Raw genomic sequence first — 57,671 nt, forward strand, 5'->3', positions numbered from 1 at the left:
CCTCAGCTATTTGCAGCCCTTCATGCTGGGCGGCGAGTCCTTCAGCTTCAGCAGCCTGATGACCGGCCAGCGTAGCGAAGACGTGCTGTTCAGCCCCCAGCGCATGAGCCTGGGCGGCCTGTCGTCGATTCGTGGCTACAAGGACCAGACATTGTCCGGCGACAGCGGCGGCTACTGGCGCAACGACTTGCGTTGGAGCCGCCCGGTGACCCTGGAATGGCTGCGCCCGGTATTCGCCGAATACGGCACCAGCCTCGGTTATGACCAGGGCGTGATTAGCGGTAATCGCTACAACGGCGATCAGCACGGGCGCATGTCGAGCAACTCGCTGGAGTTGTTCGCCCGCGGTGAGCATCTGAGCGCCAGCGTCACCTTCGCCCATTCCCTGGAACGTCCGGATGCCCTGACCGAGCGCGAAGCGCCGATCTACTTCCGCGTGGATGTATCCATCTAATTTCTGCTGTAACGAGACCTGTTCATGGACGACCGCCAATACGCCTTCCTGGCCCGCCAGCCTTCTGCTGCCCTGCAAACCCGCGACGCCTTCTGGGGCATGCCCAAGCGCGGCCTGGCGTTCCTGTTGGCCAACGTCATGTTCTGGCAACCGATGTGGGCCCAGGCGGACGGCATCGTGGTCAGCGCCCCGGGCACCAGCCTTGGCCAGGCCGGCAATGGCGTGCCGGTGGTCAACATCGCCAAGCCCAACGGCAGCGGCCTGTCCCACAACCAGTTCAAGGACTACAACGTCGGCAGCAACGGCGTGATCCTCAACAACGCCACCAACGCCGCCCAATCCACGCAACTGGGTGGGATCATCCTCGGCAACCCGAACCTCCAGGGCACGGCCGCGAAGGTCATCCTCAACGAAGTCAACGGCGGCAACCCGAGCCAATTGCGCGGCTACACCGAAGTGGCGGGGCAGTCGGCCCATGTGATCGTCGCCAACCCCTATGGCATCAGCTGTAACGGCTGCGGTTTCATCAACACGCCGAGGGCGACCCTGACCACGGGCAAGCCGATCATCGAAAACGGCCAGGTGGGTCGCTATCAGGTGGACCAGGGCAGCGTCGCCATTGAAGGCGCGGGTCTGAACGCGAACAACGTCGACCGTTTCGAAATCATTACTCGCAGCGCCAAGATCAACGCCGAGATCCAGGCGAAGAACCTGACCATCGTGGCTGGGCGCAACGACGTCAACGCCAATACCCTGAACGCCACTGCCCGTGCCGATGACGGCAGTGCGAAACCAGAGCTGGCCATCGACTCTTCGGCGTTGGGCGGTATGTACGCTGGCGCGATCAAGCTGGTGGGCACCGAGGCCGGGGTTGGGGTGAAGCTGGACGGCAAGATGGTTGCCAGTGGGGGGGATATTCAGCTGGATGCCAATGGGCATTTGAGTCTGGCGCAGACGGCGGCTGCCGGTGCCGTCGACATCGACGCCAAAAGCTTGGAAACCCGCGGCCAGGTGTACGCCGGTAGCCGACTGAGGGTGAAGACCCAGGGCGACCTGACCAGCCAGAACAACCTGGTGGCGCGCGACAGCATTCACCTCGAGAGCGGTGGCACGCTGAGCAACAACGGCATTATCGAAGCCGGGGTCAACGCCGATAACAGCCGCAATACCACGGGTGATGTCACCCTCACCGCCAAGCAGTTGAACAACGCTGGCAAAACCGTCATCGCCAGTCGCGACCTGAATGTCACCACCACCGCAGCGTTGAACAACCAGGGCGGCACGCTCAGTGGGCAGGGCAAGACCACCGTCACCGGCAACGTTGTGGATAACCGCAATAAAGGCCGGATCCTGGGTAACACCGAACTGCACCTGAGCGCCGATCAAGTCCTCAACAGCCAGGGCGGCCTGATCAATAGCCAGGGCCTGCTGACGGCCAACCTGGGCCATTTGGAAAACAATGCAGGTGAACTGTCGAGCCTGAACAGCGCGACCCTGGTCCTCGACAGCCTGGACAACCTGACCGGCCTGGTCATGGCCGGTAAAAATCTCGACATCACTAACACCGGCGCGATCAATAACCGGGGCGGCGAACTGTCCAGCCAAGGCGTCATGACCGTGCGCACCGCCAGCCTGGACAACAGCAACAAAGGCACCGTCGCCGCCAATGGCAAGTTGCTGGTCAGCGCCACCGGCGCGGTCAACAACGCCGATAAAGGCCTGCTCGCCAGCCGTGCTGCCGAGGTCGAGCTCGATGCCGCCAGCCTGAATAACGCCAAGGGCACGCTGCAAGGCGAGGGCCTGGTCACCGTGGATGTATCCGGCGACATCGATAACCAGGGCGGCAGCATCATCGCCAAGGACGCCAAGCTGAGTGTCTTCGCCACCAACCTGGACAACCGTGGCGGCGTGCTGTCCAGCGTCAAGGCCGCGCTGGAGGCGCGCACCACCGGCGTGCTGAAAAATGGCTATGACGTGAATCGCCAGGGCGGCACGATCCAGGCTCAAGGACTCAGCATCCGAGCCTTGGCTGGGCTGTTCAACGACGGCGGACGCATCGCTGCGCAAGCCGGCGATGTCGTGGTCACCAACGCGACGGCGGATATCAACAATCGCAACGGCGGGATATACGCCACGGGCAAGGTCTGGATCTCTGGCCGGGACATGGACAACAGCGGCGGCGGGCAGGTCAGCGCCAGTGGTATCGACTTTGACCTTTCGGGTGCGCTGAACAACAACGCCGGCATCATCGAAAGCCAGGACAGCCAGGACATTCTGGCCGCCAGCCTGAGCAACCAGAAAGGCCAACTGCGCACCCTGGGCCAGAACAGCACCACGGTGTTCAAGATCGGTGGTCTGTTCGATAACAACGACGGCACCCTGGAAACCGCCAGTAATGACGTGGGCTTCAACACCGGCAGCGTCCAGAACGTGGGTGGCAAGCTGCTGCACACTGGCCTGGGATTGTTCGGCATCAGCCAAGCCAACCTGGGGCAGGCCGGCGGTCAGCTGGTGACCTACGGCAACCTGACGGTGACGGCTGATCGCTGGACCAACAACACGGCGATCCAGGCCGGGCACCTGGTCGTGAATGTCGACCAATTGACCCAGACCGCTACCGGCCAACTGCTCAGTACCGACAGCATGGTGGGCCGCGGCAGCAACTGGCGGGTTGACGGCCTGATCGGCAGCGATGGGGCGATCGACCTGCAACTGACCGGCGCCTATACAGGCAACGGTCGCTTGAGCAGTCTCGGCACCTTGGGCCTCAAGGCCGCGCTGATCAGTCTGGAGCAAAACGGCAGTATCGCTGGCGGTGGCAACACAACCGTCGTGGTCGATGGCGTCCTCAACAGCTACGGTCGCCTGACCTCGGCGGCGGGCCTGAGCGTCACGGCCGCCACGCTCAACAACTACGGCACGTTGGGCAGTGCCGGCGCGCTCGGCGTATCGACCGGCGACCTGCTCAACGAGCACGGATTGATCTTCAGCGGCGGCAACACCAGCCTGCGCGTCAATAGCCTGACCAACCGCTATGCCGATATCTACAGCCTGGGTGATCTGAGCATCGATCGCGACGGCCTCGGCACGCGTGCCAGCCGCATTCTCAACAGCTCCGGCTCGCTGCAGAGCGACGGCAACATGCGCCTGGCGGCCAGCACGATCGACAACGTCCGCGAGATCTTGACCACCAACGATGCAGGCATCTACACCGCCTCGATCAGGGAAGTGGCCTGCGTCCCAGGTGATTGCGACGGTCCCAAGCAAAACCACGTCTGGCAGATCATCCAGCGCGATAAGTTCGAAGTCACCGCGGCCAGCGCTGCCTCCAGCATCGCCACCGGCGGCAACCTGAATATCCAGGGCGACACCCTGACCAACCGGAGCAGCAGCATCGGCGTCGGCGGTGCATTGACCGCCAACCTCGTCAGCCTGAACAACATCGGCATCGAGACTGGCGAGACCGAAACCTCGCGCACCTTCAGGTCCCAACGCACGCGCCACCCGAGTGGCTGGCGCGTCGCCGCGAATGACTTCACCAACAAATATTGGCTGCAGAGCCCGGGCTACAACGCCAACGACCTGGGTGGCCTTGAAGCAGCGATGAGCCGCTTCATCGGTATGACCGAGCGTGAGCTGCTGGAGTTTCGCACCCAGACCAGTACTACCGATAACCAGACCTATGCCGCGATTATCCAGGCCGGTGGTGCCGTCGACATTCCTACCCAGGGCGACCTCAACAGCGGCGTCGTGCGTGGCGGCTACAACTACGTTGGCGCCGGCCCGCGTACCGATACCCAGGCCGACAACGCCTTCTCGACCCGCATCAGCGTCAATCGGCAGCTACCCCCGAGCCTGACCCAGCAACAAGTCGATCCGCTGGCCTTGCCGGGTTTTGACTTGCCCACCGGGCAAAACGGCCTGTTCCGCATGAGCGGCGACGGCTCGGCCACGCCGACCCAGAGCACGGGCCTGACGCAAGTGCGTGGCCTGCCGGACCGTTCGTTCCAGGCCAACCCGCAAAAATACCTGATCGAGACCAACCCGGCGCTGACCGACATGCGCCGGTTCATGAGCTCGGACTACCTGCTGACAAACCTGGGTTACGACCCCGACGTGGCCGCCAAGCGTTTGGGCGATGGCTTCTACGAACAACGCCTGATCCAACAGGCGGTGATCGCCCGCACCGGCCAACGCTTCCTCGACGGCCAGAACTCCGACGACGGCATGTTCAAGTACCTGATGAACAATGCCATCGCCAGCAAGGACAGTCTCAACCTGTCCCTGGGCGTCAGCCTGACCGCCGAACAGGTTGCGGCCCTGACCCATGACATCGTCTGGATGGAAAACCGGACGGTGAATAATCAACAGGTGCTGGTGCCGGTGCTTTATCTGGCCCAGGCCAATAATCGTCTGGCGCCGAATGGTGCGCTGATTCAGGGTTCAGACGTCAGCCTGATTGCGGGTAAGAACCTGAACAACGCCGGCACCTTGCGTGCGTCCAGCAACCTGAGGGCGACGGCGGGCGACAGTCTGGTTAACAGCGGGTTGCTGGAGGCTGGGAACCGGCTTGAGGCGTTGGCGAGTAAGGATCTTACTAACCGGGCTGGCGGGGTTATTGCTGGACGGGATGTCAGTGTTGTTGCCGTGGCTGGTGATTTGACCAATGAGCGAACCATCACTCGGCATGCCAGCAGCACTGGCTACAAGACTGAGCAACGCGAATTTGCTGACAACGCGGCGCGGATTGAGGCGAGTCATGACCTGAGCGCGGGCGCTGGGCGGGATATCGCCAATGTTGGTGGTGTGCTCAAGAGTGGTAACGACACCACATTGCGCGCAGCCCGAAATATGAACATCACCGCCGCCGAGCAGGTGGACAGCCATACGCAGGGCAGCAAACATCGAGACCAGACCATTACCCAGAATGGTTCTAGCGTTACGGTTGGGCGGGATCTTCAGGCCGTTGCGGGTGGTGACCTCAAGGTGATCGCTAGCCAGGTCGAAGCCAAGCGGAACTTGGCCATTGTCGCTACCAAGAACTTGACCTTGGGGCCCGCGGCGAATGAACAGCATTCGTATGGCCAGAGCAAGAAGGTCAAGAGCATCGAGGATCATGTCCAGCAGGTGTCCACCACGCTCAAGGCGGGCGGGGATGCGACGCTGAGCGCGGGGCAGGATCTCACGCTGGTAGCGAGTACGGTCAACGCGGGGAATGAGGCGTACCTGGTGGCGGGTAACAACCTCGCCCTGAAGGCTGCTGCGGATCAGGACTACAGCTTCTACAGCAAGACCAAGAAGTCTTCTTCCGGGAAGAAGTTCCGGCTGGATGAAACGGACAGCACCACCCAGGTGGGCAGCCTGGTCAGTTCCGGTGGCGACAGCACACTGGTGGCAGGAGAAAACCTGCTATTGGCGGGTAGTGCGGCGACCGCCGAGAAAGGTGCGACGAAATTGGTCGCAGGCAAGGATGTTCAAATACTTGCCGTGACTGATTCCGACAGCGCCCGCCATGAGCGCAAGGAGAGCAAAAGCAGTTGGGGTGGGTTCAAGTCGAGCAAAGTCCAGGACAAGGTCGATGAGAAGCGCACGACTGCCGTGGGCAGCATGGTCTCAGGCGAGACGGTCACCGTCGCGGGCGGCCAAGATGTGAAAGTGACGGGCTCGTCCCTGGTCAGTACCGGCGATCTGGCAGTCCAGGCCGGGCGCGACCTGACCATCGATGCGGCGAAAAATACCTTCTCGCGCACTGATATGCACAAGGAAAAGAATCGCGACCTGACAGGTGTATTGACTGGTAACAAGCTGGGCCTGGATGACATGACGGGCAATCAGCATCTGTTTATCAACAGTCAGAAGCACAACGGCACGGCTACAGAAACCACGCTTACCGGCAGCACGATCGGCTCCAGTGCCGGCAATGTAACGCTCACGGCTGGGCGTGAGTTGAGTGTGGTGGCCAGTGATCTGGTCAGTACCAAGGACACCAACCTCTCGGGTTCCAACGTCACCTTGGCTGCCGGTATGGAAAGTGCCAGCCAGAGCAGCACGGACAAATCCAGCGGTCTCGCCGTAGGGCGCGTGGTGGGTGGGGCGATTGTCGATACGGTGAAGAGCATCCGGGACAACGCGAAGGCCGCGCGGAACGCCGATGATGGTCGTCTGAAAGCCGTGAAGGGGGCACAAGCCCTGATGGCGCTCAACGGCATGGGCGATCGGGTTGACGATCTTGCTGCGGCCGCCAGTGGCAGCCCAAATAGTAGTGGTGCCGTGTTCAAGATCGGGACGGAGCTGGCCAGCACCCACAGCAAGAGCACTACGCAATATGACAGCACCACCGCCAAGCAGACCACCGTCAACAGCGGCGGGAGCCTGCTGATCGTTGCGTCGGGCCAGGCTGCCGGGACCGCCGGGGATATCCATGTTCTCGGCAGTAAGCTGAAGGCGGCCGATACGCTGCTGCTGGCCAAGAACGACATCACGTTCGAGAGTGCACAAAACACCGAAGATCGTGAGAACAATAGCAGCAACAACAAAACCGCCATCGGGGCCAGCTTCAACATCGGCTCGCAGAACGGTTTCACCCTCGACCTGGGTGCCCAGCTCGCCAAAGGCAAGGGGAGCGGTCACGACGTCACGCAGGTCAACAGCACCCTGGATACGGGCTCGCTGAAACTGCAGAGCGGAAATGACACGACCCTGGCTGGCGCACAGATCCATGCCGACAGCATCCAGGCATTGGTTGGCGGTGACCTGAACATCGCTTCGCGGCAAGACACGTCCGAGCACAAGAACAAGCAAACCAGCGGCGGCTTTGGCGCCAGCATCTGTGTACCGCCGTTCTGTTACGGCGAAACGGTGACGGCGACTGCCAACATCGCCGCTAGCAACATGAACAGCAAGTACGAGGCGGTGACTGATCAAAGCGGTCTGTTCGCCGGCAAGGACGGCTACAACATCACCGTGGGCAAGAACACCGTGCTGCAAGGCTCGGTGATTGCCAGCGAGGCCACGGCCGATAAGAACAGCTTGAGCACGGACAGGCTGATCGTCAGTGACATCAAGAACGTCAGTGAGATCAAGAGCCAGTCTGCGGGCTTCAACGTCTCTTATGGCAGTGGTTATGGCGACTTGAAGCCAGGTACCACCTTTGGTGGCAGCGTTCCGCTGTCGCTCAAGGATTCCGACCACAGCACCACGCGCAGTGCTGTCAGCGAAGGCACGATCACGGTCCGCAATGCGGCAGGGGCCAATGATCTTGTGGGGCTGAGCCGGGACACCGACAACGCCAATTCGCGGTTGGACCGTCCAGATGAAAAGGCAATGGAGGAGCGGATCGAGCTGATCCAAAGCACCGTTGCCTTATCCAAGACGGTCATCTCCGAAGTCGCCAGTACGCAGCAACAGGCTGCTAGTGAAAGAGCTCGAAACGCTTCGACCGAGCAAGAACGCAATGCTGCAATCGCCGATGCCAAGAGCTGGGACGTGGGCGGTGACAAACGTTTCATGGCTGATATTGCCGCGGGCTTGATTGCGGCGGGTCTGGGCAGCGTTGGGGGCACCACGGCGGTGGGGCTGGTGGCGAACACCACGGCCGCCGACACGTATAAGAAAATTGGCGATTACGCCGACCAACAGTTGGCAGAGGCGACGCGCCAGAAAGACAAAACGCTTCAGGCCACATGGGGCGAGGGCGGTGCTGCGCGCGTCTTGCTCCACAGCCTGGCCGGCGCTGCGCAAGGCTTATCCAGCGGCACGGCCGCCGGGGGCGCGCTGAGCGCGGGAGCCTCGGCGACAATCATGCCGGCCATGGACAAAGTGCTTAAAGACGGCGGTATCGGTATCGACAGCCGGGATGCCTTTAATGCCTTGCTGGCAGCAGGTTTGGGGGCGGCGGTAGGCAAAGGCGGCATCGCACAGGCGAGCGGCGCGACCATTGCGAGCAACGTAGAAAAATACAACCGCCAGGCCCACCCCACCGAAGCTCGCTTGATTGAGCAGCAAGCACCGATGCTGGCTACCCGCCTGGGCATCACCCAGGCCGAGGCCGAGCAGCAGATGGCGCGGGCGTTTGCGTTTTATACCGATGCAGATTGGAACAAGAAGATTGGTGGGACTGATAGTCAGTTTGATGACGTGACATTGGAATATCTGGGGGCGGCGTTAGCACCGTTGGCTGGACGGTATGCTGTCAACGATGCATCCGGGGATGTACCTAAGTTTGCCGATGATACAAAAAATTATACGGCTGATGAAACAAAGGAGCTGCTTCAGAATTATCGTAATAATCATCCTGGCTCATTCAATGATCCCTTGGAGAATGGCGAATATCTAGTTAATGGGAACCTGTTTGGATATCCGAACCCAGATGTCATTGCGCAAACTAGGTACTATGATAAAAACTTACGTGTTGGCGGACCGACCTTGGGTCAGGCCGGCTTGGGTTTGATTGCCTTTGGCGCCGGAGTTGGGGCAGGCTTCTACGACGCTGGAAAAGGTCTACTCGTGCTCGGGAACGGGCTTTGGAACGACTTCCCCGGAACCAGCTCTCAAGTTGCAAATGGAACGCTTGGGTTTTTGGCTGGGGCTGATTGGGACAGTTCACGAGAAAAAAGTAATCAGACAAAGCTACTTGGCTATCTCGCCGGCTTGCAAGGAGGATCGACAGCCTATGACGAGCTGCTAGGGAAGCAGGCTGCGGAAGATTCGCTTCTGTTGATTCCGGCGGGGCGGATTGGTGGCCTTAGCCAAGATCTGGCTCTCGTGTATCGAGGTGCTGAGAAAGGGGCGGAAAATTTCGGTGCAAAAGCGACAATTGGGGCCGTCGATACAGCCTCAGTGGAGATGGGGCCTTTTGTACCTCAACTCAGTCGGTATGAAGACAGAATTAAATTAACACCAGTCAACGGAGGGGCGTGGTCAGGAGTTAGAGGCGAATCAAACTTTGTGTTCGATAATCCAGAGTTAAAGACTATCTTGCCTGATGGTATCTCATACAAAAATGGCTACCCAGATTTCTCTCCAGTTGCAGTTCAAGAGGTAAGACTTCCTGGCTTGATATCTACAAATCGAGACTCTAACTTTCGCGCTGCTAACCAGATGCTGGCGAGTGAGTTGGGAGTTAAAGAAGCGGATGTGGTTCGGTTCATGAGAGAACAGAAATATACATGGCATGAGGTTGAAGATATGCGGACACTACAGTTGGTGCCATCGTTTATCCATACTGGAAAGGTTGGCTCTATGGATTTTGGTGTAAAATATGGTCACCTGGGAGGGGTCGCTGAGAGAACTTTGTTGGAGACGCTTAAAAAATGATTGGTAAATCAGATAAAGATTTTGGTGAGTTACACTTTGACGGGGCTTGGACAGGAGTATGTGAAATATTAATTTTTGGAAGGGCGTATGAGGTGATGCTTGTTGTTCAAACTTTTGATGGTGCTTCTATCTCTGAAGATCAGAGGCTTGCGTTTAGAGAGTTTAATTTAAATAAAACTGCTATTTCTTCGGATGTAGAGAAAGCAGTGTTTGGCTATTACCTTTGTAGGGTTGATGAATACCGAGAGAGCTTTGATGCTGATGAGGCTGAAATAAAAGCACCCAAGGTCAATGCGATTGATGATATGCAGGATTTGGTTTCTCTGAGGTGTATTAAGGTGATGTCTCCTTTTGATGCAGGATCGCGTCAAATTGGTTTTATTTTTGACGCGACCTTCGACCCTCAGCTTGGCCTGGGTGTTCTAATTACTAACGGTTCCGTGGAGACCGTAGATACGCAGGATATCTTGCTAGGTTGATGTTCTAAGGTGCAAAAGCGACAAAAAAAAGGGGACAGATTTATTTTTTTGCTAAGTACTTAAATAAATCTGTCCCCTTTTTTCATTTTTCTTTTTTAAGCGTCAATGATGCGCTTGGAGCATTCATGAAGAAAACAACGCTGCTAATTTTTGGCTTGATTCTGACGTTATCCGGCTGCAAATCCAACGTCCGGGACTCTTCTCCTAACCTGCTTCGCGACGGTATCCAATTCCAGCAGAAAAAGGTTGTCGTCGATGCGCAGCACGCCAAGGTGATCATGAGAGCGACGGGCAATGTCGTCCCTGTGGAATTTGCAATCAGGCGAGCGACGGACCCAGACCAGCGTATGGATGTGCAGGGGACAGTGGTGGATTCCGGTCGCGGCAAAGTGTTCGGCTGGATTGCCAAACTCAACGAAACGGCCCACAGCGCGACCTTGAAGCATTTCCCTCAGTTGGAAGTGCAAGCTGATCCCGATCAGCCATTCGAGGTATCGGGTTACGCCACTGGCGAAAGTATCAACCGCGGCTATCGTTGCGGTCCGATCAGCACCATTTTCACACCGGAGAAGGGTAAGGTTTATCTGGCGGAACTCCAGTTTGTGGGTGGAGGCTGTGAACTGCATGCCTATGACATCACGCAGCCTCAGGAGCGTATTCCTGTCGTAGATAGCGCGCAAAGCGGTGGCTTCGCCAACGCTGTCCCGGGCTGCAAGTCGGCAACGGCCTCGGTGAATAATCAGCCGGTCACAACACAGTTTTGCATCAAGTCCATCATGCTCCAGCCTTCGCAGTATCGCGTTAGCGTCAACGACCAGACTGTTTTCAGCGGTACCGATTACGAGCGCGTTGCTTTCGTAAAAACCGTTAAGGAAGGGGCCGTAACCGGTGGTTGCAATGAAATGATCGAGGCGCAGGCGGGCACTACTCAAAAGCCTGTCGCCTTTAAAGACCTGCCAGCTGATTTAGTAGCGGGCTGCCACATTACTGCGGACGCTGAGGGCAGAGCCCAACCGTTTAGTAAAGATGAAGCCTGTGACAAGGTGTTCTACAAGGCCATGATGCCTGTTTTAGGCAAGGTAGTACCCGTCGAGGTGGCACGGCAATGTGTCGTCAGAATAGGGGGGCAGACAGTATTTGAGGACCGTTTCAGTTTCTGACTTAAGATTTGAGATGCGTTTATATGAGGATGTGGTCCTCCATAATATTTTCATTTGTTTTCGTTGCTAATTCTGTATCTATATACCTAAGTAGTAGTAATTCATGTGGAAAAAAGGGGGCGGATTTATTTGCTTGCTCAGTTATTAAATAAATCCGTCCCCTTTTTCATATGCGGCTGATGAAACAAAGGAGCTGCTTCAGAATTATCGTAATAATCATCCTGGCTCATTCAATGATCCCTTGGAGAATGGCGAATATCTAGTTAATGGGAGCCTGTTTGGATATCCGAACTTAGATGTCGATGCGCAAACTAGGTACTATGATAAAAACTTACGTGTTGGCGGACCGACCTGGGGTCAGGTCGGCTCGAGTTTGATTGCCTTTGGCGCCGGATTTGGGGCAGGCTTCTACGACGCTGGAAAAGGTCTACTCGTGCTCGGGAGCGGGCTTTGGAACGACTTCCCCGGAACCAGCTCTCAAGTTGCAAATGAAACGCTTGGGTTTTTGGCTGGGGCTGATTGGGACAGTTCACGAGAAAAAAGTAATCAGACAAAGCTACTTGGCTATCTCGCCGGCTTGCAAGGAGGATCGACAGCCTATGACGAGCTGCTAGGGAAGCAGGCTGCGGAAGATTCGCTTCTGTTGATTCCGGCGGGGCGGATTGGTGGCCTTAGCCAAGATCTGGTTCTCGTGTATCGAGGTGCTGAGAAAGGGGCGGAAAATTTCGTCTACAAAGAGTCAGGACATCTCCTCAGTGATGCCGCGTTGCGAGCGTATTATGAAACTGGCTCCATTGAGGGCGCTTATGCATCGTCAAAGGCGTCACATCAAGAGTGGTTAAAAATTTGGGGGACTGAAAATCAGTATGCTCAAGCTCACGGTGCTTTTGGGCTGGAACTGCCAGCGTCGTTTAATCTGGAGAGAACTCTTATCTCGGTTACGACTAACCCTGAAATGGCCAAATTTTTTGCTGGCACTGGTGAGGTTTATAGTGGATATGTACCCCGTTCGTGGCTGATTGAGCAGAGTTTGTCAGGTGCTGGAGAGAGCGAATTTTTGCTAAAGCATGGCTCTGATCTTCTGAAACCAATAGCTCCAACTGGAAAATAAATTTCTGAAGAGGTCTATGTGAAAGAATATACAGAGTTGGTGGTTGATGGTCAGCTTGTAATTGCTCCCAGTGTCAGTGAATGGGAGGAGATCTTGAAAATAGGCAAATATAAAGATGGAACTATCTTCAATGGCAATCTTGAAATTATTGTGCGCAATATGCTTGATTTTGTATCTGGGCGCGACGGTGAATTCTGTTTGGGGCTGCATTTAACTAAATCGTTGAAACCTTGGGTGCCATTACATTTATATCGTATGGGTGAACGATGGCAGCGAGTGCTCATTGAACGGGTGGCTTGCGATCAATGTAATTGGGTTGGGAAAGTTGCTAATCCCTCAGATCCAACTTTATATTTCGGAGTTGATGGTGAGTTGGGAGTTGCTTATAAGGCATTATCGCTTCCTCGCTGTAATTGCCCGAAGTGTGGAGTGGCGCTACCTCGGATAGCTGTGTGGGTCGAAGATATTGAAACAGGGCAGGAGTAATTTTGTTGCAGGTACAGAGGATCGAAAGGGGACGATCGAAAGGGGACAGATTTATTTTATAAAAAAAGGGGACAAAAAAGGGGGCAGATTTATTTTGTGAAATGCAGAGGGGCACAAAAAGGGGACAGATTTGAATGGCACTTACTTAACCTTCTTCGGGTGTCCATTCTTCCTGACCTCAGTCCTTGCTGATCGACGTGTTTTCATCAACATGGGGTAAGGCTTGGGTCTTCGTTTTATCGCGCGCGGCTCAATCCTGCCAGGACGCTTTCCGACCCGTTTCAGGGCAATCAGCGCAAGCAGATTCAGCAGCCGATCCTCTTGCTCCTGAGCCCCGTACTGCCTCAACGCTAGGCACAGCTGAAGGCTATGCTTGAAGCTCAGTTCGCGAGGCAGACAGTCGGCTAGCAGAGCTGATTGCGCCATGAGCCTCCGTATCAGGTTGTGGGCCAGCAAGTAGATCCACAACTCTTTGACGGCCATGCTCGGTGTCTTGCAGCTCAGAGCTTCAAGCCCCAGCGTAGTCTTGAGGTTGCGCAGATCCAACTCCACATGCCATCGGTCCTTGAACAGTGATTTGAGGGCAGCTTTTGGCACCTGCTGTGCACAATTCAAAGTGGTGACCAGGGTTTTTCCACCGGCCTTCAACTCACGTACTGTCAGCGTTTCAGGTGCCTCGTCGTAATAGGCCTGACTCATCCAGGACGGCTTTGCCTTGGGCTTTTTCAACTCAACCAAATGATCTTCCGACCCCAAGGACTTTCCCAACTGAAAGTCCGTGCTACGCCGTCGAGCGCCGTATTGTTCGAACACCCCGTCCACGCCTCGATGTTGCAATTCACACAACAAAAAGTAGGTTGCGTAGTAGGCATCGCCCAGCACAATGTCACCTCGTTCCAAGGTATCGAGCATGGTTCTGAGCAGCGTCTGCTCATCACCGCCTTTACCACGAAAACGTCCCAACGAGGCATCCAAAACAGCGCCGCTGGCGAGGCAAACGATTCCCACCAACCGGCAGATGGGAAAGCCCAGTCCGGCCTTCTGCCTACGAGATTGCGGATAGGCCTCTTGGTTCGCCGGCGTATCCGGCAGGGTGACCGTAGTGCCATCGACGAGGCGCACTGGTCGCCCCATCCAACGCCATGCTGACGGAGCCCGGTTGCTCATCGATGACCCCGTGGAGCGCAACAAGGTTGAAACCATCTCCACCGGCAACCGCGTTCTGGCTTTGCAGTAAGCACCGGTATGAACGCTGTTGGGTTTCAATCCTTCGCAGGAGCGTTTGATAGACAAATCATTCACGGCATTCTGACAGGAGCGATCGGCGCTCATCGCCTGGGACAAAAACATGGACAGTGTTTCGGTCGGCGGGAATAGCCGCTGACGATGCTTGGGTATCGACGACTCGATACCCCGCAATAGCTCTGGATCGGTGAGCAGCTTGAAGAAAGCATGGGCATTGCTGTTCGTGGCGTGCTGGCGCATACGGTGCTGTTGATGTCGGACGATTTGGCGTCTACGATTCACTCGGGCTGTGTCCTTGCTTGATCGGTGTGTGTTCGCAACTATCACCGTAGACCAAGGCCAGCCTTTTTTAATTTTTTGCAGCCGTATCAGCTAGTTAGCCGTTAAGTAAGTGCCATTCAAATCCGTCCCCTTTTCTGTAGTCCCCTTTTTCTGTAGGAGGGGGTGCAAAAGAAATTGGAACGATTACTACCAGAACAACAAAGAACACCACTCGACTGGGTGGTGAGGCTGGTGAGCCGGGAGTAAAAATAACCTATAAAGATGGTACGGAATTCGATATGGCTAGTACTCGAGTTAAAGAAACAGAAGCCAACCCTTATGTACCTGGAGCAACACGTCCGATTAGATATGAAGACGCTCTAGATAATAAAGGCATCAAACGAGCTCCTACTCAGCAGGAGCTGGACTGGTTTAACAGCATTAAGTGGTAGGTGGGCTATGATTGATTCGAAAATCGGAGAGAGAGTGATGGTGTCTATTCATTCGGAGTATGGGCCGTTCATTAGAGTTTCAACATATGATGATGCAGGCGCACTAGAGGATTTGTTGGACGAAAAATATTTCGTGCTATATTGGAAGTCGACACCCCCTGAACTGGTCGGTGATGGAGGGAATGAATATTATTTTGGGAATGCTGCGGATCCTGTGAAACTACAGTTTATTTTGGACTCAATTATTTTGTGATTGAACTGTTGGCTCAAAAGGGACAGAGAAGGTTCCAGGTTTTGGCGAAGTAGATGACTTCTTTGCATCACAATCGGCTAATCTCAACACAAAGCTGGGAACAAAGATTGGTAAAGGTCGCTTGCCGTATGAAAAGAGTAAGGACGGTGTAGAGCAAGCTAAGGCAACGGTAAAAGAAACTTTAAATAATGTTACGTCTGTGAGCCCAGTAATCCCTGGCTCAGTTGTTCGAGGAAATTATGATCTTGTTCATGTATATGGCTCGAAAATCAATAGCACTGTGAGTTTGAGAGTGTTGCCAAATGGCAAGTATGAATTCGATACATTGATTCCTGAGAAGTCATCAAAGTTTTGAGGTGGGGGTTTTATGTTGATTAATGAGTCTTTGCGTGAGATCAGGTTTCGCTCATTTTATATTGGAGGGGATCTGGTGTGTGAGGTCTTGGTGTTATTTTTTAATATGTCAATCTCAGGATGGGTATCGCTAACGGTTGGTGAAGGTGTATCAGAGTTTACGTTGCTAGCATCAAGCCCGGATTTGCGTGGTCTGACAGAGATTGACGACGAGTTTGCGTATCCGATTAGGTCGTTAAATGGTTTGGATAAGTTTCTAGGGTGAGAGGTTTTAGCCGTATACGAATACAGGCTTGAGGGGGTGGATGAAGGTTGTGTTGGAGTGTACTTTGATTTTGGCGAGTGCGGGCTTAGTGTTGTTGAATTCGATGAGTGTCTGGAAGTTATAGAGGGTGTAATGCAGTACTCGGATGGTGAGGTCTCTCTTGTTAGGGTGGATGTGCGTTGTTGAATAATAATAGACGCAGAAATCTATACTGCTAATTCGAACCTTGAAGGGCCATTGATGCGACACGATGTTGTTTTACGCTTTGTAGTGATGACTTTATTCTGCTTCACACTGACGGGCTGCATTCATTACGAACATAAAAGCGCAGAAGGAAAACCCTGGGGCGAAGTCGCGACAATTCGGCAGTTCGACAAGCATCTGTCGATAGACGAGATCGATGACGATACGTCGCTATATTGGCTAGCCCGCCAAACCGAGTATCGACTCGGCGCAGGAAGGCATAAACTTTCCGTTAAGTACGCTATTGGAACCGGATACTCACGTCCAATTGAAATGACCGTGGATTTGGTCGGTGGCCGTACCTATGGGCTTTATGGCGTTTCTTCGATGAAATGGTGGTATTACGAAGTTCGTGATGTCGAGACAGGGCGTTCCGCGAAAGTTATAGAGCCGGCGGTCACAACGACGCCTTCTGAATCAGCCGGGCAGGCGGTCCAATAATATTATCGTGTAAAGGGCGTTTGCTCTCTGTCGGTTGGCGTAGCCGTTGGCGATGAATAGCGAGGGCTGCTTCGCAGCCCAGCGGGAGCAAGCTCCCTCGCCACAGAAGCCGGATTGTTGATCGCTCGCCCATGACGCAGTTTTATTTTGCTATCCCTTTCTTTTGTGGTTACAGCGGGCACCACGGGTCTTCCCCCTTCGCGCTTTCCAGAATCTTCGGAAAGTTTCGCTCAAAGGCCCAGCCTGAGGCCACGGCAGTCATGGTGGTTTTGCAGGCGGGGTTCTTTTCCGAGACGATCACGTTCATATAGAACTGGCTGCCGTAGATTGTCGGCGCCCATAGCACCATGTCGCTTCTGTCGGCATTGCTGTCGACTTTCAATTGGATGGTATTGACGAGTCTCCCACCCGTTGTGAGCTCGGTCACTTGCGGGTGAAAGCAGTGGTTCAGGTAGCCTTGCACCCGCTCTTCGACCACCGCCCGCTCTTGCGTCAGGCAGTACTCGGGGCTGGTTACGCCAGTGTTCAGCAGCTCGTCCTTCGTATACGGATGCAGTGAGCAGCCGCTCAATAGCAGAAAAACGATCCCTGTAAATTTCTTGTACAAAACTCATGCTCCATCTGAAAAAGGAAATATTTTCCATCTATTTAAGAGGTGGATGGCCGTGTGGCTGGATAGGTGACTGGCCCAAGGGCCGTCAGCTTGTCTATCGTGAACGTGCTCATCAACACTTTGATGAGTACACCGATGGTGGCGTTCAGCGCGGCGATGCAGAGGGCAAACATCACCTCAGTGATCATCCATCAGTGGCCATGGAGCGACTTCCAGGACATGAACTCCGATGGTCGTAACCCGTAGCGTGCGAGCACCCCTTCGTGCAGTCGACGGAGTTCTTCGACGATCAGTGCTTGCACCTCCGGCTGCTCTCTTTCCGAAACATATTCCGCTACCGAGCGTTGAATACAGAACAACGGGTCAAGCTCTGGGTGAGTGACGATTTCCCGAATGGTCTTCTTGATGAGGTCTCGCCATGCCAGGCGTAAAGGGTCCGGCTCCGCAAGGTCTTGCTTGATTGCCAGATATTCCTGTGTTGAGCGTTCGTAGGCCCAGATATACAGGTCGCGAAGCAGCTCTACACGGGTCATTTCGTACACGCCCAATGTGGCTTGGCTGTAGGCCTGCTCCGGTACATCCAGAAAGGTCAGCGGACAAAGGTTGGCCCGGAACAAAGGGAGATTCGCTGCCAGTCGGGAGGTGCGTTTATTGATGTCGGCAAAAGGCTGCAAATAGGGCAGGTGCACCATCATGAAGAAAGACTGCTCGAACGGATCAGCGATCTGATTGGCTTTGCCAAGCAGGACGTCCAGTGCATCTTCAATTTGCTGTGGCGTTGAGAGCGGGCGATAGGTACTTTTCCCGATGTCGACGGCGTGCTGGCGAATTCGGCCCTCGTCTGCTGGGTTGGGCAGCAGGTTTTCGGCCAAGGCGCTATGCAGGTTCATCAATGTGTAGCGGTTGAACTCGGCACTCTCGATGTTCTCGACCAAAAGCTCGATAGCTGTCTTATGGTTCAAGATCATCTGCGTTTCTATAGCGGCCTTGCCCTGTGCTGCCTTACCTTGCTCGATGAGTTGTCGTGTGTCGAGCCGTGAGTAGGTGTTCCCTTCCAGATGGCTTGATGCCCACGACAGATCAATCAACAAGCGATTCAGGACCGCCCGGCTGTAAGTGCCTGCTGGCTCCGTCGCATCTGCGGTTTTGCCCATCCTGTGCAATTGGCGCCGCAACGACTCAGGTAAGTACCCTGTCTCGTTAGGACGATAGGCGTCCAGAAAGTCACGTTGGTAGCCCACCGGCTTGCGCGCTTCTGTGGGCTGGTTGATATAGGCGAGTATGTCCCGGCTGTCTGCAGATAATGGAATGAAGGCAGGGAAGGCATCGGTGTCAGTATTCAGGGCGTGGGTTTCGGCCTGGTGTTCTATTGCGAAATAACGTCGTGCCCTGCCTTCTCCCTGTGCAGTGATTTGGCTGCTTTCGACCAGATTTGCAAGGATGCGCTGCGCCGTTCGCCGGGCGATTTCCGGGTGCTTGGTCAAAAGCTCTGAGAGGCTCGCCCCGCTCCTGGATGCCAGGATACTGTTCAGTATGTCGGTGGTCGAAGTCATGGTTATGTTGGCGCTGTTAGAGAAAATTTGGCGCGATTATGGCGCAGTTCTCGGAATCGCGCCATTTTGGATTGAAAATGTGGCGCAGTTCTTGACGAACTGCGCCACAGCTCATCGCAGCAGATGGATGTAGTTGCTTCCGACGGTGGGGGCTACGTTATGGCCATAGTCGCCCGTCTTCACTTACTCCGCCGCCTGCGCCCGCAATCGCCTGCCAATCACATCCATCACATCACACCCGTCGCGCAGCGCGATCGTTAGCATTTTGCAGAAGTCGGAAAGCACCAGCGTGTCGGAACTGATCTCCGAGCGGAACGCGATGTTTTCCAGCAGTTGAGTCACGGTGCGGATGCGGTAGTCGGCGGTTTCGAAGAGAACGTCAAGCGGGGCTTGGGTGTCGATCAGCAGGGTAGCGGGGATGCAGTCGATGCCGGTGATGGGCATGTATCGGTTCATCGGTAGGACCTCATTCAGTTGAAAGGAGCTACCTCGTTGTCGAGTCGCCAAACCCGAGTCGCCATTGGGGCGACGAGGAACTATAGGCCGCCCCGCTCAAGCGCCACAAGACACTGCTTTCCGAGCTTCACGTAGGAGCTTTGGCCTTTCTGCGGCGGTATTTCCCTACATCGCTTTGTGGCTATCAACAAGGTCGAAACCAGCCGTCCATTAGGCACATCGTCATGGCTAGAGAGGTGACCGTGGCGAGGGAGCTTGCTCCCGCTCGGTTGCGCAGCGACCGCAAAATCGTGGAGCCGCTTCGCAGCCCAGCGGGAGCAAGCTCCCTCGCCACAGGGTGAAAGCATATGGCGCTACCCAGCCCTGACAGCCTCTTCAGCAAGACTCCTTTTTATGCTTCCCTAACGCTCATATTCCCCTTCAATCCCTTTCGCAGACTCCTAGATCGTGCCCACCTCCAACCGCAACGCTCTAATCGCCCAACTCGCCACCAACCCCGATGACACCACCATGCGTGCTTCGCTCTATCGCGATCTGCTCGATACCGGTGAGGCATCACTGGAAGGTTTACGCATCGCGGCAGGCCTGTGCGATCCGGCTGCCAACCTGCTGATGGTTCAACTGAACACCACAGCCCATACAAATCGCCCCGGTCCATTGCTGTCGCAATTGCGTGGCCTGCCGGTCGACCGTCTGGAGTTGAACAACGCTGAGCCGCAGTGGTGTGACGCCTTGGCCGGGCTGCCCTTGCGCACGCTGGTGCTCAACAGCCCGAGGTTTATCTGCGGCCCGCAGATGTGGCGACGTTTGCCCGCCAATGCCCTCGAAACCTTGGAAGTCAGTAATTTTTCCCGCGACGATAACGCCAATTGCCTCCCGTCGCCCGCACGCTTGCGCCGGCTGAAATTGCAAACCTACGGCGAAGACTTCGACGACAGTTTCCTCCGTCAACTGAGCGACAGCCCGTTGCAGGAATTGTCGTTGAACCGTTGCGATGAGATGACCGACGACGGCCTTCGTGCACTGTCACGCCTCAAGCTGCGCTCCCTGACGTTGCAACGCGTGGGCGAGCTGACGTCCCGTGGCATGGTGCACCTGGCAAGTCATCCCCTTGAACAGTTGTCCCTCAGTGGCAGCGGCGCGATCCTCGACGATCCGTCCTGGCTTGGCGACCTGACGGGGTTGCGCTCGTTGAGTCTGGATGACTGTTATGCAAGCGAGAGCGTGTTGCAGGCGATTCGGGGGCTGCCCCTGGAAAAGCTTTCGCTGCACTCTGCGTTCATCTGCGAAGACGATCTTGAAGTGCTGGAGGGAATGCCGCTCATGGAGCTGGACCTCAAGTGTCTACGCCAAGTGATCGAACGGCTCGACGTGCTGCACGAGTTTCCGCTCAAGCGATTGGGACTCTCCGATGTGCAGGGCGTCTGCGCCAGTACGTTGAGTGATCTGCGCGGGTTGGAGTTGGAGTCCCTGGACCTGTCCTTGAACGACATCACGTGGAAGGAGCTGGAACAACTCGCTGGCCTGCCGCTGAAGCGGCTCAATCTGAGTTTTTGCCAGGACGTCGACGGTAAGGTCTTGCGCAAACTCGTCGAGTTGGGATTGCCATTGGAGCAACTTGAAATAAGTGGCCTGAACCTGCGCGATGCCGACCTGGCGTGTTTGCGGGACCTGCCCCTGCAGCGCCTGGGTTTGTATGACAGCCCTTGGCTGACTGACGCCGGGGTGGCCCATCTCGCAGGTATGCCGCTGCGGGACCTGACGCTTGGGGCTGATCCAGGGGAATCGCGGATCACGTCGGCCGTGGTGCCTGTGTTGGAGCAACTGCCGCTGCAAACACTGTGGTTGCCCAACTGCGCCGGGATCGATGCAAACGGTTGGGATCGTTTGGCCAGGTTGCCAGCCCACGTGACCGGTCCGGGAATCTGACGCGCTGATAGGAATAGGCAATGCCCCAAGGCAAACCGGCATAGGTGGGCCATTTTTCGATCGTTACCATGGCCTCCTGTTTATCCATTGGAGTTCACCATGCACGACAGAAAAACCCTCTTCATCACCGGCGTGAGCAGCGGCTTGGGCAACGCCCTGGCGCAAGAGGCGCTTGCAGCGGGCCACCGTGTCATCGGCACCGTACGCAGTGAGGCGGCGTTGCAGGCCTTCGAAGCGCTCTCCACGGAACGTGCCCATGGCGTGATTCTGGATGTCACCGAGTTCGACCGAATCGATAGCGCAGTAGCGGAGATCGAAGCCGCTCACGGCCCGGTCGATGTGCTGGTCAACAATGCCGGCTACGGTCATGAAGGCATCTTCGAAGAATCGCCGCTGGAGGAGATGCGTCGCCAGTTCGACGTCAATGTGTTTGGCGCGGTGGCGGTGACCAAGGCCTTCGTGCCGTATTTTCGCCAGCGCCGTGCCGGTCATATTCTCAATATCACCTCCATGGGCGGCACGATTACGATGCCGGGCATTTCCTATTACTGCGCGAGCAAGTTTGCCCTCGAAGGCCTCTCCGATACGCTGAGCAAGGAGCTGCTACCGTTCAACATCTTCGTGACCGCGGTCGCGCCGGGCTCGTTTCGCACCGACTGGGCGGGGCGTTCGATGCAGCGCACGGCGCGGAGCATTGCCGACTACGACGCCAGTTTCGATCCGATACGTAAAGCGCGCGTGGAGAAAAGCGGTAAGCAACTGGGCGACCCTCGGAAAGCGGCGCAAGCGATGCTGCAGATCATTGCCAGCCCGACGCCACCCGCGCACTTGCTGTTGGGCAGCGATGCACTGAGCCTGGTGCGCGACAAACTCAGTCGTGCGGCCAGTGAGATCGATCGATGGGAAGCGCTGACCCGTTCGACCGACGGTTGAGCGGCCAGCAAAGGGGCATCAATGACTCAGGCCTCAAACACCTCGCGCATGGTGCAGTTGATGGAACAGCTTGCGCCGGTCGAGGGCTACAACCTCAGCGCGCTGGAGGACATCCGTTTTCTGCGTTCGAACCGGCCGCTGACGCGCACGCCGGTGTTGTATGAGCCCGGTATCGTGATCCTGTGCCAGGGGCGCAAGCGCGGTTATCTGGGGGAGGACGTCTACGTGTATGACGCCCAGCACTATCTGGTGGTGTCTGTCCCTGTTCCATTCACCATGGAGACCGACGCCACCGAAGCTGAGCCCATGCTGGCGGTCTACATGCGCCTCGACTTACAGCTGGCCAGCGAGTTGATGCTGCAAGTCGACGAGACCCTCGGCCCCAGTGATGCCCAACCCAAAGGCATGTACGCCTCGCCCATGGACGATTTGCTGCGCAACTCGACGCTGCGTCTGCTGGAAGCCATGAGTCGCCCGGGTGAAGCGCAAATACTGGGGCCGTCGCTGGTACGGGAAATCTACTACCGGATCCTGACCGGCGAGCAGGGCGGCTCGATGCGCGCCGCGCTCAGTCGCCAGGGGCACTTCGGCAAGATCACCCGGGCGATCCGCAAGATCCACAGCTGCTACCACGAGCATCTGGACGTCGAAACGCTCGCTCACGAAGCCAGCATGAGCATTCCCAACTTTCACCTGCACTTTCGAAGCGTGACGGACTCCACGCCCATGCAGTACTTGAAATCGACACGCCTGCACCAGGCGCGATTATTGATGCTGCGCAACGCCATGAGTGCCTCGACGGCCGCGTTCAATGTGGGCTACGAAAGCGCCTCGCAATTCAGCCGCGAGTTCAAGCGGATGTTCGGGCGAACGCCTCAGGCGGAGATTGAATGGATGAAGGCGACTTATGCGTTGCCTGCGCCTGTTGCGCCGTCTGTTTATGTTTCGTCGCATTAGGGGAGGGCTGGATTACCTCTATTCTGCAAGAGCTGAAATTGTTCAAACTCTTAGCGTCTGAGCATAAATAACCAAAATATTAAATTTTATTGGTTGTTTCTATGGATTTTCTCAGGTTGTTGACGGGGAAACGCAATTTGTATCAAGTTGTGTTCGTTTATTATTGGATCCAATGTTCGGTGGCGTCAGATGCCGAGCCTGCCCACCTATGGACGTATCAAAAAGGATAAACGCCATGATGCTGAAGGATCCTTCCAGCAAATATCGACATTTCACCACAGTGGATCTGCCGGACCGCACATGGCCCGGCCAGGTCCAGTCCGTTGCGCCTAGCTGGTGCAGCGTCGATATGCGCGATGGCAATCAGGCCTTGATCGAGCCGATGAATGCCGAACGCAAGCGTCGTTTCTTCGACCTGTTGGTCAAGGTTGGTTTCAAGGAAATCGAAGTAGGTTTTCCAGCCGCTTCGCAGACCGATTTCGATTACGTGCGCGAACTTATCGAAACGGGTGCGATTCCCGATGACGTGACGATTCAGGTCATGACGCAAGCCCGCAGCCATCTCATCGAGCGCACGTTTGAGGCATTGAAGGGCGTTCCCCGCGCTATCGTGCATGTGTACAACGCGACCGCACCGGTGTTTCGAGACGTGGTATTCGGTGTTGACCGCGCCGGGTGCATGGAGATTGCCACCCAGGCCACTCGCGAAATCAAACAGCACATGGACAACAATCCCGAGACGCAGTGGACGTTCCAGTATTCCCCCGAGACCTTTTGTTTCACCGAGTTGGATTTTGCATTGCAAGTCTGCGAGGCGGTGACGGATGTCTTTGCACCAACGCCTTCCAACAAGATGATCCTGAACCTGCCGACTACCGTCGAAGTCTCCACGGCCAATGTCTTCGCCGATCAGATCGAATGGTTTTGCCGGCATTTCAGCCGTCGTGACAGCGTGATCATCAGCGTCCATCCGCACAATGACCGGGGCACCGGGGTTTCCACCGCCGAGCAGGCCTGCCTGGCCGGTGCCGAACGGGTCGAGGGCACGCTGTTCGGTAACGGCGAGCGAACCGGCAATGTCGATATCCTCACCCTGGCCATGAATCTCTACACCAGCGGTATCGATCCGCAGCTGGATTTCTCGGACATCATCCACGTCCAGCGCGAGGTGGAATACTGTAATCAGCTGCCCACGCATCCTCGCCATCCTTACGCGGGCGAGCTGGTGTTCACGGCCTTTTCAGGGTCCCATCAGGACGCGATCAAGAAAGGGTTTGCAGTGCGCCAGGCCAATCCCGATGGCTTCTGGGAAGTGCCTTATCTGCCTATTGATCCGGCGGATATGGGGCGCAGTTATGAGGCGGTCATCCGCGTCAATAGCCAATCGGGCAAAGGCGGCGTGGCCTATCTGCTTGAACAGCATGGGGTCGTGATGCCGCGCCGGTTGCAGATGGAGTTCAGCAACCTGGTCCAGCAAGAGGCGGATGGATCGGGCCAGGAGATCAGTAGCGAGATGATCCTTGCGTGCTTTACCCGGCACTATCTGGAGGAGGGCAATCCCTACACATTGTTGCAGCCTAAATTGGTCAGTGAAGGCGCTGTGACTTACCTGGAGGGCGTGCTCGACATGGGGGGCACCAAGTTCGACCTCAGCGGTGAGGGCAACGGTCCGCTGGCGGCGCTGGTCGATGCATTTGCCCAGCGTGGCATTCACTTCGATATCGCCGATTATCATGAGCACGCTGCTCGCGATGGGGCTCAGGCCGAAGCACTTGCCTATGTCGAGATTCGCGTGAATAACCGGCTGCTATTTGGCGCCGCGCGCGACGGCAGTAGTTTGCTGGCGTCCCTCAAGGCGGTGACAAGCGCCGTCAATCACGCATCGCGCCTGGGGCTGCTCAGCGTGATGCGTTTTTCCAGTCCTGCATTGCTCTGATATGTGTGGATTGACAGTGAAGAAATAACCATGGTTTTGAGGACACGGACACCTGATATTCGGTGGTGGATTAGCTCGGGTCCAGGCGCCCGCTGCATCACGCTGCGGGCGCCTGACGGGGTCAGTTCAATCTTCTGAATTCAGCGTCGATGGTTTCAGCTTCAACGCGCCATGCCTGGAAGCGCTGCTGACGTACACGGCTGTCATCCAGGTTGCTTTGCAGTTCTTGTCGACGTGTGTTGAGCAGCAGGTAGTCGGGGAAGAACTCCTCCTTGAAGCGCGCGGAGTTCACCAGGGCGAGAAAGTCCTGACGCTGCTGTTCGAAGTTGTCGACCATTGCCGCGATGGCCTTTTTGAATGCCTCTTCGCGCTTGTATTGCTCCCAGCTGTCCCAGGCTTCGAGCGCCACGCCGAGGATGGCTAGTGCCCCGTTGGCGCCTTTGGCGAACTTCACGGCACCCCACGGTTGGAACTTCAGGTATTTCCCGATATCCATGCCCACCGTCTTGGCAATCGTAGTGAGGCCATCGCGTGCGGCCAGTACCGTGGTGTTGTTGATCAGGTTGCCTTTGAGCAGGTGGTTGATGCCTTGCTTGCCCAGGGCTTTGACGGTGATGTTGAAGTGGTTGACCTCGCTATCGAAGCCAACCTGCATCTTTTCGACCTCAAGCGTGATCGACTGAGTCTGGCGGCTAAACTCATTCTGCAGGCGGGTGGACACGATAATGCCTTCAGCGCCGACCTCTCGTTCGAAGAAGTCCGCAAAGGTTTCCAGGCTGGAACCCTTGGCTTGCAGGATCAGGTCGGAGAAGTAGCGTGTGGCGAATTCGCGCAGGCTGATGCGTGCATCTTCGATTTGCTGCCCGGTCACTGCGAGCTGTTTGCCCAGGCGAACGTTGAGCTCATCGAGTTTGCCGACCTCCAGGGAAACCTTCTGATCGTTCTCGATGGCAATGGGCAGTTGGTTGCTGAGCACGTCGCGGATTACGCTGGTGCGCATTTCGTTGGCCAGAGCGGCGCTGCCACCGTTCTGCTGGATCTTTCCTGTGGTGGCGGTCTGCAGCGTGGCGATATGCGACAGAGCCTTGAACTGTTCGAGGTTGGCCAGCCAGTGCTCCACCCCCATGTCGAAGGGGTTGGCGGCCACGGCGACGATGGACAATTCGGCTACTTCCTGGTCGCTCAGCCCGATTTGTTCGCGAAGCCGTCCTGCCACGTTGTCGCGCTTGACCTGCAGGTTAGCTTGATAATCCTGCTCGTCCTCCACGTCGGCCACTTCATCGAAGCGACTGAGAACGAAAACAGTGCGTGGCAGCAGATCCAGCGTGCGGAACAACCAGGTCAGGTCGTCCTTGTGGCTTTCCTTGATAGGGTTGGTCGAGTTCATCACGTAGAGCACCAGGTGAGATTCGCTCACGTACTTCCTGGTGATGTCCTTGTACTTCTCGATGGCCTGAGTTTCGGCATTTTCCTGCTCCTTGAAGCCGAACAGCCCAGGGGTGTCGATCAGCACGAAGCCTTCGTCGACTTCGTAGACTTTCACCTCATTGGAGGATTCCTGATGGCTGATTTTCATGCTGGATCTATCCAGCTTCTCCATCCAGGCCGCCGCAATCGAAGTCTTACCTTCCGAGAAGCCGCCAATCAGCGCGACCTTGAGTTTTTCACCGGATACGCTGTTGATGGCATTCTGCAGCTTGCTGCTCAAATTCGGGTCAAGCGGCACTCCGGCCTGCGCGCCCTGTTCGAGAAAGTCTTGCAGCCTGTCGAGCAGCGTCAGTGCGCTTGCCTGTTGGGCCTTGAATGTTTTGAGAGTATTTTCCATTACAGACTTCCTGCGGTTTCGATTTGGCGGGAAAGGTTTTTCAGGCGACTGGTCGAACGAGTCAACGTGTGCACCTGGTCAGTTGCCTGTTTGGCAGGCGCTTCAAGTGCCAGGTCGAGTTGGTCGATAGTCTCCCGCATTTCGCACAAGGCGCTTTTCAGGCTGTCGCGCAGCGTGTCGCGCAATTGCTCAGTGGCGCTGCGCAGGTTTTTCTCCGTTGCTTGGCGTTGTTGGGACTTTTTGTAGTCCGAGCTGAGCGCGCTCCACAGCGCTTTGCCGATCGAAACCAGCACGGAAAGGGCTGCGGCTCCAGCAACCCACAGGCTGGCTCCGCCAGTGAATGGCGCCAAGGCGATACCGACAAGGCCGCCCAGCAGTCCCGCAACGTTGATGCCGTTGTCGATCTTTATCTTGAGGTTGAAATGCTCGTTGAATTGGATGCTACCAAGCTTTCCATAGCTAGCGGTCAGCTCTTGGGCATGTTTTTCGAAGCGCGTGAGAATGTCCTCGGCCGCCTTCTGGAATTTGCCGACCTCTGCGTTCACCGCCTTAGGCAATTGCCGGCCCAGCTGTCGCTGTTGAGTTTCAAGCTGTTCGCTTAGGGCATTTTTGAAGGCATCGTTGCTGATATCGTCCTCAATGCGTGCGTAGACGCTGTTACGCACGTTGCTGGCGAAGTCGTCGATCAAGGTTTCGCCGCAGGATTCCAGGCGTTTTTTCAGCGCCTGGAAGCTGCTGTTCAACTGACTCTTGGCGCTTTGCTCTTCCTGGGAGAGCTGGTTCGATAGCGCGGCCAGGGTCTGCTGAACGCCTGAGAGCGTTTCAGTGGTCTGGTTGAGCGCCTCATTGGCCTTGTTGAAGTTGGCCCGAATGATCTTGGCCCTGCCGTTATGGAGCAACCGGCCGCCGAGCAACTGCAGAAAGTTGCGCAGGCGGGATTTTTCCAGCAGTTCGTCGGCACCGAAGTCCGCAAGCACTTTGCTGCGGCGCTTGGCGTTCTGCGAGCCCGGCGCGAAGTGGTCGGTCGAAGCGAGGAACGCAGGCAGCGCGGTCAGCGGGAACACCTCCTGATAGTGCTTGCCAAGCTGCTCGCTCATTTTCTCGTCTAACCCGGCAAGGCTGATGTTTTCGTCGTCAGAGATCAGCGGTCGATCAGCCAGTGAGTGCTTGGGGCTGGTGATCTTCTTGTTGAAGATCGTCCATACCTCGGTTTGCGCTCCCAGGTGCTGCTTGATCTTTTCCAGCGTGCCTTGGTGTTGTCCATCGCCCGTTTGTGGTGGTGCGGGCTGGTTGGTGACATAGAACACCGCATGAGCGGTCTGGACGGCACGTTCTATCTCGTCGAGTACCAAGCCTTCCTTACCCTCGATACCGGGTACATCCAACAGGGCGAAGGGTTGGCCGTCCAGTTCGAGGTCATAGCGCTGTGTTTTACGGGTGAAGTCGGCTCTGCCGTCACCGATGATTTCACCGTCGGCATGAATCTGCAGCTGCGACAGCAATTGCGCCAGCTGGCTTTCATTTTCCAGGCGCTGCTGGGCGAGCGTCCGCTGATGGTGAGTCGCCTCCGTCTGTTGGGCGGCAATCGCCGCACAGGCGTGGTCACGCGCTGTTGCGATTTCGCCCAGTTGCTGCTCCAGAGCAAGGCGTTCCTGATAGGCTTTCTGCTGCTCGGCGTCCAGGGTCACCGCAGTGCTGTCGCGTGCCGTCGTGGTCGCTGTCAGCGTGGCGGTGGCATCATTCAACTCGACCTCCTCTGGCATTTTTCTGAAGAGGTTCAACAGCATCTGCCAGAGTGAGGCGGTGCTTTTACGCTCGGCGAGAAGGGTGTGCAGACGCGTGACGGCAGCAAGGGCGTCTTTGTGCGACTGCTCGTGTTGCAGGAGCGTACCGCCAAGTCGTTGTATCAATTCGCAGGATCGGGCGTTGGCCTGGTCGAGGGCGCTCTGGGCGGCCCTGTAAGGTTGTTCGTATTGTTGCATTGTGGCACTCAACTGCTGCGTCAGTTCGCCAAGTCGAGCTTCGGCTTGCTTGATGCTCTGTTGCAGCTGCTGCAGGTTTTCTTCACTCAGCCCATACCGGTCGTGTAGCTTGCGGAACGCCTGCTGGCTGGCCTTTTTGCCGGGCTCTTGGAGCAAGATGCGTAAGGTCTCGATAAGGGTCGATTTGCCAGCGCCGGTTTCGCCGTAGAAGGCAATGGTGAATGTATTCCACTCTGCATTCTGCTCCAGTTCAGCGAGCCGCTCGAGCAGTGCCGTCCGATGCTCGGTGAGCCGTCGAATCGCCTCTTCTCTTGCCTGGTTCAAGGCTTCGTCGTCCGACGGATTGCTCAGTTCGCCTATGATGAGTGCCAGCTCGGCATTGATTCGCTGGTAAACCTCACTTGGGCTGTTCAGTTCGAGTGTCATGTCGTGTTCTTCGGCGGGTTGTTCGGGCGCCAGGGTTGGCATGAATGCGTCAGCAGGTGCTTGTGCAGGCTCTGGCGAGCTGGGCTCGCACGCTTTGAAGCGTGTTTCGGCCAGCACCTCGGGTAGCCGCTCCCAGTAATCGGTGTGGCCGAAGTCGTTCATCTCGATGCTCTCGAAGTGTTCGACCTCGTTACGTCCCAGGCAGGTTTCACCCCAATTCAACAGCAGGGTCCTGTCTGTCTTCGAATAGGCATTGATCAGTCGCCCCTGAAGCAGGCCACGCAGCTGGCGCGCTTCGACGGCTGTTACCTCGGCGGCGGCAGCCATCAGCAGCACATCGTTGATGGCCAGCTGCTGCTTATTCGTGAAGTTTCTCAGGCTGCTGATGACCAGCCGGCCGCCAAGCGAGTGGCCGATCAGGTTGATGGTTTCGATCTGTGGGTGGTTGCCGCGCAGGTACTCTTGCAACTGATCGAGTAACACCATTCCCATTTTTTCCGCGCGTGAGCGGGCTTCAGTGAAGTTCTTCATCCGATCCTTGGCTAAAGAACCCGCGAGCCCCCAGTAACCGAAGGGCCCAGCAATGCTTCCTGTCCCGGAGGACAGGCCTGCCGTGCCAAGCGCCCAGAGCGACGACTTGTCGAAGTGGAGGTAGTGATTCGAGGGCCAGAACGCAAAGATATTGGTGTAGTTGCCGAGTTGATCGGGAATTTTCTCGAGTAAGAGTTTTTGGTCCTGGCCGCTATGCCCGGCGCTGTAGCCATGGATGAATATGTTGGCTTCTGTCGTGTTGGGGCTGGTAGACGGTGAAGTCTGGAAACGGAATGGTTGGGGCATGTAGGTTTTCCCTATCCCCGGTCATGCCGCTTTTCAAGCAGCGTCTGTGAAGAGGTGCAGTGCGGGCACTCTAGAAACAGGTGCAATAGGGGCGGTTGCCTGAGGAGAGAGTCCTTGGTTGCGGGCATAGCTACTTCCTTGTATTGAGTCGTAGTGACGTTCGCTGACATCACTTATAGGGCGAATTTACCGTGTTTTGGTGGCAAATTGCCATGCTTTCGATTGGCAACCGTCATTACGCAAATGAGCGGCATTGGATGCGAAGCCCTCCAGGCGAATTGCGTGGCGCATTTTGGGGCTGGGGCGGCGGCGTTGAGGGTCGTAACAGAAGCGTTATGCTCCAATAACTTTTACTCCGAGTCTTTGGGCGAGTGCGGTTCGGGTGACAGTCCCGTCACTTGCGCCGTTATTTCCCATCTTGTTGCATCAGGGCCTTGCGTAACTTCCCTGGCGACATGCCAAACATGCTCTGAAAGTGCCGAATAAAATGAGGTGCATCCGCGAAGCCACATTCAAAGGCGATCTCGCCAATCTGGCGATCGGAACTCACCAGCAGCCATCTGCCGAACCTGAGTCGGACCTGGCGGTAGAACTGGGCTGGGCTGTTGTTGGTTTCAGCGACGAACAGGCGTTCCAATTGTCGTTTGCTGGTGCCGAGCAGATGTGCAATGGCCTCGATATCCAGGGGGTGGGCCATGTGTTTTTCCATCAACATCACGGCTTCATGCAGCCGACGATTGGATGAACTGGCGTATCCGAGAGCCTTGCGTCGGTCGACGAAACTGTTGGACGTGTTCTTTGCCACCGTCATCTGATGCACAACCTTGCCGGCCCGATCCGGCCCGCAATGCATGCCGATCAGATGAAGGGCTAACTCGATAACTGAAACACCGCCAGCGCAGGTAATCCGGTCCCGGTCGATCAGAAAGTCTCTGTTGATGACAAAGCGCAACGTGGGAAACCGGTGCTTCCAGTCATCGCCATGATAGGCGTGGACACACGCCGTTCGCCCCTCCATCAGGCCATGTCGCGCGAGCACGAAACTGCCGGTGCACAGGCCGATCAACGGCACCTGTGCGGCTGCGGCCTGGTGGAGGAACGCGGGATAGGTTTTCGGCACCGCCTCGATGGAATCGAGCAATCCACCAATCACCACGATGTAGTCGAAACGCTCCGGGTCAGCGAGTTCACTGTCGATCGGTACGTCCAGTCCGCTACTGGAAATGACTCTTTGCCCGGGCGTGCCGAGTACTTTCCATTGGCAGCGTATGGGGCGGCTTTGATCACCCGTATCGGCGGCATGCCGCAACGCATCGGTCAGCCCTGACAGCGACAGCAAGGGGAAGCGTGGCCACAACATGATGCCAATAGACAGCTCGGCGGTGCCGCGGCGCATGGGTGGATGACGCGCCTGCCCATAATCGAGCCCGTCCACGAGGCTTTCCTGGGATGCCACAGGCTCTGTGCCGCCAGAATGTCGCAAATGTTCAATCATTCGTGCAAAGCATCCAACAAGTTATACCGCCGGTCCCACTACGATGGGCCTATGCGAAACGTTCTGCTGCCACCATAAAAACTATTGAGGAGCATCCGATGAAGACGTCCAAAGTTCAGCGTTTTTCCGGTATTTGTGCCGGTTTTCTGGTGTCCGTGCTGGTTGCGGCACCGGTGTTCGCATTGGAGACAGTAGAGCCGGGCAGCCTGACCATCGCCTTCAGTGGTGATATGCCAGGAACAGGGTATCAAGATAGTCGGATGGTCGGCTATGACGGTGAAATCCTTCAACAAATTTCCGAAAAACTGGGCCTTAAAGTCAAACCGGCGTTAATGGAGTGGTCAGGGACGATTGCATCGGTGCAGTCCAAGCGAGTGGATGTCATGGCAGGCACCATGGGCTGGACCGAACAACGCTCGAAAATCATGACCTTGAGCGATCCTATTCACTACTTCAAGAACGGTATCACCCAGACAGACAAGACCAACTGGAACAGCCTCAAGGATTTGCAAGGCAAGAAAGTCGGCACCATCACCGGCTTTTCGTTCATCCCTGAGATGCGCAAGATCGATGGCCTGCAAGTCGCCCTGTACGACACGTCGGATGCGGCCGTTCGCGATCTGCTCGCCGGACGCATCGATGCGGTGATCGGCGACCCACCGGTCATGCAATACGCCATTTCCCGCAATGAGCAATGGCACCTGCATTTCAACGCCTTCGTCGACAACGATCCGAATTTCCCACTGCTGACTGGCTTGGGTCAGGTGGTGTTCGGCTTCAACAAGGCCAGTCCGGAACTGGTGACGGCGGTCAACGCGCAGATTCAGACGCTCTGGAAAAACTGTGAGATGCGCAAGATCGGCGCTCGCTACGGCCTGACCCAGGATGTCTGGTTCATGCCCGAAGGCAAGGACCTGCGCCTGGGCGTCGACCGCCCCGCGGACTGGACACTGCCCGGCTGCAAATAAGTGTGTGCGGCGATGGGGCGGACTCATGCGGATGCTCCGACTCATCGCCATGCCTATAACAAAAAGAGGTTAGCCAAGATGTCGAGCCTGTCTGACACCGCGTTGCTACGTGTGCACGAATTACACAAGAACTATGGCGATCTGGAAGTGCTCAAGGGCATCAGCCTGGAGTTGAAGCCCGGTGAGACCCTGTCGCTGATAGGCCCAAGCGGATCTGGAAAGTCCACCTGCCTGCGTTGCATCAATTACCTGGAAAAACCGACTAGTGGCGAGATTTGGCTGGGGGACGAACTGATCGGGCAGGTCAAGGACGGTAAGCGCTTGCGCCTGATGAGTGACCGGGAGATGGCTGCGCAGCGCCGCGAGATCGCCATGGTGTTCCAGTTGTTCTATCTATGGCCGCACTTGAACGTGCGCGATAACGTCGCGCTCGGTCCCATCAAGGCCCAAGGCATGCCGCGCAAGCAGGCGTATGAGTTGGCCGACGCGATGTTGGAAAAAGTCCATCTGCGGCACAAGGCCGAGTCTTATCCCGAGCAATTGTCGGGTGGTCAGCAACAACGGGTCGCCATCGCCCGGGCTTTGGCCCAGCAACCGAAAGTGATTCTGTTCGACGAACCGACCTCGGCGTTGGATCCCGAGTTGGTCGGCGAAGTGTTGGCCGTGATTCGCGAGCTGGCGGAAGAGGGCCGCAGCATGATCATGGTCACCCATGAAGTGAGGTTTGCCCGCGATGTGGCGGATCGGGTGATCTTCATGGACGGCGGACGCATTGTCGAACAGGGGCCGTCGGCGCAAGTGATCGACAATCCTCGTCACGAACGGACCCGCAGTTTTCTTGGGCGCATGGCTGTGGAGAGCGCTTGATGGCGAATCTGGAAGCTTTCCTCGGGCTGTTGCCCTTGCTGTTGAAAGGCGCAATGAACGCGCTGGAAATCGCCCTCTGCACCTTAGTGCTGGCCAGCGCGGGCGGTCTGGTGTTGGCGGTTTTACTGACGTTCAGCCGATCGCGACTGGTGCACGGCGCCATCGCCTGTTTCATCGAATGGATGCGTAACGTGCCTGCGCTGGCGCACCTGTTTCTGATCTACTTTGGACTGTCCTATCTGGGAATCAATCTGCCCGCGTGGCTGGCGGCCATCGTCGGTTTGAGCCTGGTAGGCAGCGCAGTGCTGGCCGATACTTTCCGAGCTGGCTTGCAATCGCTGCACGTCGGCCAGCATGAAGCCGGGCAGGCCATCGGCTTGCACCGTATGCAAATTCTGCGCTACATCCTCTTGCCCCAGGCCCTGCGCGTTGCGTTGCCGGCTTATGCCAACTATGTCACGCAACTGATCAAGGACACGTCCATCGCCTCGGCCATTGCCGTGCCGGAAATCATGTTCCTGGCACGCAATCTCGTGACATCCACGTTCCAGACCTCGCTGATTTATCTGGCGGTGATGTGCATCTATGCGGCGATGATCCTGCCCATTGGCGTGGGATTCATCCGACTTGAACGTCATCTGGGGGCGGCGCGATGATCAGTTTTTTCCAGCAATACCCGGAATACTGGAGCGACTGGATCGCGCGCCTGCTACTCGGCGCACGGGTCAGCGCCGAGCTGTCCCTGACAGGCTTCGCCCTGGCGGCGCTGTTGGGCGCGTTACTGGCCTGGGCGATGAAGAGTCCCAGCGTATTGCTCAAGCGTCTGGCGGTGTTCTTCATTCAGGGGATGCGTGCGGTGCCGCTCCTGGCGTTGCTGCTGGCGCTGTATTTCACCTTGCCCAGTCTCGGGCTGACGCTATCGGGTTACTGGGCCGGAGCCATCGGTTTGGGTTTACAAGGCTCGGCCTACGTCGCGGAAATCCTGCGCGGTGGACTGGACTCCTTGCATCGCGGCCAACGTGAGGCGGCCATCGCCACCGGCCTGACGCCAGTGCAAGCCTTCACCGCCGTGATCTTTCCGCAAGCCATTCGCGGCATGTTGCCGCCGTTGCTCAATGCCTACGTGTCGATTCTGAAGGACAGCTCCCTGTGCGCCTTGATCGCCACCGATGAGTTGATGCTGGCGGCCCGGGCCATCGCGTCCGAATCCTTTTTGCCGATGCATATTTTCCTGCTGGTGGGGTTGTTCTATTTCGTCATCGCTTTCCCTCTTTCTCTGTTATCGCGAGTACTGGAAGTACGATTTTCTCGCGGACGCAAAACCATTCGAGGTTGAACACATGAACATCAAGGATCGAACCGCTTCCCACAGCATTGGCCAGTTGCAGCAAGCGCTGGAGTCCGGAGCGCTCACGAGCGAGTCCCTGGTTTGCGCGCAACTGGAGCGGATCGAGCGCTTCAACGGTCAACTCAATGCTTATGTCGAGGCCTATCCCCAGCGCGCGCTCGGTGCCGCCATCGCGGCCGATCGGCAGCGGGCTGCCGGTATCAACCTGGGGCCATTGCAGGGCATTCCGGTTGCGATCAAGGATTTGTTCGAGATCGACGGCAAGGCCATAACCGGTGGTTCGCTGGCACAGAAGCCGCGTATCTCGCGGCTCACCGCCACGGCAGTGCAGCGGCTGGAGCGCGCCGGGGCGATCATCATGGGCAAGACCCACACCGTTGAATTCGCTTTCGGGGGATGGGGCACCAATGCCGTGATGGGCACGCCGTGGAACCCATGGGATGCCGACGTGCATCGTGCTCCAGGGGGTTCCAGCAGTGGTTCAGCAGTGGCCGTGGCCGGCGGGTTGGCAAGCGCGGCATTGGGCACCGACACCGGCGGCTCGGTGCGGATTCCCGCAGGTATGTGTGGTCTGGTTGGCCTGAAAACCACACGTGGGTTGATTAGCCGTCACGGTTTGATTGAGTTGTGTCCATCGCTGGATTCGGTGGGGCCGATTACCCACACCGTCGAAGACGCCGCGTGGATGCTTGACGCGCTGCTGGGGCCGGACCCGCTGGATCCGGTCTCGGCCAAGTCGCCAGTGTTCAGCGCCGCGGCAGGCTTGAATCTTCCGGTGGCCGGTCTGCGCATCTGGGTGCTGCCACAGACCGAGCGCGTACACATCGCGCCTGGCGTATTGGCAGCCTATGACCAGGGGCTTGAGCAATTGGCCGAACTGGGAATGCATCTGGTCGAACAGCCGCTACCGACTTCACTGGAACAGTGCATGCGCGTCGCCGGTGGCCTCATGAGTGCCGAAGGCTACGCCAGCCTTGGTAGCCTGTTCGAGCGCGATGATCTGCGCTTCGATCCTCATGTGCAGCGTCGGGTGCTGAGCGGGCGCGCCATCGACGCGGCGGCTTATATCCATTTGCACAACCAGCGACGTGTTGCCCGTCAAGCCATGGACGAAGCCATGTCCAATGTCGATGCCTGTGCGTTTCCGACCAACGCCATTGGCAGTGTGCCGTTGAATCAGGTCGATGAGTACGGTACGCCCCTGGCCTTGCTCGGCCGTTTCGCCAACCTGCTCAATCTCTGTTCAGTGGCGCTGCCGGCGGGCTTCGACGAACAACGTATGCCGGTCTCGATGCAGATCGTCGGGCGTGCTTTCGCCGAACCCTTGGTCCTGCGGATCGCCCATGCCTACCAGCAAGTCAGTGATTGGCACCAACGGCGACCTGTGGGTTGGGACCTGTCGGACAGAGTGGTGGCGTAATGGATATCTGTGTCGTCGGTGCCGGAATCGTTGGCTTGAGCAGTGCCTGGTTTCTACACAAGGCCGGTCATAACGTCACCGTTATCGATCGTGCGGGGGAGGCCGGCATGGGGGCCAGTGCTGCCAATGGGGCGCAATTGAGTTACAGCTATGTGCAACCGCTGGCCGATCCCTCTCTATTGCCGGGCATTCCGAAGATGCTGTTGGCGCGCAACGGACCGCTGAAATTTTCGCCGCAATGGAGCGTGGAACAATGGCGCTGGTGTGTGGAGTTTCTCGCGGCCTGCCGTACGTCCATTTCGCGCCAGACCACTGTCGAGTTACTGGAACTGGCGCAGGAAAGTCGGCTGGCGCTGGACGCCTTCATCAGTCAGGAAAAGGTGCAGTGCGATTTCGCCCGTACCGGAAAACTGGTTCTCTACCCCGATGCTGAAAGCCTGCGCAAGGCCGGCGATCAGGTGAAATTCCAGGCCGCCCAAGGCGCCAAACAACAAAAAATCGTCAGCCCCGCCGAAGCCTTGTCGATCGAGCCTGCACTTGAGGGCTATAAGAAGGCGTTTCACGGCGCGATCCATACCGACAGCGAATGCGCGGTCGATGGGCGCAAGCTTTGCCAGGAGCTTGCGAGATTATTGAGCAAGCAGGGTGTGCGTTTTCTGTTCGACAGTGAGGTTGCCGCTTTCCGACGTGAACGCGGGCGCATCATCGCGTTGGAGATTCACCACGCCATCGAAGGCCCAAGTCTTTTAGGAGCGCAAGCGATCGTGCTGGCGGCTGGTGCTTACAGTGCGGGGCTATTATCAGCGTTCGGTGTGCGCATGCCGGTCTACCCGCTCAAGGGATATAGCATTACGTTGCCGATCACTGATTCGATGAATGCACCGACGGTCAGCGTCACTGACATGCGGCGTAAAACAGTGTTCGCCCGGATCGGTGATCGCTTACGCGTCGCGGGGATGGTCGAGTTGTGTGGGCTGGATGCGTCGATTCCGGTTAAGCGTATCGAACAACTGAAAGCCTCGACGCAGGCATTGTTCGGTCCGGGATGGAACGCCGATGATTGTCAGCCCTGGACCGGTTGGCGTCCGGCGACCCCCACCGGGCGGCCGATTCTGGCCGTCAGTGGTTGTGACAACCTGTACGTCAATAGCGGCCAGGGTGCGCTGGGCATGACCTTGGCATTTGGTAGTGCCCAGCGTTTGGTCCGACTGATCGGCAGCGCAGCGTCTTAACGTTCTCAATTCATGGAGTAAACCCGATGGCAACGATTCAACGTTTTCAGAGCAGCGTGCGGATGTCCGGTGTGGTCAGTCATGGCGATCTGCTTTACCTCTCCGGCCAGGTGCCCACTGATCTACAGGTTGGCATCGAAGAGCAGACGCAGCAGGTGCTGGCCAAGATAGAAGCCTTGTTGTCGCTGGCGGGCAGCGACAAGGGCCAGCTTTTGAGCGCACAGATATGGCTCAAGGACATTGATCGTGATTTCGCGCTGATGAATTCGGTGTGGGACGCCTGGTTGCCAGCGGATAGTGCTCCGGCACGGGCCACTGTTCAGGCACGTCTGGCGCGGCCTGAGGTGCTGGTGGAGATCATGGTTATCGCCGTGAAACCTGCTTCTGGTGTTTGAGAGGGGCGGGGCGACTCATTCTTTCGGGCACAAAAAAGGCACTTGCGTTAGGTGCTAAGTGCCTGAACCACAGGAAGGTGACCTGGATGATAAACGTGGAAGCATCCGACCAGCGCGTCTTGCATGGCTATACGGCCATGCCGTATATTTTTGGCAATGTCTACGATCATCGAAACCGAAATTTTCAAACGTTACGCTGAATCGATATGGCGTGATGACGAGCGTCAGGAGTTCATCACCTGGTTGGCTGCAAACCCGTTAGCTGGCGATGTGATTCCCGGCTGCGGTGGGTTGCGCAAGGTGCGCTGGTCTCGTGGCGGGATGGGTAAGCGTGGTGGTACGCGGGTTATCTACTACAACGCGCTTCCTGAAGGCCACATCTGGTTGCTGATTGCCTACGCCAAGGCGAAGTTCGACAACCTGCCGACCGCCTTCCTGAATCAATTGAAAGAGGAGATCAGCAATGGATCATGAAATGGAGAACTTTCAGAAAGACTTGTTGGCTTCGGTACGCCAAATGAAAGCTGGCAAGGCGGCACGCACAACCGAGGTGACGCTTTCGGCTGCGGCTGAGGCCAGGGCTAAAGTCGGTGTATCTCAAAGTGCATTTGCTGAGCTTCTAGGTGTCAGCCTGCGTACCTTGCAGGATTGGGAGCAAGGGCGCCGGCGACCTGCCGGTGCGGCACAAACCCTATTAAGGGTTGCAAGCCAGCACCCAGAAGCACTGCGAGACCTTCAAGCCATCTGACGCTGAATTGCTTCGCCAATAGCGACCGTTACCGATCAACGTCTCGGAACGATTTTCCCGCTTCTCTCTCCATGGAGCGCCGGGGTAATTTGAATCTACTAACTACGCTATTGATTTATAGCATTAATTTTTAGTTTGTTTTTTGGTTGGAATACCAATTGGAATACCGTGTGAAGTTGCACTCCACTTGACCAGCCTCGTCACTCCACTCCCATCCTGTTGATACTGCCCGAACTGATATGCTGACTGACTTCAATGGTCCACAGCGCCAGTCCTGCGGGCGTCCCAGAACAGGGGGAGCCAATTCACGGTTCTGTTGCTTAGAGTCACCTCACCGCCTAGCCACATCACTGGTAGCACGGGTTTAGGAATACTGGATGCAAACACAATAGTCGATGCGAAACTCATGGCCCCCAACTGCATCCTTGCAATTTTCTCTGGGGGTATCACCACGGACTCGCGGCTTTCACTGCCATCGGCCTTTCTTTCGAGGAAATACCGCACCAACTGTGATCCGATTTCACTGCATACGCCGAGACTCGCATCCCTCTCCTGGCCCCAGATCTCACTAGACGCGAAAGCATAGGGTTCGATCACGCTATCGATAGCCGTCCGTATGGATTGATCACTTCGATCTGTCAACGCAGGGAATCTGGTGTCAACCTCGTTCTGAAGGAAGGAAAAGTGAAAACCAGGTTTCGCCGAAGGAAATTGAAATTTTCCGGCAGAATTACGCACTGAAAACAGCCTTGCAGCGGAAAGACCTGCATCGCACGTGACGCAGTACCTGAAGACAATTTGGAGGTTTGACCGCATGAGCGCTTCATTTTGACTGAGCGCTTGCAACCTGTTCACTACCTCAACTCCGCTCCAGAGCCCATCCTCATAAATGTATAGAACATCAACATTCATGAAGACAAATATGTCTGGATTAGACAGGTCAATGGGAATGACACCTTGAGGATGCATATGCTCGAGAATAGACTTGATCGCAATCGAGCTACTGCCCGGCTCATCCTCATGGATATAACCATGGGCGATACGAACCCCGATATCGTCATAGGGTGCCGGTTTGAACGCTTCCCTTATCTCAGCATCGGTAACAACGCGCAGTGACTTAAGCAAATGCCGCCCGATGTCGCGATGTCCGAGCTCGGCGAATTGTTGCACCCACTGTTCAGGGCTGGCAGATTTAAGCGTAGACTTTTCCCATTGGCTTTCTGCATATGACTTCCAATGGATTTTTAAAGACATAAGTTCCGGTGTCATCGCTTGGAACATAGTTTTTGTGGTCGCACAGGGCCGACAACGTACCTCCTCGCTATCGAGCAAGCCCTTATCAAGCAACCCAGGCTGATAAAAAATCATACTAGACGAAGCATTGAAAAACTCATCAATGATTTCATCAGTATACTCTTCCACATTGACCTTTGGGGCGTTCAACACGCGTACGCTTACATGGCGTTCCCACCCAGCGCAGCAGGCGTCCGCAAGTTTTGAAATGAGACTAGCCGCGTCACGCGCATAAATGACTACGATCAGTTTTGGAAGAGAGAAAGCTGGCGAATATCCGTACACACCTCCTCCATCACTTCTTCGATTTAGAAAAGAACGCGTCCAGCAATGTCCCAGCCGGTAGCTTCAAATCGCGAAGATCAGCAATCGACATATTGCTCACCGCTTGGAGGACAATATTTCTAAACTCTTCATCGGCGCTCGCTTCAGCGTGCAGGTGGTGGGCCGGGTGCGAAGAGTTGGTCGTTGATTCAGGTATTGTCGTCGCCCTCTTTTTAGGTGCGACACGAGCGGTCGATGCCAAACTAGCCTGAGACCGCTGCATGATATCCAGCAATAACTCCCGTCGCTCTTCCGGAACATTTGAGCATCGAAGTCTGTCCGCGAACACTTCAAGAAGCTGGCCAATCCGGAATGCTGTCCAGGCCTTATAGAGTGTGAAATTACTGGACTTGAGCGCTTCCGACCATGCAGGATATGGCATATCCATAGGCGGTAAGCTGGGATTCATGCCCCCCTTTGACTCAGTCTCGACAAAATTACCGCGAATTTGGTAAAGCTCTTGTGGAGTAATATTTCTGATCAGAGTTGCATCGGCTGGCACATCACCTTGATGAGAAACATTGATTTTCAGTGGGTCGCCAATCAAAAAAACTTTTGATTTTGAGTTTGGGCGAACAAAGGAGCGCCAATAATCATAGTTAATTAATGGGTCCGCCTCAGAGTCTAACTCTCTGATGGAATATAAATTATCCGAACCTTTATTCCCGGTGCGTGTAAGAAATCCTGCGAAGTAATCCTCTATAAATCGTGTAACGCCGCCTTTGCCTGTAGGGTATAACTCACGAATGTCGAGTTCAGGCGTTAATTTACGAATCAACTCACCAAAAACAGCTCCTGTAATTGTTCTATCAGAGCGGTTATCTAAGGAGGCCTTGATCAGATTTACAGCGGCGCCCACTTCAGTCTGGTTCATTTCAAACCCTCAAAAGATAAAGGCCCGCCAATATGGCGAGCCTTTAATTTTATAAACTACCATCTTTAAGTAACTAAATTAGTAGTAAAATTCTTGCAAAATTTCCTATAGACTTTGTGCCAGTATAGGCGTCTACCTCTATACCGCGCTACCATGTCCGCAGAAGGTGCCGAATGGTCATCCAGTGCTCTCTAAAGCCTCCTGTCCCTTCGGTCGCATCGATCGATTGCTGACGTCGAAGGGGCACTGCATGTCAATCATAGCTCGAACGAAACCTCACATCAACTGAAGACACACCTCCCATGCATACTCTGCCAGTCTTCAATTAGCGAGATAGAAATCGTTCTGGTGCCGAGAGCGCTTGTCATGGCGCTCGTCCGATTAGCTTGCGCTCGGCTTGCCAGGCGTTGCTCATCAGCATTTCTCGGTCATTCCCTAATCGCTTCCAGACCAATAGGGCGGTGAGCCGATAGTAATACCGGGTGGCGTCGGAGTGGTCTTGCAGGTGCTGTGTGAAAAACCAGCGGACATGCTTGAGCTGCCAGGTCCAGGGATTATCGCGTTGCCATCGTTGTTGAATGGCTGCTTGCATGATTCGGGCTTGGCGTAGGTGGCGTTGCTGCGTGACCTTCGAGCCGGTCAGTACGCCGCTCAGGAACAGCGCCATATCGAAGGACTTGGTCATGCTCGACCTCCAATGTAGGCCGACATTACATCGATCCGGTTATGCCCGAGTTCAAGGCTGATCTGTTGGCGCGCCTGTTGATCGAGGTCGCGGTCAATGCGATAGCAGTGACCACCATTGACTGGAGCCGCGTGGCCAGTGAGCTGCTCGTAACGTTCGCAGGCGTAGGCCGCTCGCAGTTCATGAAAACCCTTCAGCCCTTGTTCATGCAGCAATTCACGGGCGGGGAGCACGGTCTGTTGCAGGAACGCGGTGTAGCTTTCGTCTCGGGCCAGCAAGTTGCGGCTGCCGGTTGGCGTTGCTTTACGAGCAAACTGCAGCGCTGCCTTCACCTCTTCATTTGCCACGACCCATCGCGGCGCTGAAGTCCCTGAGCGACCGCCTTTGGTGCCGTCCTGGATGTTGATGCGGCCTAAGTGTTCGGCTTCGCGGTGCAATCGTGGCAGGTCAGCCAGGATCGCTTCGCGCAGGCGCATGCCTGTTGTTCGGGCCAACAGGACAATCGCGGCCACCCGCTCGTGGTACTGTTCGCCAAGTGCCTCGAGTACTCGCCGCACCTGTTGGCGGTCTTGGCCATCCGGCGCGCGGGTGCGTACGCTCGAGCGCTGCAGTCCTAACGCCTGGCTCGGGCTGGCGATCCTCACGTCCTGATCACCGCGCAGCGCAGCGAGGGTGCGGTTGACGCTGCTCAGGCGGTTCTGCGCGGTCGCGATGCAGAGTTCACCTTGCTGGATCTGCTGGCGCAGGTAAGCGGCGTAGTCTTGCAGCGTCCGTCGATCGATCTGACGTGCATCGTTGTAACCGGGGCCTCCCTCGGACCGACACCAACGCACGAACGCTTGCCAGCGATCGCTATGCGCTTTGACCGTGGCGAAGTGGCCACCGGCAAACAAATCCTCTAGCGCTTGCGGGCCGGCATAACTTAGCTGGCGGCCGTAGCCAAAGTTGCGACTATCACGCCGACCGACCAGAGCCATCGTCATCACCGTTTTCGTTTGTTTGCAGAAAGAGCAGCAGGGCTTTCCAGTGAGAGCTGAGCCTGTCCACCTGCTGCCAGTGTGTCGGACGGATCAGGAGGGTGTTCTCGTGGTGTTGCAGCAGTGCCCCTTCCTCACGCAGTTGCTCGATCAGCAGGGCGAGGTTGGCAGGCTCTAGAGGTGGTGTGGCGACAGCGGCGACAGTGGTGACAACCCGCGTCGTTTCTGGCCTAGCGCGTGGCGACAGGGTGGCGACAGAGGCGGCGACACACCGCAATTCTGGCTGTGGTTGATGTTGCGCCCGGTGGCGGCGCACCGCGTCATTGAGGCGAAACATGGCGGACCTCGAAAGTTTTCCCGTCGCGACTGCTCAGCCAGCGAGAAGTGATCAGCACGACCAATAAAGAGGCAGTATGGTCAGCGCTCTTGCGGGCAAAACGAGGGCCGTTGCGATTGACGTCGCGAATGGTGAAGCGAGTCCAGTCTTTCTGCACCAGCCAACGCAGCAGTCGATCCGCCTCTTCGCATCGGCTATTGATCGGCGCCTGTTCGGTCAGGCGCTGGATCTCGGCCAGGTAGTAATCCATCAACGTGGAGGCGCGCTGGATGTGTGCTTCGTCCAACACACTGGCCTCTTCAACCATGGCCAGCACGCCCGCGATGCGCAGTACATTCGCCGCGGCCTTGCCCGCGACAGGCTGGACGCCGGCCAGCTCGCCGAACTCGCCAGACTGGCACTCGATGGTGTCGTGAATATCTATCCAGGCACGACGGGCACGGGGAGTCAGCTCCAGCGTGACAGGATTGAGTGACCCATCCTTGTGAAGCGACCAGGGCTTTTGCAGCAGGGCCGTGATCCGATGTTGGTAGCGCTGGACTTTGGCATCCCGGCTCAGGTTGATCGCCTTGTAGAGCCGCTGGCCGGCCAGGCGCTCGGGCCAACTGATCAGGCAACGGCCCAGGATGCCTTGGCCATTGATCATCGGGTCTTTGAACAGCTGGTTGGCCAGGTAGGGCTGCAGCATCAGGTGCAGGCTGAGGCGGCGATCATAGGCACGCAGGCTTTCTCCGGCCATGGAGCGGGCCCGGTCGATAGGGCTGCCATCCCACAGTGTCGACAAGGTGGTGATCGCCTTGAGCAGATTCTCTTTGCTCATGGTGCTGCTGCCCAAGAACTGGCCACCTTCATCATTGAACAAGCCCATGCTGGGTAAGCCCTGGCACAGACTTTTGACCAGGGCCTCAATGGTGGGCTCGGCAATGATCAGTCTCGGCGGAACTGGTTCGGACAGTTCACCGCCTTTCGCCTCGGCACGCTCCGTTGAGGTTTTGGGTTTGGCCATGATGTTGGTGGCTGCGCGATAGGCTTTGAGCTTTTCCGCATACAGAGTCCACTGCTGTCGTTCCCAGTCGCGCGCCGCTTTCAGTGCCAGCTGATCCACCGCGCTTTTGCGATCACCCGAGGACGCCACCGTCAGCAGGTAGAGGGACAGCGGATAGGTTCGGCCGTCGAGTAGGACATTGGCATGACCCTGGCTCACCAGGGCTGCGCTGGCCAGCACCGATTGTGCCGCCATTGCGCAGGGCACGCCGATCACCTGGGCCAGTCGCTCGACCGCAGAGCCCAACAGATCCCCCAACGCTTCGACCGGGTAGGGCAGTGGCGCCTGCTGGTATTCCAGCAATGGTTGTGGTGGCTCGAACGCTTCGCACTGTTGCATCACACTTCTCCTGAGATTATCGACTTCGTCCTCACTCATCCCGCCACGGTTGTTGAGTGTTATCAGGGATCAAGGCCCCTGCGACCTGTGAGGGTTGTCCACTAACGCGGGACTGGCGGCTCTTTACGACCGGGAGCTTGGGCATCTCATGATCTGGCCTCCTGAACACCGATAGCGGTGGGCGGGTGGAGGCTGCACTGGCTGACGAGACCGGTGCCGCGAGATCCTGAGTCGGGTGAAAGCAGTGAGGCGATGACCGGGGCATATCTGACTGTCAGTCAGGTGCAGTCCACTCCGTGGGCTGCGGCACCATCATCTGCATCGCTGTTGCTGGTGACTTCGGTGTTTGTCACGCCGATTGTCACGAGGGGGAATGCCGCAAAGCCTTGTACGAGTTGGGCTGCAGCAGCGGTAGGAGCGCCCGTCTCTTTAGGAGGCAAAGAGACGGGCAACAGGTTGGCGCAAGAAATGGCCAAGCGGATAAGTTGCTGCAGAGCAGCCAGGAGAAAGCCTGAGTTGCCACAGTGGGCAAAGTTGAGAAGTAGGCATCCATCACATCGCTGTGACTGTGCGAGCCGCCGGACGCTAATCGCACTTGGGGTGAACCACCACGATGTGGCGTAGCCTCAAAGGTTCTGGCTACCTGGGTGCTGTCGAGGACAGCGCTGGTACAGTTCTGGTTTAGCGCTCGTTCTGCTCGCGGTCAACAGCATTTTGGGGGGTACTGTTGCGCCAATCGGTAGCGCTGGGAGACCCTGGAGTCCGGTGGTTTTCCATGGCCGGGTGGTCGTTCGTCGGTTTTTAATGTGAGCCTGCGTAATTGCATGGACTTGACCAGTACACGCCGTAGTGACGACCGGCGGAGAACGGCCAAAAGCGGTCATCTTGTGAGTACGAAAACCAAGGGCAGTTTATTTTTTCGGAGCAGTAGAGGAGGCTGCCGGGGCTACCAGATACTGGTCAAGCCTTCTCAGTGTGCTAAGTGCGGCGAGGGAGACGTCGGCATGACGATGAGGTATGCGCATCTGGCACCGAAGCACCTGCTTGACGCCGGCGGTCAGACTCGGGTCCCAGGCTGATAGTGGCGCAATGCTGTTATGATGGCGCTCTAAAATTGACTTTATGGTGGTTATGGATAAGCGCACGAGGCTGTATCAAGAGTTTTTCATTGCTTTGGCTTTGGGAAGCGTCCCCACCTTCATCGCTTACTGGTCAGGTGGAGTTAAGCTGCTGGACGCTGCAGTTAAGGCTCAGATGCCACCTGATAAAGTACTCTGGTACCTGGTCACCTTGCCGGCGCCTTATCTCATAGCTGTTCTCTTTGACCGCTTTGTTTGGAAAAAAACAGAGCTGATGAAAGCTCGTTCTGCTTTCTGGCGCTCCACCTGGACAGAAGTCGGAACAGCATTCCACTCTCTGTGGCGTGTGTTGGTCGGCCTTTTCTTCGCTATCCCGGTTCTTTGGTGGCGGTATGAGCCCGAAACATTTCAGCTCTCAAAGGCTAGCTTCTTTTTCGTCTGGGGATTCGCATTGTTGGCACAGTGCTGGTTCTTTTCTCTAGGAAGAAGTCTGCTTGAAGGGCGTGTGCGTCAGCTTTACTGATCCCGTTCTCTAAAGGTTTCGACAGCTTCCAGAAATGAAATAAAAAGCCCTGTACAAATAGAGCTTTTTCGTTTGGAGAGTGGAGCGGGTGGCCGATGCGATCACTATATATGTACGACTTGCGATTGATCTCGTTCAGGCCTGGTGAATTTCAAATCGAGGAAGAATTTTACCGGACTAATCGATACCTGGTGAGGGGGGAGGAACTCGCTGGGTATCATCCGATGATCCTCAAGCGGCTCCTGGGGATCTGATGCTCAGCGGCCAAAGCGGCTTTCTTCGAAGAAGGAAATAGAAGCCTCATTGGATTTTGCTCAGCACGGATCTTGAATACGGCTTCAGGCGGTATCAAAAGCTTCCCGCGCTGATAGCGAGGGTTCATTTTCCCTTCACCTGCTCCACAAATTTCAGGGCGTCCAGCAGGCAGCATTTAGATAGAGTCAGGCGAGATTCGTGAAAGTGCCTGCAACAGTCAAAAGTACTCATTTCGCCAATCTGGCGTGCGCCATGTCCAACGTAGTGGGGGACAGGGTAATCACGAAATATTTTCGCTGTGAGCGAAAATATTTTTTGACCTGCCTATCGTGTTCTGCCATGATGATTTTGCGGTCGATGATTTCTCGATTGCTTGTAGGTGCTACGGCACTGCGGGGGTTGATTTTGGACCTCTAACTTTTGGGCCGGGCGTGTGCGGTCGTCACCGTGCGCGTATGTGGTGCGGTCTTGTAGGCTTCGTCGAGACGTCGAAGCCTGGTGATTTCAGCGAGGGGGAAAAATACAGTTCAAACATCGGTCATTTGGCTTGTAAAGGTTGCATCGAGAGGTCGGTTCCACATGTCGTGGACTGACGCAAACCCTTACAGGAGCATTCAATATGCAACCACGTGACGAGAAAGCCGAAGAACTGTACCTGGCAAAAGTGAAGACAAAGCAGCGTTTGAGATTACTCAAAACCTGCTTTGGTGTGATCAAGATTCTTGTGCCGTTACTGTCGATAATTGACAAGCACTGGATGAAGATCATCGCGTTCTTCCATGAGTAGTCTACCCCGCTGGTGTCACATTCATCAGAGGTGTGCAAAATGTTAGGCAAGGCCCTTAAATTAATTCGTTCTTATTACGACTTATCTCAAACAGAGTTATGTTCTCGATTGGGAATATCAAACTCTCACCTATCCGAGATTGAGTCTGGAAAGAAGCAACCATCTATTGAGTTGCTGAGAAAATACAGCGATTATTTCGAGATACCACTGTCATCGATTTTGTTTTTTTCTGAGAGTATCGACTCCCCTCGCCCTACTGACAACCTGCGTTTCGGATTGGCGAAAACAATTATTTCGTTACTTGAATGGAATGAAGATCGAGATGCAGCCAAAGAAAAATATAAGGAAAAAACGAAAGCCCGACAATGAACTACCAATTCATCAGTGCGCCTTATATAAAGTAGGGTCGCCGAAGCGATTGGCTGACTTGCTCAATATTAGCACTATCGAACTTGAAGTGATTTTGCAATCAGAAAGCAATTACAAACTCTTCAACAAGGTTCTAGCTCCTAATCCATTCACGGGAAAATCCCGTAAAAATCGAGCTGTTCAGGAGCCTAAATCTCGCCTTCGGAAACTACACGAGAGAATTTTATCCATACTCCGTCGTGTCCAGTACCCCGGCTACGTTCAAGGTGGAGTAAAGCACCGCTCGTATCAAACGAATGCAGCTATTCATCTTGGCGCTCGACAAACAGCAACATTCGATCTGAAAAACTTCTATGGATCTACCCGCTACTGTCTTGTGCATGATTTCTTTCATAATACTATGTGCTGCCCAACAGATATCGCAGGCAGGCTTGCCTCGTTGACAACCTGGAATGGTGTAATGCCTACGGGAAGCCCACTTAGCCCTCTTCTTTCGCTTTGGGCAGCTAAGGGCTTATTTGATAAGTGCGAAGTCTTGGCAATCAAATACGGATTAAATTTCACCTGTTATATAGATGACTTAACCTTTTCTGGAGATAAAATTTCTGGAAAATTTCAATCTGAACTAAAGATTATCGCCAGCCGCTTTGGTTATGAATTAGCAAAAGAAAAAACCAAAATATTTAGGTTTGGAGTCCCAGCCCATATCACCGGTGTCATTTCACACAAAGCTAAACTTTCTGTTCCGCATGCGAGATTGAAAGGCGCGCGTAAAATTCAAGACGCTATCGACGGAAAAGGAAAGGCGTATGGTTTTACCGAGGCGCAACTTAAACAAAAGCTAGCGGGAACAATTAACGAAGCTGCCACGATCGATGCCGTGAAATATGAAAAATGGGCTATTTACAGTCGTAAAGATGCTGAAGACGAACTCAGTCAGTAGTTGTTCGCTATGCAAAGCCAGGCCCCATAAAGGGGAAGGGGCCAGTTCATGCGTGTGTGATAGTGGTCCAGATTAGATCACGGCCGAAAGAGTGTAGGGTTCGATATTTGAATAGGTAATTCAAAATATAGTAATTTGCCAAAGAAGATTGAGCTTGCTCGGTCTCTCGTTGGTTCGCGTGGTGCAAGCATCGTACCGCCGGAAAGATTCCCTTCTAGGATCGGGCGTTGTTGAGGTTGCTATAATCAAAATTATCACTAGGAATTATTATGGAATTAATGGAAGCACTTTTCGCTACAGTTGCATCATTGCTAGTTGTCTGTGTAATTGGTTTTTTTAAAACGCTTTACAAAGAAAAGGCCAAGAATAGAGCGTTGTTTGAAGACGTTGGGCGCATTGAGGTCGAAAAGCAAAGAGTAATACACGATTATACTCTAGAGACTGAGAGGGTGAAGCAAGTTCACGCTAAAGAAATCGAGAGCCTGAAGCAGCAGAGCGCTGAAAAACTTGATAAGCAAAAGCGAGATCATGAGATCGATATACAGAAGCGTAAGTATAAATATGAAAACAAAAGTCGCGAATATCACAAGTTTATGGATGAGCTTGATGCGTTTCGCGGGCTGAATATCGAAATTATCGAAAATGAGCTTAGGCCAATGATCAGCGCATGGTTTGCAAGTGATTTTGGTATTTCGAACAAGTTGTTTGCCGAGGCTAATGATAAGGCTACAGCTATCATCAGCTCAGTCAGGGCGCAGGAGGCTAAGCTTTTTGCACAGGTTAACGGTGTAAAACTAAATGCGGCTCAAGAAATAATTGATTTGCTGGATGCGCTGCGAGCAACCATAACCCAGTCAAAGTCGTACCTCGAAGGGGTAATCGGTTATATTTTCAGTGAAGAGTTTCGATATACTAAGCGCATTCCTGATGAGATTAATGCAAAAGCTGCCGGACTAAATGAGCGAACTGCTGATTTGAATAAAAAGCTTCTTGCAGCACTTAAAGCCGACCTAGATACGCTATAGGCGGTGGAAGCCGGCGAGAGTGCGATGATGCTCCCGAAAAAATTGATTGTCGATGCGGGCCAGAGCGATTTTAAGCGGAGCCGCGCTATTAGTGATAGCGCACCGCTCCTAGTCTTTGATCACGATTACTGCTCTTCACCACAGGTACAGCAGTGAACATACTCTTCGCTGATGACGTTGCCCTTGCACCCTTCGGTGATACATTTTTTTCGGTGCACAAGGTGCGTATCGTTACACACGAAGCACCATAAGGTGGAGGACTTCGGTTTGTTCGGACTCAGTACGGCATAGTGAGGGGTAGGCCCGTCAAGTTCGCCAGAGTGATATTTGCAAGCTGGACAGATATATTTGCGAACACCCGCGGCTACCTTGAAGAAGCGTTCGCGCTCGGACTTGGATAGCAGGTTGAAAACTGTCCAAAACTCACGGACCAAGATGCCGTCAATGTGGTCATTGTCGAAATAAATCTGAGCCGCGGGTGCTGAGAACAAGAAGTCTCTTCGCGCCATGACCCAGCTTTGGTCTGAGTAGAGGTGCTCGTGGGCTTCGAGGATGATCAAAATAACTTCTTTGGGTGAGATCTGAAGCTTCGCATTTACTGAATGCATAGCTGAGTTTCGAAGCCTCCGTACCCGCTCGAATAGCTCCATGAATTTGGGGTCGAAAGGCTGAGGGCTTACCGTGTTGTAAGCCTTTATCAGGTCTTGGGCGTCAATGGTACGAAACTCTGAATACTCTATCCCCTTACCAGTCTTGTCCTTAGGCCAATCCGACGGAGATCCGGCCAGTAGCAAGTACGGGCTGAAGCCTACGAGCTTGCCTTTGATCGCGAGTTCGACGCCCTGCTGGGCAATAATGAGTGAAGTCAGAATCCTTTGCCGTGCGGCCTCCCAGAACTGAGTCTGGTCATCCTTGTCCACATCCACATACTGGCCGGCTTCGTCCAGTGTCGTCAGAAATGAAATGACAATGTCCCACGCAAAGTCGAACTGCGCGTAGGCAGCCGCTGCGAATTCATCACTAGTTGGAATTTCCGTGATCATCGGGGATCCGCTTCGTTTTTTAGGGCTCTGAGCCTATAAGGACGCAGGCAATTGGACAACATAAAAGAAATCTCCGAATGGATTCCTACTACTTTCGCGTCAATTTAGCTGGCGCCATAGGCTCTTTTATAAAAGCTGTCCCAACAGAGTGGCCGTTTCCAAGCAGGAGTAGATTTGTCTCCTGCCGGCTTTTGCGGTGCTGTTACATTGATATCGGCTATGCATACAGTTTATGGGGTGAGCAGGCAAATGACCTCTCGCCCGCAGTTGTAGCAGTTCGGGTTGCAGCAGGGAGAGGAGAACAGCGAATGTCTCTTTAGTGTCGATTCTGTTGAAAAAGTCGGTCCTTCCAGACTGCCCGCATATTAATCGGTGAAAACGCCTTTTCTGCACGCTGCTACGTGAAATCCAAGCCCGGTAGCCTCTGCCGAAGGTAAGGATTTCAATCTCAGGCGCGTACTTTTCTACCGTGGAAACCACGTCCGACTTTTTCAACAGAATCGGTCGGTTGCAGTCCTTGAGTGCTTGGCTGACGTACTCGCGCTGAGTGGCACCCGCTGACACCTATCAACTGCAAACGGCTGGTCAGCGCGAATGCAAATGACTGGTCAAGTCGGCTGCAAACAACTGATCAGTGGCAATGCAATTAGGTGGTCAAGTGAGATGTATTCACGCAGAGCCCATGCGAGTGGGAATGCAGAGCCTTCCCGCTCGCGTGGGCTTAGTCGAAAAGGCCCAAGACCGAGGCTTGCAACGGCGACAGTCGCCACTTCTGTCGCCATGCTGCAGGCAAGGTATTACGCGGGTTGTCGCCGGTGTCGCCGGTGTCGCCAAATCAACCATCACTCTATCTGGGAAGTTATTTTCGGTTACCGGCGGCGTCCTGTGAGCGCTCACCGTATCGGCACGACGTTGTGGTCCCTGGTTTGATTGATCGCAGATGCCGACAGGCTGCCGGTGGCCGCCTTCTGGATATGCTCACTCCACCAGGCCATCATCGGACGCCGGCGTTCGATGTAGTCCGCCCGGTTGTAGGCACTACGGACTTCATCCTTGTCGACATGCGCCAGCGCGACTTCGATGAGCTCTGGATCCCACCCGTGCTCGTTCAGGATGGTACTGGCCATGGAGCGCATGCCGTGGCTGACCAAGCGGTCCTGGAAGCCCATGCGTTTCAACGCCATGTTGGCAGTCTGACTGTTGGCGTGGGTGCGCGGGTTTCTATCTGCCGGGAACACGTATTCCCTGTGACCACTGTGGGGCTTGAGCGCCTCCAGTAAGGCGAGTGCCTGTTCGGTCAGCGGGATGGTGTGCGGACGACGCTTCTTCATGCGCTCCGGCGGGATGGTCCAGATACGTTTGTCGAAGTCGATGTCTGCCCATCGAGTGGTAGCCGCTTCGGCAGGGCGGGTCATGGTGTGCAGTTGCCATTCGATCAGGCAGCGGGTGATCCGCTTGATGCTGGCGTTCGCGATTTCGATCATGAGCTCGGAAAGCTCATCGGGCCGTAGCGCGGCCATGTTCTGTTTCTTGGGCTTCTTGAATACCGCTCGAATACCACTGAGAGGGTTAGCGAAAATCAGCCCGGAGTTCACCCCGTAAGTCATGATCTCGTTGAGTCGTTGGCTCAACCGCTTCACTGTCTCGAGACTGCCTTTGGCCTCAATCGGGCGAAGCAGTTCGATGACCAACGGTGCGGTAATTTTCGAGAGCGGCGTTGTTTTCATGTCTGGGAATACGTGCAGCGTGAGCGATCGCCAAATGTCCTCTGCGTACGCCGGCGTGACGGAGTCCTTCTTCAGCTCGAACCAAGCGGTGGCCACGTTCTCAAACGTGTGTTCCGTCTCCGCTCGTTTGGCTTCGTCCTGTGCATTGCGTTGCACCTTGGGGTCAATGCCTTGTGCCAGCAGCTCGCGCGCTTCAACCACTTTTTTCCTGGCGTTCGCTAATGAGAGCTCTGGGTATGTGCCCAGCCCCATATTGATACGATTTTTGGTTACCGGCTCGCGGTAGTTGAAGTTCCACAGCATCGAGCCATTGCTCCTGACGCGGAGCTGAAGGCCGTCACCATCGCTGAGGACGTAATCCTTGTCTTTTGCCTTGACTGCCTTGAGCTGGCGGTCGGAAAGGCGAAGGGCTGGAGCGGGCATGAGAGCTACCTCTGACACCGTTTTGGTATTCCAAAAAATAGCACCGGATGGCTTGGAATACCATTTGGAATACTCAAACGGCTGGAACTCAAAAAACCTCTTAGGCGCCCAGTAGCGCTTAAACCCTTGATTTTACTGGACTTCAGGCACAAAAAAAGACGTCCGTGGACGTCTTTAGATGATGAAGTGGTGGAGCCGGGGGGATTTGAACCCCCGTCCGCCAGTACTCCGCTGTCGGTACTACATGCGTAGCCGTGTCTATTAAGTTAACCCTCAGCGACCCGACGGGCAGGGTGCTTTGGGCGAGTTGTGTAAGTTTTAGCCGCTTCGTCCACAACGTACTGCACGGCGATTCCGTTCTATATGACAATCATTTTGGGTTTACGGACATCCCCTAATGATTGCTGGACCCGAAGGTACCAGAAGCTCAGGTCTAAGGCTGCTTACGCAGCGATAGCGAATTCCTGGCCGTAGTTTTCGTCATTGGCAACTATAGAAGTTGCAACAGTGGATTTACGAGTTCTGTTACCAACTCGGCATGCACCTAAAGTTTCGCAACCGGCGTCGAATCCTAAACGGCCCCGAACCTGTCGCTCCATGAAGCTGGAGGAGTGGCAGGCATTTGCAGTGTACGCCAATCCGCGTCTGAGGCCAACCCGAAGGTTGGCCGGACGCGACATTACTGCTGATCGCCTTTGGTTTTGTTCTGCACTTTCTGAAGAGCTTGGGTGGTCAGCGAGATGCATTCCTTCGTGCCTTGCTCGGTACCTTTGGCCTTGGCAGCGGTGGCCTGTTGGACAGTGGCATCGATGTCAGACTTCATGCTTTCACTCATTTGCTCGCTGCTGACCTTGGCGTCCTTGATTTTTTGCAGATTGATCTGGCAAAGGTCTGCCTGGCTATCTGCAAACACCGGAGAGGCCAACATCGCAGCGGAAATGAACAAGCCAGCAAGTGCGGTGCGCTTCATGTGTATCTCCTTGAACGTATGGTCTCGGTGCCGCTGGACAGTGGCGGCCAGGCCGAGTCAGTGGATGGCCCAGCGCAGCCGGGCCTATTCAAGTGACTACAGCGACGCGCAGGAATTCGATTTTTCTTCGAGTCCCCTGGCAAGGTCTTCACCACTGACGGGCTTGGAGCGGGTGACACGGTCCACCAGATACACCAGCCCGTGGTAGTCAATTGCGCCGTGTTGGGTAAGACCAATCTCACAGGTGCGGCTGGTGGAAATCCCTTCGCTGCAATGCTGTACCGCGTCCTTCAGTGAGCGCAGCGAGTGGGCGTTCAGCTCTGGCGTGGAGAAGCCCTTGTCGCCGGCGAAACCGCAACAATGGATGCCTTCCGGGATGACCACGTTTTTACTGCACTTGCGCGCCAGGTCGATCAGCGCCTGGCTTTCGCCAAGGTGCTGCGTGCTGCACGTGACGTGCACGGCGATGGGCGCCTCCTGGGGAATGAAGTCGAGCCGATCCATCAAGTGGGTACGGATGAAGCGCACCGGGTCATACAGGTCCAGGCGCACGTCGCCAAGGTCCTGGACTAGCCGCAATGTGCAGGGGCTGGTGTCACAGTAGATGGGGTCGAGCCCGCCGCGACTGGCGTGCAGCAGGGCGCCGATCAGTTCCTGGCGCTTGTGCTCGGCCTGTTCGGCGTAGCCCTTGGAGGCAAAGGGTTGGCCGCAGCAGAGGCTGTCCACATTGTCTGGAAAGACCACCTGATAACCGGCCTTTTCCAGCAGGCCGCGGGTCTTGTCGTACAGCGACATCTGCTCCTTGTCCGCTGCCGCCGGGCCCATGACCCGCGACACGCACGCCGCCAGGTACACGACTCTCGGCCGTTCGTCCGACACGGCGGGGCTGAAACGGATGGCCTTTTCCGGCTGGGGCATGGCGTTGGTCCACTGTGGGACCTGGCCTTTGGACAGCCGCGTCAACGAGGCCGACAGTTTCGCCAGGCGGGGCGCGCCCAGCAGCATGCGCGCACCGTTGGCGACGTGGAGGGCGAAGCGTGCGCCTTGCAATGTGGTGGCGAAATTTCCTTCAATCCAGTTGGCGGTTTTCGTCTTTGTTGCGTCACGGCTGCGCAGTTTTTTCACCAGTTCGCCGGTATTGATGCCTACCGGGCAACGTTGTGCACACAGGCCCGTGGCGGCACAGGTATCGATGCCCTGGTATTGGTAGGCACGCTCCAGTTCGGTGGTGTCCGTGCCGGCGCGTTTCTTGGCTTGGATATCTCGCCAGATCACGATGCGCTGGCGCGGGCTCAAGGTCAGGTCCTTGGACGGACACACCGGCTCGCAGAAACCGCACTCGATGCACTTATCCACAATCTCATCGGCGGCCGGCAGCGGTTTGAGGTGTTTGAGGTGGATCTGCGGGTCTTCACTGAGCACCACGTCCGGGTTGAGGATGCCGTTGGGATCGAGCAGGCGTTTGAGCTGCCACATCAATTGATAGGCGTCACTGCCCCATTCCAGCTCGACGAACGGCGCCATGTTGCGCCCGGTGCCGTGTTCGGCTTTCAGCGAGCCGCCGAATTCCACCGCCACCAACTGCGCCACGTCATCCATGAACGCTTGGTAGCGTGCGACTTCTTCAGGGTTGTTGAAGCCTTGGGTGAAGACAAAGTGCAGATTGCCTTCCAGCGCGTGTCCGAAAAGGATCGCTTCGTCGTAGTGATGTTTGTCGAACAGCTCGATCAGGCGGTTTACGCCAATGGCCAGTTGTTCCACCGGAAAGGTCACGTCTTCGATGATCACCGTGGTCCCGGTTTTGCGCACCGCACCCACGGCCGGGAAGGTGTCTTTGCGGATCGCCCAGAGCCGGGCGTTTTCCCGTGGGTCCTCGGTAAAGTCGACCTGTTTTTCCACCGGGAAACCAGCCAGCGAGGCCATGATCCGGGCCAGTTGCTCTTGCAGTAAAGATGAAGAAGCAGCGCGGGATTCGATCAGCAAGGCGCAGGCATTGGTCGACAGATGCTGTACGAAATCCGGCATGCCCGGTTTGTCCTGCACCGAGCGCAGGCTGCGGCGGTCCAGCAGCTCCACGGCCGAGACTGGCTGGCTTTTCAGCACGGTGACGGCGTTGCAGCAGGTTTCCACATCGGGAAAGACGATCAGGGCCGAGGCTTTGTGAGGGTGGTCGATGACGGTGTTGTAGGTCACCGCGCTGATGAAACCGAGAGTGCCTTCGGAGCCGACCAGCAGGTGGCTCAAGATATCCACAGGCTCATCGAAGTCCACCAGGGCATTGAGTGACAGGCCGGTGGTATTTTTCAGACGATATTTATGCCGAATTCGCGCAGCTAATTCAGTGTTGGCGCGGGTCTCGCGGCCCAGAGTCGCGAGGCGTTCCAGCAGTTCGCCATGGCTTGTACGAAAAGCCGCCACGCTGCTGTCGTCTTCGGTATCCAGGCGCGTGCCGTCGGCCAGTACCAGGCGAATGCCGGCCAGGGTGTGATAGGTGTTCTGCGCCGTGCCGCAGCACATGCCGCTGGCGTTGTTGGCGACGATGCCGCCGATTTTGCAGGCGTTGATCGACGCCGGATCTGGGCCGATCTTGCGCCCGAACGGCGCCAGCCAGGCGTTGGCCTGGGCGCCGATCACGCCGGGCTGCAAACGGATCTGCGTGCCCTGTTCACGAATCTCGCGCCCGTTCCAGTTATCCCCGAGCACAATCAGCACCGAGTCGCTGATGGCTTGCCCGGACAGGCTGGTGCCGGCGGCGCGGAACGTGACTGGAACCTGGTCGCGTTGGGCCAGTTTCAGCAGGGCAATCACTTCATCTTCGGATTCGACGCGTACCACCAGTTTCGGAATCAGCCGATAGAAACTGGCGTCGGTGCCGAAGGCCAAAGTCGACAGCGGATCGTCGAAACGGCGTTTCTGCGGGATCAGTTGTTGGACGTCGTGTAGGAAAGGGGCCGGAAGGGTCATTGGTCCTCCAGAATCAAAACCACCAGATCCTTCGGACCATGGGCGCCATAGGCCAGGACTTGCTCGATGTCGGCGGTTTTCGACGGGCCCGATACCAGCAGGGCGTTGGTGGGCATGCCTTGGGCCCACTCGAATTCCTGCTGCACTTCATAGAAGTTGTCACGTATCTCGCTGGCCTTGAGCAAGGCGAAATGCACCGGTGGCACCAGGCTCATCAGTCGCGGCTCTTCCCGGGTTGGCCAGAGAATCAGGCTGCCGGTGGCGGCGATGGCGCCGAGGGTGCCGGTCAGGCTGGCGGGGGTGTCATTGAACAACTCGGCTTTCCACTCTTCTACCGGGCGGTCGTAGGCCTTGAGGGTTGGCAGGTCCGGATTGTTCGCCCAGAACTGTGTGATTTTTTCCCCATGCGCGGTGGTCGGGGCGATGAGCAGGCTCGGCAATTGACGGTCGCGCAGCAATTGCGCGAGCAGGGTCGGCCAGCCTTCGTCGGACGTCAGGTGGATTTCGGTGTGCACCGCCTCCATCAATTTGCGCAGTTGTGGGATGCGCTCCTCGGGCGCATAGCGGTAGGTCTGCGTCACCAGCTCGACGTCGAAGTTGTCGGTAACGGGCGTGGCGCCGGTCAGGCTTTTACGCAGCTTGGCGAGGATATTGTCCTTGGCGCTCATCGGCGGTCTCCCTGCTGGTTCAGGTGTTCGCGGGCCAGGTCATGCAATGAGCGGGCGGCGGGTTTGGGGGCGCTGTGGTTCTGGGTCCATGGCCCGACGTTGTTGGGCGTCAGGGCGCGCAGGCGCGTGGCGAGGAACCCGAACAGCCGATACAACCGTGGCGAACTGTTGAGTCGAGCCCAGGCGTTCCAGATGAAGCGTTCCTTGGGCGAGTATTTGCTGCCCTGGCCGCGCATCACCTGATGGGGGCTGTCCGGCGCCTTGACGTTTTCTTCCCGCAGCCGCCGCAGCAAAGCCGGGATCGGAATCTTCACCGGACACACTTCACCGCAGGCACCGCACAGCGAAGAGGCGCTCGGATGGTCCGGCACCTTGGCCAGGCCGACCATGTGCGGCGTGATGATTTTTCCGATAGGTCCCGGGTAAACCTCGCCGTAGGCATGACCGCCGATTCGGGTATAGACCGGGCAATGATTCATACAGGCGCCACAGCGGATGCAGTTCAGCGTCTGGCGCAATTCGCTGTCGGCAAACGCCTGGCTGCGACCGTTGTCGAGCAGGACCAGATGGACTTCCCGGGGG

At 56.0% G+C, this 57,671-nt stretch carries 45 protein-coding genes, 1 other RNA gene and 1 pseudogene (2 of these 47 cut by a window edge); 26 read left to right on the plus strand and 21 right to left on the minus strand.

Annotated features, from left to right (window positions below; translation table 11 throughout):
* The 6 genes from KGA89_RS01160 to KGA89_RS01185 form a co-directional block, all read left to right on the plus strand.
* Nucleotides 1-454, plus strand: the final stretch of a protein-coding gene (locus KGA89_RS01160) for a ShlB/FhaC/HecB family hemolysin secretion/activation protein (RefSeq protein WP_317846353.1). It extends 1,253 nt beyond the left edge of the window; 454 of the gene's 1,707 nt are visible here — the last part of the coding sequence; the start codon falls outside the window, past its left edge; the stop codon is at nt 452-454.
* Nucleotides 455-478: 24 nt separating this feature from the next.
* Nucleotides 479-9,769, plus strand: a complete 9,291-nt coding sequence (locus KGA89_RS01165) for a hemagglutinin repeat-containing protein (protein ID WP_223470273.1) — start codon at nt 479-481, stop codon at nt 9,767-9,769.
* Entirely contained in the window at nt 9,766-10,248 is a 483-nt protein-coding gene (locus tag KGA89_RS01170) for a DUF6985 domain-containing protein (protein WP_223470275.1), read from the plus strand. Before KGA89_RS01165 ends, KGA89_RS01170 begins: the two co-directional genes overlap by 4 nt.
* 125 nt (nt 10,249-10,373) lie before the next feature.
* Nucleotides 10,374-11,408 carry a hypothetical protein gene (locus tag KGA89_RS01175; protein ID WP_223470277.1) on the plus strand — a complete coding sequence of 345 codons (1,035 nt, stop codon included), beginning with the start codon at nt 10,374-10,376 and terminating at the stop codon, nt 11,406-11,408.
* 241 nt (nt 11,409-11,649) lie between these two features.
* Nucleotides 11,650-12,519, plus strand: a complete 870-nt coding sequence (locus tag KGA89_RS01180; protein WP_223470279.1) for a hypothetical protein — start codon at nt 11,650-11,652, stop codon at nt 12,517-12,519.
* An 18-nt stretch (nt 12,520-12,537) separates the two neighbouring features.
* The gene (locus KGA89_RS01185; protein WP_223470281.1) at nt 12,538-13,005 is read left to right on the plus strand and encodes a hypothetical protein; all 468 of its coding nucleotides are present in this window, start codon (nt 12,538-12,540) and stop codon (nt 13,003-13,005) included.
* Between the two features lie 141 nt (nt 13,006-13,146).
* On the opposite strand, the gene KGA89_RS01190 is transcribed toward KGA89_RS01185, so the two are convergent.
* Nucleotides 13,147-14,532, minus strand: a complete 1,386-nt coding sequence (locus KGA89_RS01190; protein WP_223470283.1) for an IS4 family transposase — start codon at nt 14,530-14,532, stop codon at nt 13,147-13,149.
* Between the two features lie 438 nt (nt 14,533-14,970).
* On the opposite strand from KGA89_RS01190, the gene KGA89_RS01195 reads away from it, so the two are divergent.
* Both KGA89_RS01195 and KGA89_RS01200 read left to right on the plus strand, forming a co-directional pair.
* Nucleotides 14,971-15,216 (plus strand): hypothetical protein, encoded by a 246-nt coding sequence (locus tag KGA89_RS01195; protein ID WP_214512173.1) that lies wholly within the window; start codon nt 14,971-14,973, stop codon nt 15,214-15,216.
* An 859-nt stretch (nt 15,217-16,075) separates the two neighbouring features.
* The gene (locus KGA89_RS01200) at nt 16,076-16,519 is read left to right on the plus strand and encodes a hypothetical protein (RefSeq protein WP_223470285.1); all 444 of its coding nucleotides are present in this window, start codon (nt 16,076-16,078) and stop codon (nt 16,517-16,519) included.
* 169 nt (nt 16,520-16,688) lie between these two features.
* On the opposite strand, the gene KGA89_RS01205 is transcribed toward KGA89_RS01200, so the two are convergent.
* The 4 genes and pseudogenes from KGA89_RS01205 to KGA89_RS01215 form a co-directional block, all read right to left on the minus strand.
* Nucleotides 16,689-17,126: a hypothetical protein gene (locus tag KGA89_RS01205; protein WP_122569095.1), complete on the minus strand. Its 438-nt coding sequence runs from the start codon at nt 17,124-17,126 to the stop codon at nt 16,689-16,691.
* Between the two features lie 74 nt (nt 17,127-17,200).
* Nucleotides 17,201-17,320 (minus strand): annotated as a pseudogene (locus KGA89_RS30620) (EamA/RhaT family transporter); the annotation flags it as partial.
* 3 nt (nt 17,321-17,323) lie between these two features.
* A complete protein-coding gene (locus KGA89_RS01210) occupies nt 17,324-18,685 on the minus strand; it encodes a Fic family protein (RefSeq protein ID WP_223470287.1) in 1,362 nt (453 codons plus the stop codon).
* 183 nt (nt 18,686-18,868) lie between these two features.
* A complete protein-coding gene (locus tag KGA89_RS01215) occupies nt 18,869-19,141 on the minus strand; it encodes a hypothetical protein (RefSeq protein WP_095962082.1) in 273 nt (90 codons plus the stop codon).
* 447 nt (nt 19,142-19,588) lie between these two features.
* Here KGA89_RS01215 and KGA89_RS01220 point away from each other — a divergent pair, with 447 nt between their 5' ends.
* The 4 genes from KGA89_RS01220 (at nt 19,589) to leuA (ending at nt 24,896) form a co-directional block, all read left to right on the plus strand.
* A complete protein-coding gene (locus KGA89_RS01220; protein WP_223470289.1) occupies nt 19,589-21,070 on the plus strand; it encodes a leucine-rich repeat domain-containing protein in 1,482 nt (493 codons plus the stop codon).
* Between the two features lie 99 nt (nt 21,071-21,169).
* Nucleotides 21,170-22,003 carry an oxidoreductase gene (locus tag KGA89_RS01225; protein ID WP_223470291.1) on the plus strand — a complete coding sequence of 278 codons (834 nt, stop codon included), beginning with the start codon at nt 21,170-21,172 and terminating at the stop codon, nt 22,001-22,003.
* 21 nt (nt 22,004-22,024) lie between these two features.
* On the plus strand, nt 22,025-22,960 hold the full coding sequence (locus tag KGA89_RS01230; RefSeq protein WP_223470293.1) for an AraC family transcriptional regulator: 936 nt from the start codon (nt 22,025-22,027) through the stop codon (nt 22,958-22,960).
* Between the two features lie 235 nt (nt 22,961-23,195).
* Nucleotides 23,196-24,896 carry a 2-isopropylmalate synthase gene (gene leuA / locus KGA89_RS01235; protein ID WP_223470349.1) on the plus strand — a complete coding sequence of 567 codons (1,701 nt, stop codon included), beginning with the start codon at nt 23,196-23,198 and terminating at the stop codon, nt 24,894-24,896.
* Between the two features lie 121 nt (nt 24,897-25,017).
* Here the strand turns inward: leuA and KGA89_RS01240 are convergent, their stop codons facing one another.
* The 3 genes from KGA89_RS01240 to KGA89_RS01250 form a co-directional block, all read right to left on the minus strand.
* Nucleotides 25,018-26,721: a LeoA/HP0731 family dynamin-like GTPase gene (locus KGA89_RS01240; protein ID WP_223470295.1), complete on the minus strand. Its 1,704-nt coding sequence runs from the start codon at nt 26,719-26,721 to the stop codon at nt 25,018-25,020.
* Nucleotides 26,721-29,966 (minus strand): DUF726 domain-containing protein, encoded by a 3,246-nt coding sequence (locus KGA89_RS01245; protein WP_223470297.1) that lies wholly within the window; start codon nt 29,964-29,966, stop codon nt 26,721-26,723. Before KGA89_RS01245 ends, KGA89_RS01240 begins: the two co-directional genes overlap by 1 nt.
* A gap of 406 nt (nt 29,967-30,372) precedes the next feature.
* Entirely contained in the window at nt 30,373-31,401 is a 1,029-nt protein-coding gene (locus KGA89_RS01250; protein ID WP_223470299.1) for a GlxA family transcriptional regulator, read from the minus strand.
* A 158-nt stretch (nt 31,402-31,559) separates the two neighbouring features.
* Between KGA89_RS01250 and KGA89_RS01255 the strand changes: the two genes are divergently transcribed.
* From KGA89_RS01255 to KGA89_RS01295, 9 genes are all read left to right on the plus strand, one after another.
* Nucleotides 31,560-32,429: a substrate-binding periplasmic protein gene (locus tag KGA89_RS01255; protein ID WP_223470300.1), complete on the plus strand. Its 870-nt coding sequence runs from the start codon at nt 31,560-31,562 to the stop codon at nt 32,427-32,429.
* A 78-nt stretch (nt 32,430-32,507) separates the two neighbouring features.
* Nucleotides 32,508-33,296: an amino acid ABC transporter ATP-binding protein gene (locus KGA89_RS01260; protein WP_223470301.1), complete on the plus strand. Its 789-nt coding sequence runs from the start codon at nt 32,508-32,510 to the stop codon at nt 33,294-33,296.
* Nucleotides 33,296-33,952: an amino acid ABC transporter permease gene (locus tag KGA89_RS01265; RefSeq protein WP_223470302.1), complete on the plus strand. Its 657-nt coding sequence runs from the start codon at nt 33,296-33,298 to the stop codon at nt 33,950-33,952. The genes KGA89_RS01260 and KGA89_RS01265 overlap by 1 nt, the downstream gene beginning before the upstream one ends.
* Complete coding sequence (locus tag KGA89_RS01270; protein WP_046063131.1) at nt 33,949-34,632, plus strand: amino acid ABC transporter permease; 684 nt, start codon at nt 33,949-33,951, stop codon at nt 34,630-34,632. The genes KGA89_RS01265 and KGA89_RS01270 overlap by 4 nt, the downstream gene beginning before the upstream one ends.
* A gap of 4 nt (nt 34,633-34,636) precedes the next feature.
* Complete coding sequence (locus tag KGA89_RS01275; RefSeq protein WP_223470303.1) at nt 34,637-36,064, plus strand: amidase; 1,428 nt, start codon at nt 34,637-34,639, stop codon at nt 36,062-36,064.
* The gene (locus KGA89_RS01280) at nt 36,064-37,296 is read left to right on the plus strand and encodes a D-amino acid dehydrogenase (protein WP_223470304.1); all 1,233 of its coding nucleotides are present in this window, start codon (nt 36,064-36,066) and stop codon (nt 37,294-37,296) included. Before KGA89_RS01275 ends, KGA89_RS01280 begins: the two co-directional genes overlap by 1 nt.
* Nucleotides 37,297-37,322: 26 nt before the next feature.
* Nucleotides 37,323-37,691 (plus strand): RidA family protein, encoded by a 369-nt coding sequence (locus KGA89_RS01285; protein ID WP_014336535.1) that lies wholly within the window; start codon nt 37,323-37,325, stop codon nt 37,689-37,691.
* A gap of 156 nt (nt 37,692-37,847) precedes the next feature.
* Nucleotides 37,848-38,165, plus strand: coding sequence for a type II toxin-antitoxin system RelE/ParE family toxin (locus tag KGA89_RS01290; RefSeq protein WP_223470305.1), 318 nt, complete (start codon nt 37,848-37,850; stop codon nt 38,163-38,165).
* Nucleotides 38,155-38,439, plus strand: coding sequence for a helix-turn-helix domain-containing protein (locus tag KGA89_RS01295; protein WP_053178128.1), 285 nt, complete (start codon nt 38,155-38,157; stop codon nt 38,437-38,439). The genes KGA89_RS01290 and KGA89_RS01295 overlap by 11 nt, the downstream gene beginning before the upstream one ends.
* 252 nt (nt 38,440-38,691) lie before the next feature.
* Here KGA89_RS01295 and KGA89_RS01300 read toward each other — a convergent pair whose 3' ends face one another.
* The 6 genes from KGA89_RS01300 to KGA89_RS01325 all read right to left on the minus strand — a co-directional run bounded on the left by KGA89_RS01300 (nt 38,692) and on the right by KGA89_RS01325 (nt 44,313).
* Entirely contained in the window at nt 38,692-40,017 is a 1,326-nt protein-coding gene (locus KGA89_RS01300) for a hypothetical protein (protein WP_223470306.1), read from the minus strand.
* 10 nt (nt 40,018-40,027) lie between these two features.
* Nucleotides 40,028-40,930, minus strand: coding sequence for a hypothetical protein (locus KGA89_RS01305; RefSeq protein ID WP_223470307.1), 903 nt, complete (start codon nt 40,928-40,930; stop codon nt 40,028-40,030).
* Nucleotides 40,931-41,294: 364 nt separating this feature from the next.
* Entirely contained in the window at nt 41,295-41,615 is a 321-nt protein-coding gene (locus tag KGA89_RS01310; protein WP_223470308.1) for a hypothetical protein, read from the minus strand.
* Nucleotides 41,612-42,592 (minus strand): integrase domain-containing protein, encoded by a 981-nt coding sequence (locus tag KGA89_RS01315; protein ID WP_223470351.1) that lies wholly within the window; start codon nt 42,590-42,592, stop codon nt 41,612-41,614. The genes KGA89_RS01310 and KGA89_RS01315 overlap by 4 nt, the downstream gene beginning before the upstream one ends.
* On the minus strand, nt 42,570-42,929 hold the full coding sequence (locus KGA89_RS01320) for a hypothetical protein (protein WP_223470309.1): 360 nt from the start codon (nt 42,927-42,929) through the stop codon (nt 42,570-42,572). The genes KGA89_RS01315 and KGA89_RS01320 overlap by 23 nt, the downstream gene beginning before the upstream one ends.
* A complete protein-coding gene (locus KGA89_RS01325) occupies nt 42,913-44,313 on the minus strand; it encodes a YfjI family protein (RefSeq protein WP_223470311.1) in 1,401 nt (466 codons plus the stop codon). Before KGA89_RS01325 ends, KGA89_RS01320 begins: the two co-directional genes overlap by 17 nt.
* A 1,131-nt stretch (nt 44,314-45,444) precedes the next feature.
* Between KGA89_RS01325 and KGA89_RS01330 the strand changes: the two genes are divergently transcribed.
* From KGA89_RS01330 to KGA89_RS01350, 5 genes are all read left to right on the plus strand, one after another.
* Complete coding sequence (locus KGA89_RS01330) at nt 45,445-45,915, plus strand: hypothetical protein (protein ID WP_223470313.1); 471 nt, start codon at nt 45,445-45,447, stop codon at nt 45,913-45,915.
* Nucleotides 45,916-46,789: 874 nt separating this feature from the next.
* A complete protein-coding gene (locus KGA89_RS01335; RefSeq protein ID WP_192102760.1) occupies nt 46,790-46,957 on the plus strand; it encodes a hypothetical protein in 168 nt (55 codons plus the stop codon).
* 39 nt (nt 46,958-46,996) lie between these two features.
* The gene (locus KGA89_RS01340; RefSeq protein ID WP_198797628.1) at nt 46,997-47,326 is read left to right on the plus strand and encodes a helix-turn-helix transcriptional regulator; all 330 of its coding nucleotides are present in this window, start codon (nt 46,997-46,999) and stop codon (nt 47,324-47,326) included.
* Nucleotides 47,280-48,269, plus strand: a complete 990-nt coding sequence (locus KGA89_RS01345) for a reverse transcriptase family protein (RefSeq protein ID WP_223470314.1) — start codon at nt 47,280-47,282, stop codon at nt 48,267-48,269. Before KGA89_RS01340 ends, KGA89_RS01345 begins: the two co-directional genes overlap by 47 nt.
* 269 nt (nt 48,270-48,538) lie before the next feature.
* On the plus strand, nt 48,539-49,294 hold the full coding sequence (locus tag KGA89_RS01350) for a hypothetical protein (RefSeq protein ID WP_223470316.1): 756 nt from the start codon (nt 48,539-48,541) through the stop codon (nt 49,292-49,294).
* Nucleotides 49,295-49,419: 125 nt separating this feature from the next.
* On the opposite strand, the gene KGA89_RS01355 is transcribed toward KGA89_RS01350, so the two are convergent.
* The 7 genes from KGA89_RS01355 to KGA89_RS01385 all read right to left on the minus strand — a co-directional run.
* On the minus strand, nt 49,420-50,337 hold the full coding sequence (locus KGA89_RS01355; protein WP_198797625.1) for a hypothetical protein: 918 nt from the start codon (nt 50,335-50,337) through the stop codon (nt 49,420-49,422).
* A gap of 893 nt (nt 50,338-51,230) precedes the next feature.
* Complete coding sequence (locus KGA89_RS01360) at nt 51,231-52,487, minus strand: integrase domain-containing protein (RefSeq protein WP_223470318.1); 1,257 nt, start codon at nt 52,485-52,487, stop codon at nt 51,231-51,233.
* Nucleotides 52,488-52,674: 187 nt separating this feature from the next.
* Nucleotides 52,675-53,070: a transfer-messenger RNA gene (gene ssrA, locus KGA89_RS01365) on the minus strand.
* A 96-nt stretch (nt 53,071-53,166) separates the two neighbouring features.
* Nucleotides 53,167-53,457, minus strand: coding sequence for a hypothetical protein (locus tag KGA89_RS01370; protein ID WP_223470319.1), 291 nt, complete (start codon nt 53,455-53,457; stop codon nt 53,167-53,169).
* 96 nt (nt 53,458-53,553) lie between these two features.
* Complete coding sequence (locus KGA89_RS01375) at nt 53,554-56,421, minus strand: FAD-binding and (Fe-S)-binding domain-containing protein (RefSeq protein ID WP_223470321.1); 2,868 nt, start codon at nt 56,419-56,421, stop codon at nt 53,554-53,556.
* Nucleotides 56,418-57,089, minus strand: coding sequence for a lactate utilization protein C (locus tag KGA89_RS01380; protein WP_223470322.1), 672 nt, complete (start codon nt 57,087-57,089; stop codon nt 56,418-56,420). Before KGA89_RS01380 ends, KGA89_RS01375 begins: the two co-directional genes overlap by 4 nt.
* A protein-coding gene (locus tag KGA89_RS01385; RefSeq protein ID WP_003197654.1) for a LutB/LldF family L-lactate oxidation iron-sulfur protein crosses the window boundary here: on the minus strand, nt 57,086-57,671 show its final stretch. The gene runs 872 nt beyond the window's last position; the window shows 586 of its 1,458 coding nt (coding positions 873-1,458); the start codon falls outside the window, past its right edge; it ends in the stop codon at nt 57,086-57,088. The genes KGA89_RS01380 and KGA89_RS01385 overlap by 4 nt, the downstream gene beginning before the upstream one ends.

The sequence above is a fragment of the Pseudomonas sp. A-RE-22 genome (assembly GCF_019956035.1).
Lineage (GTDB): Bacteria > Pseudomonadota > Gammaproteobacteria > Pseudomonadales > Pseudomonadaceae > Aquipseudomonas > Aquipseudomonas brassicacearum.

Bases quoted from the DNA above. Each gene is read 5' to 3' on its own strand.
- KGA89_RS01260 (WP_223470301.1), top strand. From the start codon at position 32,508: ATGTCGAGCCTGTCTGACACCGCGTTGCTACGTGTGCACGAATTACAC.
- KGA89_RS01320 (WP_223470309.1), bottom strand. From the start codon at position 42,929: ATGTTTCGCCTCAATGACGCGGTGCGCCGCCACCGGGCGCAACATCAA.
- KGA89_RS01170 (WP_223470275.1), top strand. From the start codon at position 9,766: ATGATTGGTAAATCAGATAAAGATTTTGGTGAGTTACACTTTGACGGG.
- KGA89_RS01295 (WP_053178128.1), top strand. From the start codon at position 38,155: ATGGATCATGAAATGGAGAACTTTCAGAAAGACTTGTTGGCTTCGGTA.
- KGA89_RS01215 (WP_095962082.1), bottom strand. From the start codon at position 19,141: ATGAACCGATACATGCCCATCACCGGCATCGACTGCATCCCCGCTACC.
- KGA89_RS01225 (WP_223470291.1), top strand. From the start codon at position 21,170: ATGCACGACAGAAAAACCCTCTTCATCACCGGCGTGAGCAGCGGCTTG.
- KGA89_RS01245 (WP_223470297.1), bottom strand. From the start codon at position 29,966: ATGCCCCAACCATTCCGTTTCCAGACTTCACCGTCTACCAGCCCCAAC.
- KGA89_RS01255 (WP_223470300.1), top strand. From the start codon at position 31,560: ATGAAGACGTCCAAAGTTCAGCGTTTTTCCGGTATTTGTGCCGGTTTT.
- KGA89_RS01275 (WP_223470303.1), top strand. From the start codon at position 34,637: ATGAACATCAAGGATCGAACCGCTTCCCACAGCATTGGCCAGTTGCAG.
- KGA89_RS01335 (WP_192102760.1), top strand. From the start codon at position 46,790: ATGCAACCACGTGACGAGAAAGCCGAAGAACTGTACCTGGCAAAAGTG.
- KGA89_RS01175 (WP_223470277.1), top strand. From the start codon at position 10,374: ATGAAGAAAACAACGCTGCTAATTTTTGGCTTGATTCTGACGTTATCC.
- KGA89_RS01305 (WP_223470307.1), bottom strand. From the start codon at position 40,930: ATGAACCAGACTGAAGTGGGCGCCGCTGTAAATCTGATCAAGGCCTCC.
- KGA89_RS01290 (WP_223470305.1), top strand. From the start codon at position 37,848: ATGTCTACGATCATCGAAACCGAAATTTTCAAACGTTACGCTGAATCG.
- KGA89_RS01360 (WP_223470318.1), bottom strand. From the start codon at position 52,487: ATGCCCGCTCCAGCCCTTCGCCTTTCCGACCGCCAGCTCAAGGCAGTC.
- KGA89_RS01325 (WP_223470311.1), bottom strand. From the start codon at position 44,313: ATGCAACAGTGCGAAGCGTTCGAGCCACCACAACCATTGCTGGAATAC.
- KGA89_RS01380 (WP_223470322.1), bottom strand. From the start codon at position 57,089: ATGAGCGCCAAGGACAATATCCTCGCCAAGCTGCGTAAAAGCCTGACC.
- KGA89_RS01230 (WP_223470293.1), top strand. From the start codon at position 22,025: ATGACTCAGGCCTCAAACACCTCGCGCATGGTGCAGTTGATGGAACAG.
- KGA89_RS01285 (WP_014336535.1), top strand. From the start codon at position 37,323: ATGGCAACGATTCAACGTTTTCAGAGCAGCGTGCGGATGTCCGGTGTG.
- KGA89_RS01310 (WP_223470308.1), bottom strand. From the start codon at position 41,615: ATGACCAAGTCCTTCGATATGGCGCTGTTCCTGAGCGGCGTACTGACC.
- KGA89_RS01200 (WP_223470285.1), top strand. From the start codon at position 16,076: ATGCGACACGATGTTGTTTTACGCTTTGTAGTGATGACTTTATTCTGC.
- KGA89_RS01345 (WP_223470314.1), top strand. From the start codon at position 47,280: ATGCAGCCAAAGAAAAATATAAGGAAAAAACGAAAGCCCGACAATGAA.
- KGA89_RS01165 (WP_223470273.1), top strand. From the start codon at position 479: ATGGACGACCGCCAATACGCCTTCCTGGCCCGCCAGCCTTCTGCTGCC.
- KGA89_RS01280 (WP_223470304.1), top strand. From the start codon at position 36,064: ATGGATATCTGTGTCGTCGGTGCCGGAATCGTTGGCTTGAGCAGTGCC.
- KGA89_RS01270 (WP_046063131.1), top strand. From the start codon at position 33,949: ATGATCAGTTTTTTCCAGCAATACCCGGAATACTGGAGCGACTGGATC.
- KGA89_RS01340 (WP_198797628.1), top strand. From the start codon at position 46,997: ATGTTAGGCAAGGCCCTTAAATTAATTCGTTCTTATTACGACTTATCT.
- KGA89_RS01355 (WP_198797625.1), bottom strand. From the start codon at position 50,337: ATGATCACGGAAATTCCAACTAGTGATGAATTCGCAGCGGCTGCCTAC.
- KGA89_RS01350 (WP_223470316.1), top strand. From the start codon at position 48,539: ATGGAATTAATGGAAGCACTTTTCGCTACAGTTGCATCATTGCTAGTT.
- KGA89_RS01265 (WP_223470302.1), top strand. From the start codon at position 33,296: ATGGCGAATCTGGAAGCTTTCCTCGGGCTGTTGCCCTTGCTGTTGAAA.
- KGA89_RS01210 (WP_223470287.1), bottom strand. From the start codon at position 18,685: ATGACTTCGACCACCGACATACTGAACAGTATCCTGGCATCCAGGAGC.
- KGA89_RS01330 (WP_223470313.1), top strand. From the start codon at position 45,445: ATGGATAAGCGCACGAGGCTGTATCAAGAGTTTTTCATTGCTTTGGCT.
- KGA89_RS01240 (WP_223470295.1), bottom strand. From the start codon at position 26,721: ATGGAAAATACTCTCAAAACATTCAAGGCCCAACAGGCAAGCGCACTG.
- KGA89_RS01195 (WP_214512173.1), top strand. From the start codon at position 14,971: ATGATTGATTCGAAAATCGGAGAGAGAGTGATGGTGTCTATTCATTCG.
- KGA89_RS01370 (WP_223470319.1), bottom strand. From the start codon at position 53,457: ATGAAGCGCACCGCACTTGCTGGCTTGTTCATTTCCGCTGCGATGTTG.
- KGA89_RS01315 (WP_223470351.1), bottom strand. From the start codon at position 42,592: ATGGCTCTGGTCGGTCGGCGTGATAGTCGCAACTTTGGCTACGGCCGC.
- KGA89_RS01375 (WP_223470321.1), bottom strand. From the start codon at position 56,421: ATGACCCTTCCGGCCCCTTTCCTACACGACGTCCAACAACTGATCCCG.
- leuA (WP_223470349.1), top strand. From the start codon at position 23,196: ATGATGCTGAAGGATCCTTCCAGCAAATATCGACATTTCACCACAGTG.